We start from the raw sequence: 57443 nt of genomic DNA, 5'->3' as shown, positions 1-57443 counted from the left end.
CCGAAAGGCCGCCTGCCATGGCCACCATCGCGGAACGCTTAGCCGAATTCGCCACCGATCTCGACGGAAACGACGTGCCAGTGGATGTGCGCGCACGCGCAAAATTCCTCATCCTGGATGCGGTCGGGATCGCCTTCGCCGCAACGACCTTCGACTTTTCGGAAAAAACCCTGCAAGGGCTTGCCGCCATCGCCGGGCAAGGCAACGCCCCCGTCATCGGACGAAAGGAAAGGCTTCCGCTTCGCGACGCGGCGGTGATGAACGGCTTCCTGATCCACGGCCTCGACTACGACGACACCCACGTCGCCGGCATCGTCCACCCGACGGCAAGCGCCTTTCCTGCCGCGCTGGCCGCCGCCACTCTCGCAAAAGCCTCCGGGCGCGAAATGCTGACCGCCTTCATTCTCGGCATCGAGGCAAGCGCCCGCATCGGCGCCGTGGCGAAAGGCGGGTTTCATTACGTGGGGTTTCATCCAACCAGCCTTGCCGGCATCTTCGGCTGCACACTGATTGCCGGGAAACTTTTCGGTCTTGACGCCAAGGCGCTTGGCATGGCGCAAGGCATCGCGCTTAGCCTGGCCTCCGGCAGCATGGAATTCTTGGCCGACGGCGCCTGGACGAAAAGATTGCACCCGGGGTGGGCGGCGGCGGCTGGCCTAACCGCCGCGATGCTGGCGAAGCACGGCTTCGTCGGCCCGAGGGAAGCGTACGAAGGCCGTTTCGGCCTTTACAAATCCCATCTCGGGCCGGAGGAAGCGAAGTGCGATTATGGTCTTGCGACGGCGGACTTGGGCGAGGTGTGGGAGCTTCGCAACGTCGCGACGAAGCCCTACCCGGCCTGCCATTTCGCCCACGCCTGCATCGACGCGGCCCTTGCCTTGCGCGAAGCCAACAAGCTGCAACCGGAAGCGATCGCGCATATCCAAGCCCTGGTGCCCAAGGAAGTCGTGAAAACCGTTTGCGAACCGCTTGAGAAGAAGCGAAGGCCCGCGAACGGGTACGAAGCCCAGTTCAGCATTCCCTACCTCGTCGCCGTCGCCATCACACGCGGGCATTTCGGCCTGGCCGAACTGGAGCCTCCGACGCTGTCGGACCCGGCGACCCTCGCGCTGGCCGGCAAGGTCGACTACGCGGTTGACCCGAATTCCGGTTTTCCGAAGTATTTCTCGGGCGAACTGCGCGTCACATTGCAGGACGGGCGGGTGCTTTCCCACCGCGAACATAAAAACCGGGGTTGCGCGGATCGCCCTCTAACGGTGAAAGAAATTCGCGCGAAGTTTCAGGGGAACGCGGCGCTGGCCATCGACGCGAAGAAGAGCGCGGCGATCCTCGAAGCGATCGAAACCATCGAGTCCTGCCCGCGCGCCGCCGACCTCGGTGAAGTCCTTGCCGGATAGGAAGGAAAGCCCCAAGAGACCGGCCGGATTCCTGCGTTCCGTCACGGCTTGGTGCGTCTATGACTGGGGAAACTCGACTTTCCCGGCAATCGTCCTCACCTTCGTTTTCGCCCCCTACTTCACCCAGGCCGTCGCCGCCGACCCGATGCAGGGTTCGGCCGAATGGGGGCGGACGATCAGCATCTCGGCCCTCGTCATCGCGGTCTTAAGCCCGATCCTCGGCGCCTTCTCCGACAAGGCCGGCCGTCGAAAGCCCTGGCTTTCCGCCTTCAGCCTGCTTGCGATCCTCGGCGTCGCCGGCATGTGGTTCGTGCGGCCGATGACGAGCGACGCGTGGCTCGCGCTTACCCTGCTTGCCATCGCCAATGTCGGTTTCGAGCTTGGCGCCGTCTTCTACAATTCCATGCTGCCTGGCTTCGTGCCCAACCGTTTGCTGGGGCGCATCTCAGGCTGGGGCTGGGGAGCGGGCTACGCGGGCGGGCTGGTCAGCCTTGGCATCGCCCTTCTCTGGCTCGTGCAGCCGGAGACCCCGCCCTTCGGCCTCGACAAGGCAGCAGCCGAACACATCCGCGCGGTGATGCTGCTGGCCGCGATCTGGTTCGCCTTCTTTGCGCTCCCGATTTTCCTCTTCACGCCGGACGAGCCGGCAACGGGCCGCCCGGCGGGTCAAGTCCTGCGCGAGGGCTTGCGCGAAATTTTCGGCACCCTGCGGACGATCCGGCGCTACCCAGCCGTCGCCTGGTTCCTGCTCGCGCATATGCTTTATATCGACGGCATCAACACGATCTTCCTGTTCGGCGGAATTTACGCCGCCGAGACGTTCCGGATGGACATGATCGAGGTGCTGCAGTTCGGAATTGCGCTGAACGTGACGGCCGGCATCGGCGCGGCGGCGTTTGCCTGGCTCGACGACTGGATCGGCGCGCGACGCGTCATCGCCATCGCCCTGGTCGCATTGCTCCTGACGTCGGTTGCCATTCTCCTCACGGAATCGAAGGCCTGGTTCTGGGGGTTTGGGCTTCTGCTCGGCACCTTCTTCGGCCCCGTGCAGTCGGCCAGCCGGTCGCTCATGGCCCGGCTTGCCCCGGAAGGCATGCATTCGCAGATGTTCGGCCTTTATTCCCTCACCGGCAAGGCGACGGCCTTCCTGGGACCGGCGTTGTTCAGCCTTGCCGTCACGCTTACGGCAAGCCAGCGCGTCGGCATGGCGACGGTCCTGCCGTTCCTGGTGATCGGGCTGCTTCTGCTCTGGTTTTGCGTGCGGGAGCCAGGGCGCGGCGAACCCCTAAAGTAGGGCGGCCTTTTTCAATCGCCGGCGATTGCCCGGCGCTCAGGCGTCGAAACCAGCCGCCGGTTCGATGAAGCAGCCGCCGATTCGCCAACTGCCGTCGGGTTGCCGCTCCATCGGGTAGTAGGCGACGTACTCCCGATCATCCGGCCCAAGCACCTTCAATCGCTGTAGGACCCCGCCCCTTTCCTGCGAGAGGCCGAGAAACTCGACCCGCTTCGGGCTATAGAGCGGCAGGTACTGCGTCGCGACCATGGAGATGAAATTCTCCGCCGTCCGGAACTTTGCCTGAATGCCGGGAGCGGCATACGAAAACGCGGCCTTCGCATCGTGGCGCCGGAAGGCGTCGAGCTGGGCCTGGATGACCGTGTTGATGGCACTTTCCTCAGCCGTAAGCGGCCCTTTGGCGGCAAGGGCGTGCGGCAGCAGAAACCCGATAACAAGGACGAACGTGGACAGCAAACGGGACATGCTTTTCTCCTTATCTTAAGCCCACCCCTTGCCCCCATTAGATGGGCATTCGGCGGAGAAGCACAATCCCATTGCAGGGGGGCGCGTCTTCCCGCTCAAACAAAGGCCCGCCAAGGCGGCGGAACACATACCGTTAAAAAGAAAAAAGGCCGGTCCGCTGCGTAAAGCGGGCCGGCCTTATGTTTTCTCCCTGAACCGGCCGTTCGGCCTTTAAGCCGCCCGTACCTGCTCAACGAACTTATCGACTTCCGAACGCAGCGTCTCGGCCTGCTCGGAAAGCTGACCCGCCGCGCGCAAGACTTCCTGCGCGGCGGCGCCGGTGTCGGAAGCGGCTTGGCTTACGCTCGAAATATTGTTGCTCGCCTCCTGGGTGCCGGTCGAGGCCTGCTGGGTGTTCCGCGCGATTTCCTGGGTGGCGGCACCTTGCTCGCCGACAGCACTTGAGATGCCTTCCGCGATTGTGTTGATTTCCTTGATCGTCTCGCGAATGCTTTGGATGGCGTTCACGGTGTCCTTCGTGACGCCCTGCACCTCGGTGATCTGGGTTGCAATTTCTTCCGTCGCCTTCGCCGTCTGGGTGGCGAGATTTTTCACCTCGGAGGCGACAACCGCGAAGCCCTTTCCCGCCTCACCAGCGCGCGCCGCCTCGATCGTCGCGTTCAACGCGAGCAAATTCGTTTGCTCGGCGATCTCACTGATCAAGTTGACGACATCGCCAATTTTCTGGGCGGCGCCGGAAAGGCCCTGGACGGTTTCGTTCGTGCGTTCGGCTTCCATGTTGGCCCGGCTCGAGATATCGGACGACTGCTTGACCTGACGATTGATCTCGGTGATCGAGGAAGAAAGTTCTTCGGCTGCTGCCGCGACGGTTTGGACGTTTGCGCTCGCCTGCTGGGTGGCGGAAGCGCCAGCCTCGCTTTGACGGCTGGTCTCCTCGGCCGCCGCCGACATCGAGGCGGCCGTGGATTGCAATTCCGTCGCGGCGGAAGCCACCGCGTCCACGACGGCGCCAATATTCTTTTCGAAGACCTCGGCGATACGTTTTGTGGCCTCCTCCTTCTCGCGGCGGCCTTCATCAAGGTAGACGGAAATGGCGAAGTCTATGTCGAGGAGCGCCGCCTTACTGACGGCGGTGAGATACCGCGCCAGGGTTTCACGGCTATTTTTCTTAAACAAGCCCTTCTGAAGGCCCGTCACGATCTGCTGCTGCAGACGCGTGATGATGAAAGCATAGCCGCCGATGTACCATCTCGGCTCCAGCCCCAAGCGGTTGTGCGCCTGACCGACCAGGCGGATGGATTCGACATAATCGGTGCCGAAATCGGCCGAAGCGATCAGCGTCCAGTGCTGGAGCTGGGCGGTTCTGGCGCGGCCTTTCAACTGGTCGTCCGGGAAGAGGCGAGCGACGGTGGGGTATTTTGCAATATGGCTATAAAACTGATCGAGGATCGATGGCAAATGTTCCTTCAGCCAGGGAAGCAATTCGCGCAGCGTGGCGCGAGTCTTCTCGTCGATCTCCATGAAGGAAAGGCGTTCTTTCAATCCGTAGTCGTTCATCGGTTCGTCTCCACCCTGATGGCGCCGCTTGGGCGCACCTGCTTCTTTTGCTCGCCGTCTTCCGGCCCGGATGGGCCGGCCCGTGCTCGCGTTAAAGTTGTCGTATGACGAGTATTTTCCCGCATTAGTTTAAAATCCGTTAAACGGACAACGTCTCCTCAAGGCTTTTTCGAAATCGCCCTGACAAGGAATCCAACGCGACGCGCCATCCGCATGCGGAGGCATGCAAGCCGTGTGACCGATGCGGCTCGACGCGACTCTTCAAGCGTTACATGACCGGCGATTGCCGCGCAGAAAGCATAGGAAGAAAATTTATCTACGGTTTTTTTACCCGCCGGTCGCCTCCGACAGGATTAGTTTCACGAAAAAAGTATGAGCGATGAAGAACTTCATTCAGAACGGCGACATGATCTCGGTGACGGCGCCCGCCGGCGGGATCGCCTCGGGCCAGGGCATCGTCGTCGGCAACTTGTTCGGCGTCGCCGCATTCACCGCCGACGAGAGTGAGGCGGTCGAGATCGCCACGGTGGGCGTTTATGAGTTGCCCAAGGCGCCGGCGATCGTGATCGGCCAGGGCGCGCGCGTCGCCTGGGACGCGAGCGCCAAGCAGATCGACCTGCCCGGCACCGGCCTCTACCCGGTCGGCATCGCCACGGAGGCCGCCGGCAACGGTATCACCACGGTGCGCGTGCGGCTCGATGGCGTGGCAACAGCGGCGACGTGATCGTGAACAGGGAGCGCTCCATCATTCAGGTCGCGTAGCCTATCTCATTCGCGGCAGGAGGGCGATTCCACCTCAGCCTCGCATTCGCGCATGCAGTACAGCAATAATTTGCGAAACATCCAGCTCGCCGCCGGTCAAGGTGCGCCGCTTTGGCTCAAACACGAGCAGCATGCGCCGATAGCCATCGAGGACCGGGTGGTGCGAATTCAAGTCTCGACCCTTGAATGACGAAAACCGATCCATGTCGTCAATCAAGAACCGGGAAATACTGTAGTGCTCGGACTCATTATTGCCGTCGAAACCCGGGAAGCGAACATCCTTACCTAGCGACTCTAGTTCCGAGGCAATTCGCGCTTTATCGTCGTCTGTCAGCCGCGCGTAGCCGCTTTCGAGAAACGACCACATATCGAGGATATTGACGACTTCGGATACGGCCTGCTCACGATCCTCATGGCCATGGAATAAGCCGCCATGCTCCCACGCCAAACCCCAATAGTGGCCGCCTACAAGTGCAGATAGCACGAAATCAGGGTCGATTTCGCCACCCTTTACCTCGAGATGGCGATAAAGGTCGCGAAGCATTGAGAGGATTAATTTTTCGCCATCGCTGATACGCACGCCTTTTGCTGCATATTGCTGGAGTCCGATCTCAATGAGACGGCGCGCGGCTTCTGCCCTTGAAGGCACGTCATCCCGCTGACTCCGCCAAGCGTCAAGGCGATCCACCATCGCTTGGTCGAGGCGCATTTCAAACCGTTCGGTCTTGGTCTGCATCTTTCCGTCCCTTCATATTACGTCTTTGATCCGGAATAACCGTATTTACAGCCGTAATATACGCCTGATATCCGGAACTTTCAATCCGGAGGCCCAGAGGGGATGCAAATGCCAAGAACACAATGGCAACATTAGCCCGTTCCGTGTCGCGTCCGTGTCGCACGGAAGAATCGGGACTGGCCGTAAGTGTTTGGAATCTTTCGGGATCATGTTGCGTTCCGTTGCAACACGGGGCGCAAAAGCAAAACGCCGCCAACTCATTGAGTTGACAGCGTTTTATTTGGTTGCGGGGGCTCGCAACTGCTTTCATAGACTTTTCGCTGCGCCGGGATTGATGGCCCTTCAATTCCAAAGAATTCCGCAATCGTACGCGTAAAGTGTCGAAAATCGATACTTTACGCGAATGATTCCGGACGCGGCCTGACCGGGTGCCGCTGATGCGCCAAATCTCGCGTCCGGCCGGAAACAATGCCTGAGGCGATCTCAGCGAACTACTTCAATATATCGGTGCGCTGGGCGTTCCTGATCTTTTTGGCAACTTCCACCGGAACCCCCGCCTCTTCGGCGAAATCCATCCAGTTCAGTACGGCGTCCTGAACCTGCCTGAGAATCTCCTCTGCACGTCCCCGCTTCATCGATGCGTTCTTGGCGCAAGCCTTAAGGTCATCGATACCGAAATCATCGCGTTTGCCGTTCAGCGACATTTGATGGCTGCTGGTCCACGCCCCGCTGGGGTTGTAGCTATAGGTAACATCAAAGGCCGGCGAGAGCGTCCAGACGCCCTTTTTATCCATAAGAAACGCTATGTTCTTTACGTGGTCGTCCTGATTACGACCGACGATATTGAACACCATGCGCCGGAACTGCTCTTCAATGCTGTCTGCGGACATTTCGAGCTTACGAATTGTGCGCAAGGCTTGTTCATAGGAATAGGCCCCGGCCTTTTTGAAGTCGAAATGCTCCATTGCGCCGAGAGATTGCATATGGATTTTTTGCCCGGTTTTCGTCCGGTCAAAGCGCCGGGTCATAAAATGGCTACGGCCGTTTTCCTTGAGTAACCGGCACTCATTCATGGCAATTCCGGCCGCCACCGCCATTTTGTGATAGGCATACTCGATGAGGCCGTACCCGGTGGGGTCTTCGAGTTCCTTGTCCTTATTGCCGGAAACACCGTCAAATTTGAGGAGCCAGTACGAAAACCCTTTACCAGCGTCTATTTGACCCGAGCGGACTTCATTGGTCTCCGGGTTCCAGGCAATGATGGCCTTGGCCCTTGCTCCGCCAGCGGATGTGCCGACACGTAGAATTTGCTGAAGGGAGGCCTCCCGATCCGGAACCGCAAAGGAGCCTTTAAGCTGATTCCTTTTGGTGAGGATTTCGCTGGCAAGGTCCACCAGCGCTTTGACATCCACTCTCTCGGATGTGGCGGCAGAAGGACCTGAGGACGGCGCATATTCCAAAGCGCCCATGCCTCGATTACCCGTGTAACAAAGGCGTTCGACCGGATTGAAGCTTCCCGGATCGCGGCCTTCCCGCGCAAGCCATGCATTTATGAGCGCATTGCCGAAATCGTCCGGCAGCGAGTCCGCAAGAAGGCCCGGCAATCCGTGAAAACTTTCTCGCGGCAACGCCGGAAACGAATAAATACGGTCAGCAAGCGGCATGGTTATCGGCGAGACTTCGATGCCGCTGCCGACAAATTCCGGGCGATATTCGAAGTTGGCGAGCTTTGTATCGTCATTCCAACTGACAGCACCTATGGCCCTGCCCCAAAGTCGTACCTCTGCAACCGTCATTCACTGTCTCCCCAGGCCCACGGCTTTTTGGCTTCGGACTTGTCGGGTTCGGGAGAGGCGCGTTTGCGGCTTTTTCCGTGCAACTGAAGTTGCTGAATGGGGCTCATCGCGGGCTCGGGAATGAGGGCCTCGAAATTCTCTAGGATGCGGAGCGCCCGCAAAATCCGGATGAGATTGGATGTCTGCGTAGACTCCCCGTGTTCGACCCTGATGACCGTTCGCAGTGAGACGCCCGCCTCCTTGGCGAAAGCCGCCTGGGTCAAATTGCTGTTCAGCCGGTACCGGGCAACACGGCTGCCCAGTTCCTTGAGAACCGCATTATCAGAAATATCTCCTGTGAATTCCATAACATGCCATTTCTGTCATATTAAAAGCTGTTTCTGACTATAATATGCCAGAATTGGCCTTTTAAATCAACACATAAAAAATGGTGTAAGTGCCATTTCTGGCATTTTATACGCCATAACTGCCACTAACATGCCAATTTTGGCTTATTATGCCCCATCCCTCACCACCTCGCATATTGGCAGCAGCGAAAGACTGCCCAAGCGCGAGGGATCGTTACCCTCTCCAGGGCGGAGACGCTACGGCGGCTCCGGGCGCTTTGCGCCTAGAGCCCGGTCCGGCTGACCGGACGCGCCAACGGCAAGACGATTGAAACCAAGCAGAAACAACCAGAATCTCCGTTTTTGACATTGTCAGATTTTTTGTGTTATATATCTGACATGGAGATTCACCATGACTGATGGCCCTCATAGAAGCCTGCCGATGCGCAGGCACTGGAAAGACCTCGCCGAACGGGCGGCAAAGTCCGTCTTTTCGGAAGGCGCAGTGCGCGAGGCCCTGCCCTATGCGTTGAAGAAAGACGCGCGCGAACTCCCGCTTGAACGGGTCCGCGACATCTTGGGCGGCGGACGCCAGGGAAAGCTCTTTCAGGAAGACCGGATTGTTCAGCTTGAAGAGGCCCGGAATAACTGCCGTGGCTCCGCACTGGGTAATGCCTTTGTCAACTGCGCCATCGAGGCCGTCACCGACGGCCTGACCGGCGATAAAGCATGCGGCACGGCATTGCAAAATGCCTTTGATGAATATACGCGCAACGCCTTTCGCAGCGTCGAAGAGGTTTATCAGCGTGAGGGAAGCGACCGCAGCGCACGCTTCGTGCGCGACCGGCTGGACGCTGCACGCAGCCAATGTGACTTCGGCGCTCTTGCATCCGAAGTCATGTCTTCCGACAAACCGGCAAAGAGCGCTGCCCCTCTCCCCAAGCATACCGGGATTGATGAAGGGCCGGCCCTGCGATGAATGAGCTCCCCCAACATCAGCGGATTCCGGACAAAGCCATCGATGTTGTCGAGAAAGGCCGCCGACCGCGCAAAGACAAAGAGTCCTTCGAGTTCGGCCGCGACTTCAGCTTTTCTACGGCTGCGCTCGAGTCCTACGCCTTTGCGCGCTGGGAAGAAGTCATATTTGACGCCATGGTGGTTGCCGCCGCCATCGAATATGCAGACAGGATTGTCAAACGACCGCCACGGGGCTGGCCGCGCCAATTATCGGTGCGCATCCCCGTTCATGATCCGGACCGCTGGAACGCGCCGGGCATCATATCGTCACTGCATGACGCTATCGGCTTTCTGACGGGCGATTACTGGTCGATAAGCTTCGTCAAACGCCACAGCCGCGCCCCTGCGCCGCCCCTGGACTATCTGAACCTGTCCATGCCAACGGAAGCCGTACTAGCTTTTAGCGACGGCATGGATTCCCTTGCCGTCGCCGGCCTGATGGAACGCGACCTTGACGGAAAACTCGTCCTGGTACGGGTTAGCAAAAAGAAGCCTACTCGCAAGAGCAAGGGGCAGCCGTTCACTGCTGTCCCCTATGATGTCTCATGCGATATGCCTAACCGTGAAACGAGCGCGCGAAGCCGTGGTTTCAAGTTCGCGATGATAAGCGGCATTGCCGCCTATCTCACGAACGCGGGAAAAGTCCTTCTGCCTGAAAGCGGCCAGGGCATTTTTGGCCCGGTCCTCGTGGCTGTCAGCCATGGCTATCCCGATTACCGGAATCACCCGCTGTTCACGAGCAAAATGCAGCGTTTCCTGAAGGTGCTGCTGAAGAAAGACATTCAGTACGATTTTCCGCAGCTATGGAGCACCAAGGGGCAAAGTCTCGCCGCATTTGCCGCTATCGACAAAGACGAAGAGTGGAAGAAGACCAGATCGTGCTGGCGCAACAATCAATGGGCCTCTATAGGCGGTACGCGTCGTCAGTGCGGTGCTTGTGCGGCCTGCATGCTGCGGCGTGTCAGCGTCCATGCCGCCGGGCTTGAAGAGGACGCAGGCACGTATATCTGCACCGACATGTCGGCTGAAACGCTTGAGGCCGCCGTAGACCCGAAATTCACGAGAATGAGCCCGGCATTCCGGGCATATGCGGTTGCCGGCGTTTTGCACATGGACCATTTTGCCGATTTGGCCGAAGAGGACGGCAAACCAATCATTCGGCGGCACGCCAAACTGGTGGCCCCGGCGATTGGCCGGTCTGTTGAGGACACCGAAAGACAACTGGCTGGATTGGTCAGCCGCCACAGAGAGGAGTGGAAAAGCTTTATGAGTTCATTGGGGGCGCGTTCCTTTATCAGGCAATGGTCGCGAATTGAGAAATGACCATGCCGTCTGAAAAACTTTCTGATGTTGTCATTGGCGAGCGCCTCCGCGTAGCGCGCGAAGCCACCAAATTCACGCAGGCCGATGCTGCAAGCGCGATTGAGGTCGCACGCACCACGCTTGTGGCCATCGAACAGGGCCAACGGCGGGTCAAAACCGATGAGCTCCAGAAGCTGGCGGCCCTCTACCGCACGTCCGCCAACGCAATCCTGCGCCAGGAGTCAGTCCACCTGGATATGGTGCCGCGCTTTCGCAAACTGCCGCAGAGTGCGGACAAGGCGACTGAAGACGCCGCGCAACTCCTTAATGACCTCGTCAGCGCCGAAGTCGAACTTGAAAACGCCCTTGGCGTTCACCGCGCAAGGAACTATCCGCCTGAACGGCCGATACTTCCCGGCGATGTGAGGCTGCAAGCGGAACAGGACGCCCAGGAACTACGTGACTGGCTCGGCCTCGGACCCGGCCCTGTTCTCGACATCGTTTCTCTGCTCGGCCTTCAGCTTGGCATCCGTGTCTATGTACGGCGTCTGGACGGCAAAGTGTCCGGCCTCTTCGCGTACGATGATGCGGTCGGCGCTTGTATGCTTTTAAACGCCAATCATCCTGCCGAACGCGTTGTGCAAACCGGGGGGCATGAACTTGGCCACCTGACCTCTACGCGCCGGGAGCCTGAGGTTCTCACCGATGACGAAGACTTTAAGTCACGCGAAGAGCGCTATGCGGATGCCTTCGGGCGCTGCTTCCTGACGCCGGCACGGGCGGTAAGACAGCGTTTTGCCGAGATCACGGCAGGCCAGAGCCACCTCACCCGTCGCCATATCATCATTCTTGCCCATGCCTTCGGCATTTCGCGGGAAGCGATGGTCAGGAGACTTGAAGAGCTGTCGCTTGCCAAACGTGGAACCTGGGACTGGTTCCAGAAGAATGGCGGCATTACGGATGAGCAAGCGAAACAAGTGCTGGGCGAACTCCCAAACCGCTATGCCCATACGGCTGAGGCGCAGGGGCTTGTTCCTCAGCGGCTTGCCCTTCTGGCGCGCGAGGCGTGGAAACGCGACCTCTACAGTGAAGGACAGCTTTCGCGGTTACTCAAACTGGACCGTCATCAAATCCGGGAGCTTCTCGACGGGGCGGAAAACGAAGAAAGCGAGGCCAATGAGCTCGTCAAGCTTTCTTGATAAACCGCAAACCCCGCTCGTTATCGATGCCAGCGTTGTTATCAATCTCAACGCTACGGGCCGCGCGCACGAAATCATTCGTGCTTTCCCGAATCCATTTCTGGTCACGGAGAATGCGGCGGCCGAGCTCGCCAATGGCGCGCGTAACGGCCACACTGACAGCGAGGCCTTGCAGGACCTTGTACGCCAGCGAGTTTTGCAGACCGTCGCTCTCGATCCGACCGACCTTGTGGTTTATGAAACGTTGATTGAAGGCCATGCCGCTCAGACTCTCGATGACGGCGAAGCGGCAACTATCGCTTTTGCGGTGGGGGCAAACGCGATGACCATCCTTGATGAGCGCAAGGCCAGAAATATCTGCGCCACCCGGTTCCAAGGCCTGACTGTCTTCTCAACCGCCGACCTTCTGACCCACGATCTCCTTCAGAAGGTTCTGGGAAAATCAGGACAGATTGACGCTATCGTAGCCGCCTTACAAGGCGCACGGATGCGGGTTCCTCCTGATCGAATCGACAAGGTAGTCAATTTAATCGGCAAGGATGCAGCCGCGAATTGTCATAGTCTGCCAAGTGCGGCGCGATTCATCGCGAGCAAATAAAAGCTAAAACGGAAGCGCTGACTCGGGCATCCGATACTGTCTGCCCTCAGTACCCTCCTACAATCTTTAGCGTACGTTGTACGTATCCTTGCAATTCCCCATCATTCAGTGGTTCGCTATCAGCCTTACCGGGGTTTGTATCGTGGTGATACTTCTTCGAATAGTCATTAATACCTTCCAGCTCTTCCAGTGCTGCGGACATCGGATGAGCCCCTTTTGAATCCCGTATGCGCTTGATCATATCTCCTAGCCATTCATTATCAGGAAACTGGTTGGGAAACCTGTAGCGGAGATAACCTTCCAGGACAGGCCTAATCTTGCGAGCCATGTCGATAAGGTCCTTGGCACCGTTAAGGAGGTAGGAGGACAACGCGGCATGGTCTTTGAAGTAACCATCCTGTGTTTCCTTCTCAACATCCCATTCCTCTATGGTGGTCGTATTGTCAGCAGCGCGCGACAATTGGAGCGTATGACGCTCCGCCTTTGGTAGCTTGGAGAATACGAGTGAAAGAAAGAAGGGGTCGTGTGACAACAGCAAAAGTTGCGCGCAGTCCTTACCGTACTTCTTTAGCAACTCAGCCGTCCGCTCGCGGCGAGATCGATCCTGGCTGTTAAATGGATCATCGAATACGACGATACGATCAGACTTCTTCGGGTCGTGATCAAGCTGCGCAAGAAAGAAGGCGAGCGCCAGCGTACTCTTGTCTCCGGCGCTAAGTGTCGTGCGGAAACACGGCTCTCCGACCGGCGTAGCGGCATCGCCAAGATCGACGGGCTTATTGTTAATGAGTATCTGATACACCGAAGTCGGCGTCCCGCCGACATAGGTCTTTTTGCTATTGGTAATCGTAAAACCTGCGCCGAAGCCCTTAAGCAGATTATTTATGGTACCCTCATAGTCACGGATCATCTTGTCGGCATAATTGTCGAGCGCCTGCTTGGCGGTCTCTTTCGCTTTGTCGAGCCCTTCCTTGTCGGTCGCCAGCGTTTTACATTCCGTGCACAACGGCACGATTTTTGGGTCGTGACGGAGCTTTATGAGGTTCAGCCCCGCCAACTCCTTTTCAATTCCCGCAGCATTGGCCAACTTGGCCTTTTCCTTTTGCTGGGCAATAGCGACATTGGCTGCCGCCACTGCCGCATTGTAAGCAGTGAGAGTGGCGGCGACAGCATCATATGCGACCCGCGCTGTCTGGAATTTGGTATCGAGCGCGATTGGAGCTAGCGGATTTGCTTGTTTCGCAGTGGCAAGCGCAATGGCAGCTTCGCGCAATGCAGTCGCAGACGGCACGACCAGCTTATCATGGTCTGGAGTTTCCACCGCAGCAGCGGTAAATGGTTTCCAGAATTGAACGCCTGCTTCATTCGTGGCAAACAGCCTTCCCATCGTAGCCAACGCGCTGTTCCCGAAAGAGGTCTCAATGTCGGTACGAAGCTGTGCAATCTCCTCAATAAGCGCAGCGTAGGTTTCGGAGAAGTATTGTCTATAGGCTTCGACCAAAGACGACGCTTTTGTATCCTGTCCGCAGAAGGGACATGAATCGTCGTGTAGATAGCCGAGACCTTCGGCAATCCAGGCCTCTCCGCGCTCCTGCATCTTGTGGTGCGCTATGTGATCTTTAAGCCGCTTTTCGGCCTCGGCGGATATATCGTCAACTGTTTTGGCGAGTATGGCTGCAAGGTTCTCAGGTAGCGTCGGTATCGTCACGGGCGCGAGCGCGGCCCTTGCCTTAATATTTTCAGCTTGAAGTGCGGTGGCGCGTTCAGCCGACTTAGCAGCAATCTTGGCATCAATATCGGGATCATCCGCAAGAACGAGAAAATCGTCGAGCTTTACGCCTGCCGGGAGATTGGGTTGCAGCGCTTTCCCCGCGCGCGCGATCTCGGCATTCTTGTCACGAATTTGTTCATCGAGCTTGCTGACCGCCTCGGCAAGAGCAACGCCAGCTTCACCGACAATGACCTGCAAGAGATTGGAGCGGTGGTCGCGGCCGACATATTCGCCCGCATGCACATTCCTGGCAACAAACGTAGCATCGAATATCGCTATCTCCGGAACCCTTGCGCTCCAACCCTTTTTGCCGTAATTCGCGTTCGCCGCATCGAGGCGAATAGAAGCTGTCGGATCGCCGGTGATAGGCCCGATTGTCTTCCGCTCCGTGATATGTTCGTGTTCGCCGGTCTGAACCGAGCGAAGAACGGCGCAAAGCGTCGTTTTGCCTCGCCCATTCTCAGCAAAAACCAGATTGTAGCGATTAAGCTCAAGCCCCTTCTGCGCGCAGTTTACGAGCCGGCCGACATTTGTGATGCTCAAAAACTTCTTGATCGCCATCGCATCACACCTCCATGGCCATGAATGCCGTTTTAACGATCTCGTTCATCATGGCAACGGTCATGCAGCTACCCCACTCACGAGGTCCATTAATTTAGCGTAGTCGGTTACGACATCGTATTTGACCTTGTCGGCAGTAATCCGCTCGTTCAGCTCCGTGAAGAATTTTCGCGCGCACTCGATCTTAGTTTTCTCAATCTCGCGGAGTTTCATGGACGACATAGAGCCCTTCGTCTCGGCAACGAAGTAGATGTGTTTGACGCTTCCCTGTTTGAAAGAGATGGCCCAATCCGGGTTGTAGTCTCCGACCGGGGTTGGAATCAAAAACCCTCTAGGAAGCTTTGCATAGACCACAACTTCCGTGCTCGTATCCAACTCATCGACAAATCTGCGCTCCACGTCCGAGTCCGTCACGCAATAGTCATAGACGTGGTTCTTAAGTTTACCTGTGGCGCGGGAAAAATCCTGCCCTGTCTGGGCGGCTGTGAAGATGTCCGTATCGTAGCGGTCCTCAACCTCGTCGTAGCAAAGCTGCTCGATTATTGCCGTGGCCTTCTGCTCTTTGATGAGCCGCGATGCTTCGGCGATAAAATGTTCAGGGTTCATTTTGAACTGGCCGAAGATCGCCGGCTTTATGCCCGCGAGAATCTCCGCCACCGTCTTTCTGGTGAGTTGGACATTTTCCGCAATTTTGCCGATAAGGTCATAGGTGACATCCGAGTGGACAGCCCCGCCCTTTTCGGTGCTGGTACTGGTCAGCCTGAAGCTCTCTCCCGCACTCAACTGTTCGTCCGTCACGGCAGCGAGTTGTTCGCCCACTTGGACCGTATACTGAAGCGGCGTCACGCGAAGATCGCTTTCCAGCGTGTTGATGGCTTTTTTAACCAACTCGCTTGATTCAAAATCCACGCGATAGACGGCCTTGCGATTTATCCGTGACCAGAGCTCCTGAAATTCCTTCTTCTGGAAATTTTCATTAAGTGGATTAGTCTTTGGTTTTCGCCCGTCATCGATTTTCGGCAATTTGCTGTCATCGAAAACACTGTCAATTAATTCAATGATCTGCCTGACGTACGGTTTTAAATCATCAGGTAACTCAGCTAACTGACCTGCCTCTTTTGCCGCGTGGTAACCTTCCGTTATTTTGTCGCCGTCGTCAGTGTAGTCGTTCTTGACCAGATACCGGTAAATCTGTCGTGCGATTTGGGGGGTAACCTCGATCTGGCCCTGTTCGGTATCAAGCATTTTGCCCGTGAAATATTCTTCGTTTGCCTTACGAGGACGAGCCGACAGGGACTCCGCTATCTCCGTTTGTAGACCTGCGACAAAGTCCTTGTAGCTTTCACTCGCAACCACGGTCAGGACGTTTATGTCATGCACAATAGCCGGCAGGTCCATGCGCTCGCCGTGCTGGTCAACGGACAAGCGCAGCCCGCGACCGACCTCCTGGCGACGCGAAATCATATTGTCGCTGTGCTTGAGCATGCACATGACAAATACGTTGGGATTGTCCCAGCCTTCCCGAAGTGCAGAATGCGAAAAGATGAAGCGCGTCGGCTCTTCAAATGATAGGAGCCGCTCTTTGTCTTTCAGGATAAGGTCGTAGGCGTCTACGTCATCAGACAGGCCAGCATTTTCACCCCTGGCCGAAGCCGCCGGGTCCTTCATCCGATTTGTTTTCTTGTCGATTGCGAAATATCCGTTATGGGTCGCAGCCGCGTGGATTCCGGCTAAATACTTTCGATACTCTTCATTATCGATAGCTAGTTCTGAAAGATATTCCTCTTTCAGGTGAGCATACTCCTGCTCAAAAATGCGGGCGTAATCGCCCTTTTCGTCGTCCTGATCGTAGTCTCGGTATTTAACAACCTCGTCGATGAAAAATAGCGATAGCACCTTTATGCCCTGCGCAAAGAGCTGCTTTTCCTTGTCCAGGTGCGCCTTTATGGTCTCCCGAATTTGAATGCGACGGATGTCCTTCTCGTTTACATCGCCGGTCGCTTCACCGGCCTGCAAAACGACTCCGTTTGTGAATTCTACAGTGTCGTTGTTGTAGTCAATCTGGGAGATCGTGAATCCGCGATATTGATCGAGTTCCCCGGACTCAACGAAAAGATCACGACGAAACTCCAGCCGCCTGAGCTGCCGTCTGATCTCGCCGGAACTCAGCTTTACTTCCATCTCAATCCGCGCCACCGGGGCCTTCTTTGAGATGTCGATCCCTTCGAGGTACAGGTAGGCGTTCGTGCCGGCGAGGCCGCGCGTCTGAATGCCACGTACCGCAATCTTCTTCACGAGCTTCTGGTTATATGCATCAAGCGCGTCAAGCCTGTGGACTTTTAGATGATTGGTGCGGTGCGTCGCCGAGTAGCGCAGAATCATCAACGGATTGAACTTCGGCAATGCTTCGAGTGTTGCCGAGCCTTCCATCTTTTGCGGCTCGTCCAGAATCAGGACCGGGCGATTGCTACTGATCACATCAATAGGACGGCGTGACTGGAAATCATCCAACTCATCATAAATCCGACGATTGTCTGCACCGCGCGCATTAAACGCCTGGATGTTGATGATCATCACGTTGATACCAGCGTCCGAAGAAAATCCTTCCAACTTATCAAGGTCGCGTGAACTATAAATGAAATAGCGCGCTTTCTTACCATAGGTCTGAGCGAAGTGGTCGGCTGTGATCTCGAAGGATTTGTACACACCCTCGCGGATCGCGATGCTGGGCACCATGATAATGAACTTTGACCAGCCATATCGCTTATTCATCTCGAAGATCGTCTTGATGTAGCAATAGGTCTTGCCGGTGCCCGTCTCCATCTCGACATCTAGATTGAACTTTGATCCCGGCCTGTAATTTCTCGGCTTTGCCGTGACCTGCCCCCTACGATCCACTTCCGTAAATTCTTCGAGCGACCGCGATACCGGAAGATTCTGCTGTTTCTGGACAGACTGAATGTTAGTCAATATCTGACCATCCGTTAGACGAATATCTTCGTTCTTGAATCCTTCACCGAATGCCGTCGCCTGCGCCGCCCTGCCGGGATCAATCCGATAGCGAAGGCCAGCAGTCCTGGGCTGACCAGCGAAGCAATCGATCACCGCATCTACAGCGCTTGTCTGATAGGATTGGACTTTGAACTTGAGTTTCACGCCGCGCCCACCCTCTTTCTAAATCGACTTTACGTCGGTTGCTGGAGAGAGCTGGCGGAATATCTGCTCGACATTGATCTTTACGGCATCGGAGACGAAGCCGTTGTCGCGAAACACGACGCGCAGCGGTTCTGACTTCGCAAGCTCTTTAACTAGCTCTTCCGTAATTCCCGTATCGAAGCACGCAATTAGGTCTTGAGGCTCTTCATTGACGAAGAAAATGGTCTTGCCCTGAACTGTCTCTTTGCGAATGGGCAGCGTTAAATCTACCCCCCAATCAACCAGCACCTGAAAGAGTAGGTCTTCGGGATTGTCGCGACCCGGCTTGATATTATCGACCGCTGATAGGAGGTCTTCCTGCCTCACCTCAGCCGGCGCGTAATATACGTCGGCCATGTTGGAGTTATCGATCTTCAGAACACGGAAACCGACATCCTTGTTCCAATCTTTATGGTGCTTCTCTTCAAGAAGCCGCTTCCCCGTCCTACGAATACGCTCCTTCGCCACGTCAGCAATATTTGAAAATCCCTCCTTATGCGCCTCTGATTTCTTGTCCGCCGGCTCATCGAGCTGAACTACGATGAAACGCCTGTTGCCTCCATCAAGCGCATTTTGCTTCAGGACTGCTGCTGCGGTGGTGCATGATCCTCCAAAAAAATCCAACACTATATCGTGTGAGGAGGTGGACATACCCATTTGGATAATTCTGCACATAACATCCAATGGTTTGGGATGATCAAATATCTTCACTTTGTCGAAGAGGCCCGCGACCTCTTTTGTCGCCTTCTTGTTTCCTTCCGCACTTGTCCACAAATCGGAGGACTCTTTAATGGCATTTGTTAAGTAATGCTTTTGATAAACTTGCCACTTTTCCTCACCGTTCTTCTTTACTTTCTTCCACTCGATCAATCCATCTTCTACCAATTTTCCATAGGTTTCCTTACCGCAAACCCATCTGCTCTCGTAGCCTTCCGGAGCTATCGGATAAACTTCGTCTCCGTCCGGAGATATAACGGGATAGAACATGCTCGGGCGGTCCTCCCTGCGATTCTCGCCACCAGTACGACGGAGAGATCGCGATAGGTAACGACCCCGACCATCTTCCTGGTCATAAATTGCGACCTCAGACTCCGTCATAGGCAATCCACAGAGCACCCCGTCGCTCTGCTTGGAAAACACAACGATATAGTCTAGCTCCCTTGCAATTCCTCTGCTTCCAGTGCCCATTCGAGTGCCGGTAGATCGAGCTATGACACCGATACAATTACTCTGACCAAATACTTCCTTCCCAATTGCGATAAGGTTTGCGAGCTCCAAGACATCAATAGAAATAAATATGATGCCGTTATCGGCTAAGAGGAGGCGCGCAAGCCGCAAACGGCTATACATCATTGAAAGCCAATCGGAGTGGTATCGTCCGGCTGACTCTGGATTAGCCACTAACCGCTCTCCAATTTCGCTTACTTGACAAGATCGGATTAGAAAATCTCCGACGTTTTCAACGAAATCGTCTCTGTAAATGAAATCACCGCCCGTATTGTATGGCGGATCGATATATATACAGCGAACCCGAGATAGGAGATTCTCCCTTAGTAGCTTCATAGCGTCCAAATTATCGCCTTCTATGAAAAGGTGCTGCGTTTTATCGAATTCAACACTTTCATTCCTAGATGGGCGAAGCGTTTTGGCAATTGGGGCATTGGCAGCCAATAGGGACTCACGTTTCCCCGGCCAATTAAGATGATACCGCTCTTGAGGTCCCTCAACGATGTGGCCGCTTAATATCTGGCGTAGTTGATCAAAGTCCACGGCGAAGCGGAGCTTTCCGTCATCATCTTTCGCTTCCGTCACGCAGTCAGGAAACAATTCACGTATCTTCCCGATATGGTCCTGCGTAATGTCAGGGCTGTGCATCTTCAATTTTTCCATCGCCACACCAACCTTCTCAATCGACAGCCCTTGGCGGCGCGCCAAGGCGTTTCAATTCCTTTGCTACGTCACGCAGCTCGGCGTTGATCGCAACCCGTTTGTTAAATTGCTTTTCCCGGACAAGGCGCGCCTTGATGCGCTGCGCCTCGCGTTCCTTCGCGCGTATCGCTTCCATCCGCTCTACACGCCTAGCGATGGGCTCGTTCCGACCCACGCTCGCGGGAATCAATTTGCCTACGAGCATATCATAGAGACCGCCCAGATTGAGAGCGGCGGGAAGCGGCTCCCGTGTATTATCCTCAGGTTCCCAATCAGATTCAAAATACTCGCTCACTACCCACTTCTGGGGATCCACCTCACTGGGACGCTTGTAGGCTGCGATTGCCTTGCGTTTTTTGCCCTCTATCAATTCAAAAATGATCGGAAATGCTATCGCGCTATCAATCGCACGCAACACATCTTCACTCAGAGCTGCACCACGAAGTGTGATCTTAAAAATCTGAATCTCGGCGGTTGATTCCGTCGCACTTAAGTTAATTGTCTCAGGTGCAAGTTTGTACTGCCAGACGATTTGATCGACCTGATCCACAAAAAGCTGCTTGAGCCTGTTGCCGGCCTTTGAATGCTCATAGATTTTTGTCTTCGGCAGAACTCTGCCGTAGGCGGCTGCCTTGGGGTAGTCGAAGAAGGCCGTCATGCTTTGGCCTCCTCGATCACGAGAAACGCTACTAGCTCGAAGTCATCGAGACCGGCAATCGTGTTTGCAAGTGCCGTCGTTCTCCCACCAGAGAATAGGCTATCTATGTCGCGCTCCTCCTTTACATCAACCATAGACCTAATCGCTGAGCTTAGGAGTTCTGACTGACGGTCCATTCTGCGACCATCATCAGTCCGCTCATTGAACAGGCGACATACCGCCTGGATGGGTTCCGAATGCCCCTTGCAACTCGTTCTCACGAGATCAAGTAGGCGCTTAACTTCGGTATGGTCCGCAACAATCTCACCAGCATTCGAGACGTACACGAGATAGTACGGGTGTAGCCGGTTTTGTTGGTTGATATTCACCCCGTCATGAATGTTGCGGAGGGCGAAAATAACGCCGGACGGCAAGCCAATATCTTTATCGGCCGGGACTACCGCGTGCAGACCGTTGGGCATACTTTCCAGATCGCCGTTCTCCTTGACGTAGTTCAGCAGGTCCATCCGAAAATCATTGAGGCCTAAGTCTGTGATGGATACGCCTGTTTTCACGTCCTCCAACTCAATGACTTCTTCCTGAAGACGCTTGAGCTGTTCCTTTCGGTACGCAATTTCGCTGCTCTTGGCAGTTAGAACATTGTCGTCGCCGGTGGCGGTCACGTCGGCGATCATCATTCTATTCTCGACGCGTTCCTTGAGATTTATGTATTCGTCGAGCGAAATATCAGGCCAATAGTTGACGAGTTGAATTTGAGCGTTTGGTGATCCGATGCGATCAATTCGGCCAAAGCGCTGAATGATCCTGACGGGATTCCAATGAATGTCGTAATTAATGAGATAGTCGCAATCCTGGAGATTCTGGCCTTCGGAAATGCAGTCCGTTCCTATAAGAATATCTATCTCGTTGTCGTCGTCAGGAAGGATTAGTGCCTTTTCTTTTGATTTTGGCGAGAACAACGTCAGGATAGATTGGAAATCGTAGCTCTTCTTAAGCGTCGTCTTTGGCGCGTCGGAACCGGTGACTCTTGCGGTGCTCAGCCCTTTTCCCTTGAACAATTCGTCGGAAATGTTGGCATAGAGATAATTCGCCGTATCGGCGAACGCCGTGAAAATCAGAATTTTTCTGTTTCCAGGATTGATCGGTGCACTGATTTTTTTTCGGATATGCGCCTTCAAGTGTTGAAGCTTGGCGTCGTCATTCGGTCTGATCATGTCCATCGATGCCAACAAGGCATCAATAATAGCCAAGTCGCTTTTGAGGTCGTGCTGCCAGGACTGAACATCCATATCCCCGAGACTTATCCGCACTTTCTTGCCGACCGTAAAATCCCCCAAGCCGCTTAGATCGTCATCGTCTGGATCGAAGTCGGCAGCATTGGCCGTATAGTCGGAAACCTCAAGCTCTCCGCCCGAACGCTCGAAATCAGCGATAGCGTCCAAGGTACCTGCCAGGTTTTTCTTCAAAGAGCGGAGAGTAAGACGAAAGGCCTCAACTGAGCTTTCAAGCCGCTTCAACAAGTTTGTTGTCATCAGAGCTTGCAAGCTTCGTTCGCGATCTGCCTGCTTGAGCCGCCCTCGACCACCTCCAACCTCTGTGTCATAGAGGGCTTCGTACTTTCCAACGCGACTGGGCAAGATGTAACTAAGCGGAGCGTATACTGCCAACTTGAGCAAGGTGAGCTGGCCGACAATCTCGTTGAGCGTCATAACGTCTTTGCGCGCCGTTAAGGGACACTGAAACGAAAGCGGCTTTCGGCGCTCCGGGAATTTTCCTATTTCTACGGTGTCGTAGAATGTCTCGATGTGCTTGCGCGACCGAGCGATAGTGACGCTATCCAGGAGCTCGAAGAAGTCGAAGTCGAGCATCTTTAGAATAGATGCGGCGGTTCGCTCCTCCGGAGGGAGCTTCGACCAAAGATTGAATGCGGTCTGCGCCCTGCGAAAGATTTCCTCGATACTGGTCGTCGTTCTCAGCTTCTTGCTGAGCGTTTCCGATTGCCCCTCGTAGGCAAGCGCAAGCTGGTTTCGCAAATCGATAAAGCGATTGTTGACGGGGGTCGCGGACAGCATCAAGACCTTGGTCTTTACGCCCTCGCGAATGACCTGATTCATGAGTTTCTGGTATCTGGTCTCCTTGTCTTTATAGACATCGTTATTTCGGAAGTTATGTGACTCGTCGATTACGACTAGATCGTAGTTTCCCCAGTTGACGCGGTTGAGCGGAATGCCGAATGAGTCTCCACTGGTTCGGGACAAATCCGTATGGCACAGAACGTCATAGCTGAAGCGGTCCTTGGCGAAGAGGTTTGTTTTCAGATTGCTGTTAAAGTTGAGCCAATTGTCCGCGAGCTTCTTCGGGCATAGGACGAGCACCGATTTATTGCGGAGTTCGTAATATTTGATCACTGCTAAGGCAGTGAAGGTTTTACCTAGCCCGACGCTGTCGGCCAGGATGCAGCCGTTGTAGGTCTCCAGCTTATTGATGATGCCTGTGGCAGCATCACGCTGATAGTTGAACAGCTTTTTCCATACCAGAGTATCTAGATACCCTGTCCGGTCATTAGGCAGGACATCTTCATCGACTTCCTCCAGAAACTCTTTGAACAAGTTGTATAGAACGAGGAAGTAAATCCTCTCTGGAGCGTTCTCGTGGTAGACGGTTTCAATATGCTGGCAAATCGCTTCGCTAACGTCCTCCAATTTTTCCGGGTCCGACCAAATTTGGTCGAAGAGGTTCAAATACGTCGCTGTATATGGAGGTCCGTTAAAACGGTTTACGAAGTTTGAGACTGCATTCCCTTTCTGGAGTCCCAAATCAACAGCGGTGAAGCCATTAACGGGCATATAGGCGACCTGATCGTCGCCATTGTCGATGCAAACGAATTGCTGCATCGGCGCTTTCGTCTTGTTGGACTTGAAAATCGCCTTTCGGCGCACCCACTCTGCACACTCACGCGCGATAGCTCTCTGTGTAAGCTTATTTCGAAGCTGAATTTCGAACTCGGAGCCGTAAAGACTGCGCTCACGCTGCACCTTGGGAATAAAGAATTCCCGCTTCTCCTTGCGGAATTTGTCTGTGGCGTCCTCTGGGACGAACGTAGGTGCTGTAAAAATAAACTCCAGGCCGCTGACAGCCTCTAACTCCTTCTTCAGCGCCTCGTAGGCAAATATCGAAAAGCACGAGGCCGCAATCTTCAGCTTCGATCCTTTGCGAAGAGAGGAGCGAATATCATCTCCAAGAAGATTGCTTATGTTGTCTACGATTTGCATGAATTGGCTTATCTCTTGGGTTGATCGTCTTTCGATTGATGCTGGCGACCTTCTTTTTTGTTTTCCTCGATGAATTCCCGTATGAATTCTCGCAAGACCTGCGCGGCAGGTTTGTCCTGCACACGACACGCCTCCAGGAACTGCTCGCGCAATTCGCGCTGAATGCGGATTCTGAGGCCTGCGTCCTTCATGGCTGATCAGTGTAACCAATGGATACACATTTGTGTACCCCTAAGTTGCAGTAATCAACTGTATTCACCCGCTGGCGGTTGGGGCAACGATTCATCACTGCGAGCGGCCGTTATCGCGGTCCCGCTCGCGTTTCCGCCGTAGCTCATCGGGCGTCTTCGGTCTCAAAACGGGCGCTGGCTTCGGCAGCAGTTCTCCAAAAGACTCTTTGCCGTCCTTACCCTCTTCTTTCTCACCCTTGCTCGCACGATCAAAGAGATCGGTGAGGCGCACCAGACCGCCGCGCCAGTCATCGAGACTGCGGGATTTTGAGGGCGGCTGAACGGGAGCGCGTTCCTCGTATCTTTTGCAGCGGCCTGACCCTTGACGACTTTGGTCCGAACCGCCTGATAGCTCTTCATATCGATGGACGGCATATGATCGATGTCTCGGCGCGCGCGCTGCTCCAGCCGAAGCTCCCGGAGTTTTGTTGTTTTCCGGGATTTGGCTTCCCGCTTCTCAACTTTGTTGACGGCTCTGACCTGCCGGCGGATGTCGAGCAACTGCATACGATGGCGTTCACGCAGGATCGACAATTGCTGCGCCTGCTTCTTCTCAAGCGTCTGAACTTGCGTCTTGTATTTTTCAAAGCGGATACGGTCACGCACGCGGCGGACTTTACGAATCACTTTATCAATGCCGGTAACGCGACCGAGGAAAGCCGCAAGGCCCGTGGCTTTGGTCTTCTCGCGCTGTGTCTTTACGCGCTTGACCTCCTTCATGTAGCGGACCTTTAGCGCCATACGCCGCTTCTGTTGAAACGCCTCAAGCTTGCGCTTCTGATCGAGCTGACGGGTTTTCATTTCTTGAATCTTGTCCAGGATGACTTTGCGCCGCCTCGCCTCGCGGGTCTTCGTTTCGGGAGTCTTTTCATCAACTATTTTCTTCTTATCGAAGGACTCCATCTTCTTAAGATGGTCGGCCGCGAGCTTCTTCGCCTCTTCGACGGAGGGAAGTGATTCAGGCGGGAACTCCTTACCTAAAAAAGCCGCTACGTCCTTTGAGCGGACGTTCTTGTCGTTGATAAGCCTGGGTAAGGCATGGGTATTGCCGTACGCATCAACAAGCACATAAGGCCGCTTGCCCGTCGCCAGCATGTAGCCGTTTTGACCGAGGGCGCGTACGAAGGCGGACGGAGACTCTTTATTTCGCCAGAGGTCGGTCACAACCTCCATACGATGCTCTTTGGTCAGACCCGTCGTGTCCTGCTGGTGTTTCTCATAAAGAGTGAGCTGCCCTGCTTTGTCGGGGCCATCGCCGTCACGGGAATATCCATCCGGCAAGGTGATGCCATGCTCACGCGCGAACTGGCGCGTAACTTTCATGAGTTTTTCATGGTCGAAGGCCATGTGAATGGCTTTGCCGGAGTCAGCGTCGATGCGAGACCAGACGGCATGAACATGGGGCCTGTCGTATTTGACATGCAGAACGAGCGCCCGCGGCTGACCGGAGAGGCCAAGGGCCGCTTCGACACGGGCGACATAGTCGAGATATTGCTCGGTCGATAGCTTGCCCTGTTGCGGATCGGGATTGATGGAGAGGCTGTAGAGATAATTGCGGCAATTGGTGAGCGTATCGGCCTGGAGTTCCCATTCTGCGAGCGCCCCGTGCAAATCCTGGGCAATGGCACCGCGCAAATGGGCCAAAACCACCTGCTCATTGTCCTGGGCATTGAGAAGATGGGTGGCGAGGTCCTGGCCGCCGCCGCGTTGGGAGGCAAACGGGATCATGGCGTCCTCCCGAGGGCCTTGAAACAGGCGGCGCGCAGTTCACCGAGATCCCGCCGAGCATCTTCCAGCGTGGCCGCGATCTCGGGGTTGTCCTTGCCCTTCAGGTCAAAGCGCGAAAGCTGGTCATGAATAGCTACACATTTGGCGAGAAGCTGGACGAGGTCACGTTTTTCGATAGGCGGCTTTTTCCGGCTACGAGGGGCGGTCTGGCCAAAAACCGAAGCGGTAATGAAAGCTGAAACCGAGAGGCCGGAGTTTTTGGCGCGGGCATGAAACTCCTCCCGCAATTCCTGCGGGGGACGGTAGGAAATGGGCGCTTCGCGCTTATTTTTCGTTTCGTCCGACATGCCACCTCTTATGAAGGCTTCGATGCCGGTTCCTCCTCGCGCATTCCTCGTCAGTGCGGGCGCGTATCCAAGGTCGCGCATACCTTGGTCCATGGGGCTCCAAGGGGAGAGGCGAAGTCTCCCTTTGGTCGTGGTCCAGGGCGCGAAAGCCTTGGTCGCGGTTTGCAAAGGGCGCGACAAGCCCTTTCGCCGGATGGGTCCAGGGAGAGCCGCAATCTCCCTGGCCGGGATGCACCGCCGGAACGGTGCCTGCGGCGACGTGACCTCGATGGTCACGAATGACCAATGGTCGCCGCATATCTCCCTTAGCGAAGACGACGTTAAACGGCGCTATGAGCTTAGGGAGACCAAGGGGGGCCTGCGGGGGACAGGATGTCCCCTCAGCAAGGTGGGCGTGGTAGTACCACGCACACCTTGTACTCAATCAGAAAGCCCTCCAGCCTTACGTTAATTCTAACGTTGTAAGCGTTAAGGTCGTTTTAAACCGGCGTCCTGCCGCCCCTTCCCGGCCCGCTGCGTTCCGCCACGGTCTTTCACCGGCCGCCAACATTCATGCTGAAGTCGGCAGATGACGGCGTCAACGTGCGCCGTGTCCGCCGTCCACAGAAAAACAAAACGCCCGGAGCTCGTAAGAGCTCCGGGCGTTTATCGCCTATGGTGAAGGGGGTTTACCACCAGGACGAATAGAAGACGGACTCGCCTTCGCTGATGGCCTGACGAGCCTTGGCGATGAAAGCGAGGTCATCCTCGACTTCCGTGCCATCGGATGCTCCGAAGAAAAAGCCTGACGTTTCCGGCAGATTGCCGGCCCGGACATCGGCTTCAAGGCGGTCTAAGTCTTCGGACGCTAGTTCAACGCTGACGCAGTTGAAGCACTCGGCCGCACCGCCCTTCTCGCGGTAGAGATTTTCCATCCAGCCGTGAAGGTTTGGATGTTTCCGCCAGTAGTGCAGCCGGGCATAGTCGTCGGTCGAAAAATCGACCGGACTGGCCGGTTGCTCGTTGGTTGCGTAAGCATACATATCAAGTCCCATTTTTTAGTTCCTTTCGTTCGTTGTTAATCGTCCCGAAGGACGCGAACGAAGGCGCGGACGGTTTAAGCCGCTGCCGTCATGGTCAACACGGGCTCCCGTCAGGGAGCTGGCGCGGGCCGGCCATTGACGGCGAGGCGGCGTCCGCAACAGTCGCGGTCCGGATAAGGGACGAACACACGAACGGGGGCCGAAAATGGGCTGAGCTTTGATGCGTTGCAACACAAGCACGACGGAGAACCGGCCTGAAGCCAAGTAAAGGTCTTCAGCCGTAGCAGTGAGAACAGCAAAGCGGCCCCGGCGGTCAGGCCGGGGCCGTTTGAAGCGCGTTTGGGCGCGGGTGGCGGGGTTATTCCCCCGCCTTTTCGCTGTCGCTCTCAATGGGGTAGAGAACGAAGCCGCCGCTGATAACCTGCGTGCCATGCACTTTGACGTAGAGAGAGCCGTCTTCGTTGTTCCAGGCAACGCCGATCCGTTCGTAGGTGGCCTTCTTGCCGAAGCCCACACGCTGCTTTGCGATCATCGTGGGCCGATTGGCCTGGCCGTTAGCGGTGTCTGCGCCGTTGTTTGTTTCAGTCATTTGAGTAGTCATCGTAGTTTCCTTTCGTTTTAAGCGGCTGGACCCATTCCAGCCTTACCCGCCGTTTTGCGGGCGGACGGGAACGAGTCATGGCCAACACGGGAGCCCCGCTTGCGGGGCGAATGGAGCGGGCCGGCCATTGACGCGCCGTCAGGGCATTCCCGAGTGAGCTTGCGAACGGGCCGTTTGCTACACGGCTTAATGGGTATGGGCTGGAATGAAGACACGGACGCGGACGGAAGAAACACCCGATACCTCAAGTGCATTGAAATAGGCGCGGACTTTCCGGCGAACGGCGAGGAATGAGCGAGGATCGTCCCTAACAGCGCGGGCTACAAAGCAAGGACACTCGAAAAGGGTCTTATGCGATGAGCAGGGAACAATTCGTCACGGCGTTTGAGTCAGAGTTGCCTCGCGGCACGCATTCAGTGCTGATGAGCGAACAGACTGCCCCGCAAGCGACATGGGCGGAAACGACGGACATCGTCGCCAGCAACGCTATGGCTTATGCGCCTCAAAACCCGGCCGGCAAGATACTGGTGGGAGCCCTTGGTCCGAAGCTGATCGGTATCGAAGACCCCCGGCATGTATTGACGGTGGCCGGCTCTCAGACCGGCAAGTCGGTCATGCTGACGGCCAATCTCCTCTGCACAACCGCCAGCGTCATATGCACGGACATAAAGGGCGAACTTGCAAATAGAACAGCCCGACGGCGGATGGAAATGGGCCAGGACGTATATGTTCTAGACCCCTTCGAGATTACGAGTGGTCACGCAGCGATGCGGCGTGCCCAGTTCAATCCCCTGGCCATCCTATCGCCGTACAGTGCGAGCATCATTGAGGATGCGGGCGCGTTGCCGAGGCGATGGTTGCCACATCAGGCCATGAGAAGGACCCACATTGGGATGAGTCCGCCCGCAACTTCATTGAGGGGCTTATTCTACATGTGGCCGTTGCTCCACAATTTAAGGGGCAGCGGACGCTCATCACAGTCGATGGAAAAATCAAGGAGGCCCTCACTCCCCTCCCCGGTGAAGTGGACGCTTTTGGCGATCCTATTGCCGCGCTCGACCGCGAAATGATGAAAACGGCGGAGCTATTGTTCGCGCGCGATCCGGGGTGCGTGATAGCGAGCGCCATCAAAGGCGCGGCGCGGGACTTCTATGACAAGGGTGTCAACGAACGTGGCAGCGTTCTCTCTACGGTGCGACGGCATACGCGCTTCCTGTCCTATGGCGGCATCCGGAAAGTCGTATCCGGCCATAGCTTCACCTTGCGGGATGTAAAAACGAAACGAAACGGCGTGACTATATATCTATGCCTGCCGTCGGGACGGCTTGGGCTCTGCCATCGCTGGTTCCGACTGATGATCAACCAATTCTTCGGCGAGATGGAAAAGGTGCGCGGCGTGCCCGCAACCGGCGTCCAGGTGCTCGTTGCCCTGGACGAATTTGCAGCCGCAATCGGCAAATTAAACATTATCCAGACGGCGGCGGGTCTCGTCGCGGGCGATCCCTATCACATCAAGCTTTGGACGATTGTGCAGGACTTCAACCAGCTCAAGGACCTTTATGGCAATCGCTGGGAAACCTTCATGGCCAATGCGGGTATCGTACAGGCTTTCGCTATAAATGACTGGACGACGGCTGAGTATTTATCCCGGCGTCTGGGCCGTACGCCGGTCGATACGAGCCGTACAGAAATGCGTGATGGCAACGCCGTGCAGGTCTTCGGGAAGGAAATGCATCGCCTAATGACGCCGGATGAACTCATGATGTACTTCGCGCGCACCGATTCAATGCGTCGCGAACTCGTTATATGGCCGGATGTTGCGCCGATGGTTTTGCAACGCGTGCGCTATTTCGACCCGGCAAGTGCTGGATTTAAGTGGTTTGCGGGCAAATACGATTAGTTCGGCGACGGGGCAAAAAGTGTGCGGATGTCGATGCCGCGCGCCCGCGCCTGCTCGTTTTCCTTCTTGGCGAGAAACCGACCAAGTGCAGGATCGTTTGCCACTTCATAAGCAAGAACGGACGGTAAGCGACCCTTGTAATCGCGCACCAGATAATCGAGTTCCTTAAATCGGATGAGCCACTTTATGACGGGGCGCGACCGATACGCCGCACCGTAGTGTAGCGCGGTCGATTTCGTTTCCGACTCCTTGATGTTTATATTGTCGCCCATATCTGCGTATTCGTTCTGGAGTGCTTTCATGTCCCCCAAAACAACTGCCGTGAAAAATTTCTGGATTGGATCGCGCACCGGGCGAAAGCCGGAGCCGATCTGAATATCTTCTCGAAGTGTCGCGCTTTCGGGCGACGCATTATCGATGGGGTCATTACCGGCCATCTGCGTTCTCCCTGCTATAAATTGTGAAACCGCGCGGTATGGCCGTCTTGAAGAGGTCAGTGACTGAAATAGACGACCTGTGCTGAGACGGAAATGCAATGGCGTCAAAGTTCGTGAATGTCTGCTTTCCCGAATACGGCAACAAGAGCAGTTTGCGGGCCTCCTTCCCGTCTCCTTCATGCTTTTCTATGGCATAGAGCAGGTAGCAGGTGCCGGGTGAATTATAATGTGCGTCACGCAACATAAAAACGACCTGCCGCTCAGAAAATATCGCCGCCCAGCCCGACCAGTTAAATTCGCTAATGGCTGCTCTTGAGCGCCGGTTTCTGTTTTGCGCCGCCGTAAGCTGGCCCTTCGGGTCGGCATAAATTGTATCGCTAAGACTGACAGTCAATATCGTACCGTCCTGTGACAGCACCAGTTCTTTGACAGAAAAGCGGCCTTCTTCGCGCTCCGTCCAAAAATACGTTCCCGGAAGGTCTCTGGTGAATTGCGCTTGTATAGCCTTGTACCCCGGAACGCCTCTTGCAGCGAATTCGGTAAAAGCGAGAGGCGCGGCGTTCGCGTCGCCCTTCTCCTCCATTTCTTCAGGCCGAAGTAGCCCCTGACCTATCAGAAAAGTCTTGACGGCATTCAACCGCTCCGCGCTTGGGGTCTGGGACCCGCTGTCGAACCTTCGAAGCGATTCCGAAAACCGACGCACGTCTTCGGTATCGACATAAGAGGTGGGCAGCTTTTCGTCCAACAGAATGTCGGTCGCGATGCGCTCCCAACCGTGCCGCTTGCTGGCGCGGTAGTGGCTCAACCGCGTTCGTAGCCGCTGAATTTGCCACGGCCGGAAGCCGTCCAGGACCTGCTGATCTGCACGCGAGGAATCCACGCGGAACGCCCCTTACCCCATCGTCGACAATACCCCGGAAAGAATAACCCCTGACCGGAGGCATGACGACATGAAATTGTTCCGCCGAAAGAAAGTCAAATATGAGCAACTGCCCCCGCAAGTAGGCCGAAACGAGTACATCTCAAGCTGGTTCTGGGGAGACGGTCGCCTGTCTCACCTGGTTGTCGATGCGACGGCGGACTCTTTTGAGAGCAAAACAAACTACGAGCTGTATACCACGATCTGCGCTGTTGGCTTACTGATCTGCGGATTGATTGCTTTCAACGTTCTGGACCCGCACGTTCCAGGAGCTGGGTACTGGGTCTTTAGTTCCGCTTTCATCATCGCACCCATTTTGGACTGGATCATCAAATGGCTCGTCCGCGAGACGCGGGTGCTGACGGTCACGTCGAAAGCACTGACGGTCAAGCGCCCCGATGGCACTTACGACTATGACATGAACACCGTAGTTGGCGTCCATCTCTACCGTGTGGACCAACAACGTGTGGACAAAGAGTTTCGCGACAAGCGCAAAAAGAAAAACCCGGAATATTTCTCGCCCTACTGCATGGACCTCGTGCTGGAGACCGTACTTGGCCCACAGGCCCTTGGAAGCATCTACGGGCTGAAGGATGCCCAAGCGATCGCCAATGCCATAAATGCCGCCATTCAAATTATGAAGGGCCGCACTGGGGCGGGCAACGGTCCGGTCGTAGACCCGCGCTTTCAATACCGGAGCAAGTCTGCTGGCCGGATTCCGATGTAGCAGGAGAAAATGTCATGAAAGACCTCAAACAAATCATCTTGTGCAGCCGGGTCGCCGACTATTCGTTCATTCGCAACATTCGCGTGACGAATGATTCCGCACTTGTCACGAGCGTTGAGAAATTGCCGTTTCGGTATCATGAATTCTTGCTGAAACGGCGCAAGAAAAAGGATCGGGAAGCGCGAATAGATGTCCCTTTCAAAGGCGAACCAGACTCTCTCCGCTGCGCCTATTGTGACAACACGACTATTTTTCAGTGTGACAAATGCGGTTTCCAGTCGTGCATGACGACCGGCGCGTTAGAGCACTATTGTCCGGGATGTCGAAAGACCTATCGGGCAAGCTCAATAGATTATTGCGATGCTTCGAATTCAGGCTTCATTGGCATTAATCTCATTCCCAGATTTGACTCCTGGGACCGAGCGCAGTTGGCCTTGCGCAGACTTGTAGATTATCGCAATCGATACTTTTGACCATCTGGTCGGCCTCTTCGAGGAAGGCGGAGGATAGAAATGTCCTCCGCCTCTCTTTTTTGCACGAGGAACGTGCGAGGAAGAGCGCGGCGAATCCTCCGTAGCCTGCTCTTCATGCTCGGAATGGCCGGGCTGAAAGGCAGGTCACCATGAACTACTCCATCGAAACTTTTCTGCGCAACAATCGCAAGGTAACGGACACCGTGTTGTTCATCTTAAGCAGCGTCAGCGCCTACTTCACCTATGAGGGCGCGGTCATGGTTCTTGATTCATCCAGCACTCAAGGCGGCTTCAGCGTTTCGGCCGCTGTGTTCTCCTTGGGCGTGTCGTCAATGATCTTTGTGTTCTGGCGCTATGTAATGGGCATCGTGCCAACCATGAGGACGGCCAGAAACCGCTGGCTCGGCATGGGTATCATCGGCCTGGGCGGTATGTTCATCCTGTGCCTGAGCTGTTGGATGAACGTGATGGCGTTGGCCGGTGCCGGCGCACTCACGGCCCACATGCGCGACAGCATCAAGGACTATGAAACCGCCCTGCAAACAGCCTATCAGCAGGCAAAAGGCATAGAGTCTCTTGCGGCAGACCTCGACATAGCGGCAGTTCGCTACGGAAATCTTGCTGACCGCGAGGCCCGTCAGGGCACTTTGACAGGCGTTGCTGGTGCGGGCGGCGTTGCCGACAGCCTTCAGACCTCGCGCAAGGCGCTGTCTGATCTTTCAGCAATGATCAAGAGCCGTAATGGCCAGGTCGAGGGTCTGTATACGCAGGGCCAAGCGGCGATAACGGCAATGGCATCGCTTGTCACGACGGAAGGAGCTATCGCTGAACGCTATACGGCCTTTGCCGCCGAAGCCGCCAAGGTGGCGAAAATTGTCGGCACGTTGAATGGCGGCGAACTGGCTTCTGTTGTTTCCCGCTCAGTTCGCAGCTTGTCCGGTGGCACAGGGTTATTCAACTCGATGTCGAACAACAAGAGCGTAGCCACGGCGCAAGGCGACGCGCTGCAACGCCTGGCGAGCGATCTGTCAGGTACTGGCGACAGAATTGCGGCAACGGCGGCCGAACTGGGAAAAGCCGCAAGCACAGAGCCGCTCGCTTTTGAACGTTTAGCTCCGTCAAAAGCGGTCGTACTTTATGCCGATGAATTGCTGCCGTACTGGGCGGGTGGTGTTGGTCTTGATCTGATGCCGGTGGTACTCGTTCTGCTGCTGATGCTTCTCTATCATGCTGAGGCAGAACCACCGCCGACCGACCCGGATGTTGACGGTATGTCGTTCGGGCAGGTGCGTAAGGTGCTGCTTGCACTGGAGCAGACGAAGGCAGGCCAGACCAGTATGGCAAACACTAAGCCCCCGGCTTTGCAGGCGGACGGGCCGGCACCCGCACCGCTAGCGGCGAAACTACCTGATCCGCCCGGCCTCTCGGCTTTCGATGAGGACGAATGGAGCAGACACCTAAACGGCGCGCGTTAGTTCGAAATGAAGCCGGGACAGGGAAGCTAAAATCTCCCTGTCCCGGTTTTTTTGGGAAAGCATGTTATCGAAGTCAATCGAGAAACTGCGGCACGCGCTCCTTCAGAAGGGTGACCAGCTCCTCCTGCATGAACTCATAATCATCGGGGATGCCGAGCACTATGACCGGCCGCGCGTCGAGCTCCTGCCGGAAGCGCTTACGAACGACATCACGATGTCGCTGCTCCATGACAAGCAGCCGGTCGGCCCAGGCAACCAGTTCGGCGGTCAGCGGTTTTGGGGCCTGTGGGTCAAGCCCTGCCGAGCGCACCTCAAGTCCGGGATACTCAGCAAACACAGCTTCGGCGGTTGGGCTGCGGAGCTTGTTGGCGGTGCAGACGAACAGGATTTTCATGGCCGCCATCCAAACGTGGCGAGAGCACATCCGTCAAGAAAATTGACGCGCAGAATTGAAGGAAAGCAGCGGCACTAAGCCGCTGCCTCCTCGTCTATGGATGAATGGGATTTATGCAGGTAATCGACGGCACGCTGGGCATGAGCAGCAGCGGAGAATATCGCGCGCTTATCGTTCTTCAGCACTTCAAGCCAACTCGCGATATAGGACGCGTGGTCATCGCGAATTTCCGGCGTGAGATCGAGGTCGGCACAGAGGAACGCGGAACCGAGTTCGGCAACGAGTTCTTCGCGCGCGTAGCCTTCGTCGCCCCAGCTCTTGCGACCGAAACTGCGGTCGAGACGCGCCTTATGGCGGGTCCAGTGCGTCATTTCGTGGGCGAGTGTGGCGTAGTAGCTCTCGGCATCGCGGAACGTCTCAAAGAACGGCATTTGCACATGGTCGGTGCTAATGGAGTAGTAGGCACGATTGCCGCCGTGGCGGATGTCGGCCTTCAGAGCCGCAAAGTAGCCCTCAGCGTGTTCAATACGCAGCGGTAAGTCAGGACGAGGCGCTGGCTTGCTGTAGTAGTGCTCAGGCAGGCCGTCGATTTGCTCGACGTTGAACACGGTATAGCCCTTCATGAACGGGATTTGACGCTCAGTCTCTTCGCCGTTGTCACCCTCTTCGGTGCGGGTGAGCGTATTGGCATAAACGACAAGGGAACCTTTTTCGCCCTTGCGGACATTGGCTCCAAGTTCAGTCGCCTGGCGGAAGGTCATCCAAATTGGCGCAGCATAGCTTTGCTCCATTGCGGCGGCCCAGAGCATCAGGATGTTGATGCCGGAATAAGGCTGGCCGTTGTGGCGAAGCGGGCGCGTGATTTTTCCTGCGGCGTGGTCTGCGCTCCAGGGCTTGATCCACGGTCGCACGCCATTTTCGAGTTCCGCGATGATCTTGTTCGTGACGCGGGCGTAAACGTCCTGCCGATTGGAATTGTTGAGTGTCATGTTCCGTCTCCTGTCGATTGGGTTTCCTCAAGCGCGGAAACGGATCGCCAGACGGAGGAGACGGAGGGTCATGCCCAACACGGTCTCGCCTAAAGCGGGAGTGGTGCGGGCCGGGCATTGACCAGACGGCGCGTCTGGCTAGGAGAAGCGCTTAAATTGAGGAAAGCCAAACAGGAGATGAAGAACAGGACTCACGTTGCCACAGGGCATCAAGCGGCCGACGTTTCGCTCAAGCGAAAACGCGCGGAATGGCTATGGCATGTGATGCAAGGGGTCGCAGTCTCGCGCCACAGATTTGCCACAAGCCGAAACGGATCGAAGAAGAGAATGGCGGATTCATGCGGGTTAGCGCGGTCAGGATTTTTGTGGCAAAAACGGCCCCGAAGGGCCGATTTCTTTCCAATAATTTCCGCTAAGTGACTGATTTAGTTATGGTCGGAGTGACAAGATTCGAACTTGCGATCCCTTGCACCCCATGCAGGAAAAAACCCCAGCTATTCTGCGGCTTGCAGGGGACGCGCCACAGATTTGCCACAAGAAATTAGGCCCATTTGGCCAAGTATGCCGGTATCGACTTTCTCATCGTCGTAAACGCCTTCAATGAGGTGACCATAAACGTTGAGTGTCGTCGTGATGTTCGTATGCCCCATGAGGGTCTGAATCTTTTTCAGATTCGTTTTCTTTTCAAAGAGCATCGAGGCGTAGAAGTGCCGTAAGTCATAGGGACGATATTTCGGGCGCTCGATAACTTCGCCTCCAACCTTCACTGTTTCGATGAGACCGGCCTTCATGCAAACTGCATTGAAGCCACGCTTGCGCCAGTTGCGCGGGCACTGCCATTTGCCGTTTGCGGTGGGAAAGACGAGGTCATAGTCGTTCTTGGCCGCGAGTTCGTCGGCATAGTAGCGCACCATACTGAGTGTATCGGTGCTGAGCTCGATGAAGCGCCGTCCTGCCGGCGTCTTCGTCACCGAAATCTTTTTGCTGCCGCCCTCAATCGCTCGGTCGATTTGAACGCCGTTTTCGCGAATGGCGGTCTTGGCGAGCGCGAGATATTCCTGCGGCCGCATTCCTGAATCGGCAGCCAGATAGAGGACAGGTCGATAGCGCTCCCACGTTTTCGCAACTAACGCATTCTTGGAATTGGCCATGTCGTCTGCGGCGCGTAGGAGTGCTACGACATCCTGCCGCGTCGGAATGACGATTGGTTCGTCATATCGGGAGTCAGCGCGGATACTGATGCTATTGGCCGGATTGGATGCGATGTGGCCACGCAGGGACATCTCGTTCAACACGCTATGAAAATAGCTAAGCGCCTTGCGGGCGGTGTAGCGCGACGGGCAATGCTCCAGGAGCCACGAGCGAAACTCGACAACGTCGGGAGACGTGAGCTGTTGAAGCTCCTTCGGCCAATCGTAAGCCTTCATAAAGTCGGCGAAGTATTCATATGATTTGAGGGTGTAACTGGTGACCGGCTCGTTGCGGTCCGTGCCCTCCTTCTCACAGATTTTGAGCCATTTATCGACGGCGTCGGGAATGCGCCGGATTGTGAGGTCGAGGCCGCTACTTTGGTCTTGCGCTCTACCGCTTTCGACAAAAGCGCGGGCTTCTTTGAGCGTATTGAAGGTCGCGTAAGCGTAGCCTGACTTGGTGGTCTTGCTGGGGTATCGAACTTGATAGGTTGTACCTGTTGTACCTGTTCTCTTTCGTATATCGGACATCACTCATACAATAGCAAGCTATTGGTTTTTTTCAACTTTTATTGAACTCATCACGGATGTTTTCCCGCGCTTCCTTTTGACGCTGCATGTAAATGCCAGTGAGGATTCCTTTGTCGATTTTCAGTCGTCCATCGATGGGATCGACAAAGAATGGAAGCTTGCGGCGTCCATGCGCATCAGTCTCTGCTGCGCGCTTCATCTGACGGGAATTCAGTTCAACGCCCATGTCGGCGAGAACCTGGCGGGCCTGTTCGAGATCGATGAAACAGGGCCGCTCCATCTCGCCCTCCTACAGACCGAAGTCCTGGGCGGCGCTTTTATACGGCCCCTTGTTGCACCATCCCTCTATCGGATCGCCGTTGCGATGACGCGGCGTGACCGGGTCGTCGAACTCATCGACCGGCTGGTAATAAAGACTGGCGTTGCGGACGTGCTTGATACCGTGTTCGTCGAAGCGCTCTTTTAGCTCCCACATTGCCTGGAAAAATTCTTCAGTGGTGTAGATGCCCTGAAACTTCACTCTCATTAGGTTGTATCCTCTATTTCTTTTCATAATACCACAGGTTGTATTAATAAGGTCTTAATGAGTCCTCGGAACGCCTTATTTACCGGGAGATTGATCGAATTCACGCCTCAACACGTCACTTAAGCGGAATAGAGAAATACAACCTTTAATGTATATATCCGTAAGTTAGGCCGCCCAAAGGCGGCCTTCCTCACGTTGCTTGGCCTTCCGAGCCAGAGAGTGGGTGGGTTTACCGCGAGACCTGTCGTAGCGGGCCGCCGGCACCATGTCGTCATAGAGGTCGGCGAGCCGGCTGCGGGTATTACGATTACGAAGGCGTGTTTTCACACGGAAGTCGTAGAGCTCTTTGTCCACCTTGAATGCCGCATTGGCACGCTTTTCATTGGTGGTTTTGGGATGGCGAAAATGGCTCATGAAAGCCTCCTACCTGCTAAAGCGGCATTTCTGGGTCAAAGTCCTCGAACCAATCTTCGTGACCGTATTGGTTCTTGAATTCGCGGAGCTCTTCCTCGGAGAACACTGGATCGAAGTCGGTCCAAAGCGTGACCAGTTCGCAGTCGAGGGTGATTTCCAGAAACTTTTCGACCGAGCACTGATACTGCCGCTCTGCCGTCGTCTTGAGGGTTTCGTACTGCTCGTCGCTAAACGAGAGTTCGAGTGTCACTTTCCGTTCCATGGCCTTTGTCCTTTCGCGCCGTGTTGCTAACGGCGCAGACCATAGGAGCGCGGGCGATGGGCTTTCCTCGCGCGTTCCTCGTACTTGCCGGAATTTCCCGGCCCCGCTTCGGCAATTCCGCGCGTTGTTTTCCGGGACGTTTCCAGACTTCGACCGCCTGCGCGGCTTCCTAATCCATTTTTTCTCCTGACGCCTTTTTGCCCCTGCCGCCTCCGGTCCGTCAGCGGCCTTTCCCTGCTGATGATTGTGACTGGGGGACGCATGAAAGGCCTCAACAGCCACGGTGGCGAAAGAGGCCAAGGACATAAGGAGTAAAAAAATGTCTGGAACCTACTCAGCAGTCGAACTGCAAACCTTCTCCCTCGAAAAACTTCATGCGCTGTATTACGCCGTTCAGCAGGAGCTGCGAAAACATGCTCCCGGTTCATCCGAATACGAGGACGCTCTCGCAAGCTTGGAAAATATCGCCCGAGCCATCCACGTTCGCCGCGTATGTCACCACGGCCCGAAGCTTGGCCGATAAACCGGCATGCTTCGTCTGGAGCCATCCGTTGCCCTCACAAAAAGGGGCGACGGTGGCCGACAGACGAAGGCCACGACCACGGCCTGCTTTGGTGGTGAATCCCGTCCCTCCCCATCGCGAGGAACTGGCGAGGATTAGGGGTCTCAGAGCGGCCTATTTTGCCCTTAGAGGCCGCTATCAACTGGGCTCAAGGGCAATGACAAATCACGCGCAACCCAAGGCAAAGATTCAGGAAAGGGCTAATGGCTCCGACCCGCGCCTTGTGGCGTTGGTCAAATATCTTGCCCGCCGGGCCGCCGAACGTGATTATAGAGACCTTCAATCGCAGTCGCGCGATCAGTCGGCAGCACCCCGGACGGATGACCAGGGGCAGATGGAGACGGATTCATGACGCAAGTTGCCATCTACGCACGTTATTCAACGGACATGCAGCGCGAGGCCTCAATCGAGGACCAAATCCGCATCTGCCAGGAGCGCGCCGATAAGGAAGGCTGTAAGGTCTATAACTGCTACACAGACCACGGGCAGTCCGGTGCAACGTTACTGCGTCCCGGCATTCAAATGTTGCTTCAAGACGCTATGGCCGGGCGCTTCTCCGTCATCATCGCTGAAGCATTAGACCGCCTGTCCCGCGATCAGGCGGACATCGCCGGCATTTACAAGCGTCTTAGTTTTGCGGGCGTGAAGATCCTCACGCTTGCCGAAGGCGACGTGAACGATCTTCATATCGGCTTGAAGGGCACGATGAACGCGCTCTTCCTTAAGGACCTTGCCGACAAGACGCGGCGAGGCTTACGCGGCCGTGTCGAAGCCGGAAAATCCGGCGGCGGCAATTCTTACGGCTACGATGTCGTTCGCAAGTTCACGGAAATGGGCGAGCCGATCCGGGGCGACCGCACGGTCAACGAAGCCCAGGCGGCTACCGTCGTCCGCATATTTGAGGAATACGCCAACGGCGAGTCACCGCGCACTATCGCGCATCGGCTTAATGCCGAAAACGTGCCCGCTCCCGCCGGCAAAGCCTGGGGGCCGTCCACCATTCACGGCAACCGCCAGCGCGGCACAGGCATTCTGAATAACGAACTCTACATCGGAAGGCTGGTGTGGAACCGCCTGCGCTATATCAAGGACCCGGAGACCGGAAAGCGCGTTTCGCGCCTTAATCCGGAGGCCAACTGGATTGTGCAGGACGTTCCTGATTTTCGGATTGTCGAGCAGGAGCTCTGGGAGCGCGTGAAAGTGCGCCAAGGCGAACTGCGTGTTTACACGAAGGCCGAAGCCAAGAACGGCAAGCAGGAAGCGGCCTACTGGGACCGTCGTCGTCCGCGCCATCTGTTTTCCGGCCTCATTAAGTGCGGCGTCTGCGGCGGCGGCGTCGTGAATCTCAACATGCACCGGGCAGGCTGCGCCTCTGCTCGGAACAAGGGGACTTGCGACAATACCCGCACCCTACGGCGCGACGAGATCGAAGCGACCATACTGGACGGCCTCCGCCATCACCTAATGGACCCGGAGCTTTTCGCGGTCTTCTGCGAGGAGTACACGCGGCACCTAAATAAACTCCGCATGGAACACAATGCGGCGCGGACCGGCATGACGGCGCGGCTCGCCAAAATCGACCGCGAGCTGGACAAGATGATCGACGCCATTTGCGACGGCATCCCGGCCGCCAAAGTGAAGGACCGGATGTGGGAATTGGAGAACGAGAAGGCCGACCTACAGGCCAAGCTCGGCAAAAGCGAGGACGAACCTGTCCTTATCCACCCGAACATGGCGGAAGTTTATCGCAGCCAGGTGGCCAAGCTTCACGAGGCCCTCAGCGACGAAAGCCGTCGAGGCGAGGCCGTGGACGTAGTCCGCTCGCTCGTGGAAAAGGTCGTCCTGACCCCCGTGACCAAGGACGGCAAGGAGACGCTCGCAATCGACCTTCACGGTCACCTCGCGGGCATCCTGAGCCTTGCCGCAAAAACGAAAAAGCCGCTCGATGAGAGCGACTTTTCCGTCAAGTCTACAAAGTTGGTTGCGGGGACAGGATTTGAACCTGTGACCTTCAGGTTATGAGTCAGAAAAATCGCCTCCGAACCATTTTCGCTCATTTTCGCTGAACACACCTAACATACTATATCTAAACGGTTTCTATTGACATGCCCTGCGATCTCGCTACCCTCAAATCGCACCCGATTGGCACTCATCTGTTACCTATGTGTTACCTGCGCGGACTTTCAGGTTGAATGTCACAAGCGCGGCGATGGAGGGTTCGATGCCGAGATTGACGAAGCGCACAGTGGACCAGATCGCGCCTGGTTCAACCGACACCATCCATTGGGATGACGAACTGCGCGGCTTCGGCGTCAGAGTCTGGCCGACAGGCCGGAAGGTGTATCTCGTGATGAGCCGCGTGAAGGGACGGCTGCGTAAGATCACCATCGGCCCCCATGGCCCGATCACGGCTGAGAAGGCCCGCGTGCGTGCCCATGAAATCATCTCGGAAGCGAAGGCCGGTCGCGACCCCGCCAAGGAACAGGATCAGGCGCGCAAGGCACCGACCGTGAAGGGGCTGGGCGAGCGGTTCCTCAAGGAGCATGTCGAGGTGCGGTGCAAACTAAGCACCCAGGCGGAATACAAGCGGTCGGTTGAGCTGTTCATCAACCCCAAGATCGGCACCCGCAAGGTGACGGATATCGAGCGCCGCGATGTTGCGGAACTGCATCATTCTTTCAGCCACATTCCCTATCAGGCCAACCGCACCCTTGGCGTATTGTCGAAGATGTTCAACCTCGCCGAGGTATGGGGCTTGCGCCCTGATGGCAGCAACCCCTGCCTGCACGTGAAGAAATATCCCGAGCAGAGGCGCGAGCGCTTCCTCAGCCCCGATGAGTTCGCGGCGCTGGGCAAGGTACTCCGCGAGGTCGAGGCGGACGGCTCCGAAACCCAGTCGGCCGTCGATGCCATCCGGCTCCTGATGCTGACTGGCTGCCGGCTCGGCGAGATCATGACGCTCAAATGGGACTATGTGGACCTCAAAGCCCGCGAGCTGCGCCTGCCCGACTCGAAGACCGGGGCCAAGATCGTGCACTTCGGAAAGATGGCTCGCGACGTGCTGAAGGGTATCGAGAAGCTGGAGGACAACCCATACGTCATCACCGGCAAGAAGCAGGGCAGCCGCCTGACCGACCTGCAGCACCCGTGGCGGCGCATCCGAGCCAAAGCCGGCCTCGATGACGTGCGCATTCATGACCTCCGGCACTCCTATGCCAGCGGTGCCCTCGCCTTGGGAGAGGGGCTGCCGATGATCGGCAAGTTGCTCGGGCATACCCAGGTGCAGACCACCGCGCGCTATGCGCATCTGGCAAATGACCCGGTGAAATCAGCCGCCGGGCGAGTGTCGGACGCGATCGGCGCCGCGATGCTCGGAAGAAAATCGAGCGCGAAGCGACGTGCGAGGAGCCGAAACGACGCGGCGGGAGAGAGCCCGAACCGGGCGGCGTCCGAGGCCGAGCAACGGGTCCCTGCCGAATAAGCCGGGTGAAACGTCGCACGCCGAACCCACGCAACTTAATTAACGCCCTATATTTTGTGCATTATATGCCGTTTCGCACCAGATTTGGAGCAGTACCTTGTCATGCGGGCTTTACATCGCGGCCTCTGCACCATATATTGAGCCTTACATATAATAACGCACATGTTTTGAGCCATGAAATCCTCACGATCCCAGAAGGCCCTGCCGACGAGCGTGCGGCGAGCGCTGAGAAAGCTCGGCCAGGACATCTCTGCCGCCCGCCGGCGGCGACGCCTGTCCGTGGCGCTCATGGCCGAACGCGCCTTCATCAGCCGCAATACGCTAGGCCGGGTCGAGAAGGGCGATTCCGGCGTGTCGATAGGCATCTACGCCTCGGTCCTCTTCGTCCTTGGAATGGCGGATCGACTGGGAGACCTGGCGGACGCGGCGAGCGATCAAATCGGGCTGAGCCTCGAAGAAGAACGCCTGCCCCGCCGAATTCGCGCGGCGCGGCTAAAGCCGTCGGGCGCCAACCATGGAACGTGAACTCCTCGTCTTCATGGACATGGCGCGAGAGACCGTTCCCGTGGGGCGGCTCTGGGCGCGCACGCGCGGGGCCAGGGAAACGGCGTCCTTCGAATATGATCCATCTTGGCTGGCGCGCCGGGATGCCTTCGGTCTCGATCCCGTCCTCCCTCCCGCACGAGGGCAGTTCCACACCGATCGTCCCTTGTTCAACGCCTTCACGGACCCGGCGCCGGACCGATGGGGACAGACCCTCATGCGCCGCAACGAGCGCCGGCGCGCCCGCGCGGAGGGCCGTCAGCCAAGAACCCTTCTGGCCGTCGACTTCCTGACCCTCGTCGACGACGAAACCCGGCTCGGCGCGCTTCGATTCAAGGACGCGGGCGGCGGCGACTTCCTCACCTCGACCGGCAAGCGCGTTCCACCTGTCGTCGACCTCCCCCGCCTGCTGTCGGCGACCAACCGCATCATCGACGACAAGGAGACCGATGAAGACCTGCAACTGATCCTGGCCCCCGGCACGTCGCTTGGCGGCGCACGCCCGAAAGCTTCGGTGCGCGACAAGGACGGTCACCTGCTGATCGCCAAGTTCCCGCGCAAGGACGACGAGTGGCCAGTGACACGCTGGGAGGCGGCGACCATGGCGCTCGCCGAGGCCGCTCGGGTGGAGGTTTCGCCATGGCGGCTACAGCTCGTATTGAAGAGGCCGGTCCTTATGGCCCGGCGCTTCGACCGGCGGGAAGGCCAGCGCATCCCTTACATGTCGGCGCTCACCGCTCTCAATGCTTCCGACAACGAGACACGTAGCTATCTCGAGATCGCCGAGTTCTTACGCCGCGAGGGATCACAGGTGAACGAGGATCTGCGCCAGCTCTGGCGGAGGATCGTGTTCAACATGCTGGTTTCCAACACCGACGATCATCTGCGCAACCACGGCTTCCTTCGCGACCCGAAAGGCTGGCGGTTGGCACCGGCCTACGATCTCAACCCCATGCCGACCGACGTGAAGCCGCGCATTCATGCCCTTGCGATCGACGAGATCGATGGAACGGCGTCGCTCGAAACAGCCTTCGAAATTGTCCCGACGTTCGGCATGACCGAAAAGGACGCCCGCGCGATAGCGGCAGAGGTCGGATCGGCGGTCGCGGGTTGGCGCGATGCCGCGGCTCGCTTCGGCATCACCCCGGATGAGGTCGAGCGCATGACCAGCGCCTTCGATCACGAGGATCTAAAGGCAGCGACATGAGACCGGACGATCGACAGGTCGATTCAAAAATGGGCCAACCGCAAATACCCAAATTGATCCACGGATAACCATGATCCGTCAGTTCGCGTTTTTGGTTCGAGGCGGCAGGCAGATTGCCGGTTCAATGCGATTTTCTTGACCGCCGTCCACTTCACCACACCCACTGAAAGCGATATGTCACATATGGCTTTCTCCGATCTGAAGCAACCGCTCCCTGTCGCCGGTTACCCTCAATCGGATGTCATGCGAGCGAAGATTCCGGCCGCTCGCGGCCGACGATACGGTCATAGGTATCCTCTTGAGGCTCTTCCTCGAGCGAGATGTAGCGATCACGGTTCTCAAGCAACAGCAGCGAGATCGCGAAATCGTACTGCTCGGCAAAAATGGTCATTTCACGAACCTCCTCGGGGAACCACACGCCGGGCGCAAGGTCGACCCCAGTGCGGCCATCGATAATTAGGTCCTGAGCTGCGGCGAGAGATGCAGCGGGAATCTCGATGGGCACGCCCTTGGTGCGGAAGAAGGCGCCGGTCTTGAGCGCTGAGTCGCTAGCGCGCGACCAAAGGATGTAACCGTCGCGCGAGACCACGAGAACGGCGCGTCGTTCAGTGAAGGCGAGCCAGCGCAGAATCGCCGCGATGAGGGAAACGCGGTAGCGGTCGGCGCAATGTGAAATCATATCTAGTTCGATCTTCGCCCGGGGATCGATCTGGCGCCGGAAGTCATCGAGCGGCATCAAAAGATTTGCGGCGAAGCGGTTGGCCTGATGCTCGATCTGGCCGTAGGCCGAATCCCAGCGAACAACATCCTGCGCGACACAACGGATCCCGTTCGGATGGTCGACGCGGTGCAGCAGGTAGTGCCCGAATTCGTGCGCGAGCGTGAAGTTGATGCGTCCGACCGAGGTGATACCGCTGTTGTAGACGATGCCCCAGCCTGACTTGCCGGCCGGTGCACGGTAAAGTGCTCCATCGAAGCCGGGCAGATCGGCTCCTTTCACCATTGAGATCGCATCACCAGCAAAACGCTGCGCCGAGTACTCGCGGGCAAGCTCAACGACATCGATCGGAAATCGCTCGGCGCCGAGGACTTGATTCAAGAGCATCGTGATCTCGTTGGCCCATCGCTCAGGACCGAACGGCAGACTCATTTATCGTCACTCCAGACCTCGACCATACGGCGGATTCTCTCCTTGGTGTCGGAGTCCATGTTTCGGTATTTACGAAAAAAGGCATCGTCAACAACATCCACGGCTGGGCTCGATTCCCTCGAATCGACGAGGTAGTCAGCCGTGACCCCAAGTACGGCAGCAATCTTTGCGATCTTGTCGGCCGAGGGCCGCGGCGGATTTTTATTCTCCAGTTCCCAGATATAGCTCTTGCTGGATTCGGTGAGTTCGCCAAGTTTTTCAAGGGTGTAGCCTTTCTGCTTCCGCAGTTGCCGGATCTTGTCGCCGAGCGTTGTCGACACGGTGTCACCTCCTCGTGGCCCAAAGTTCAGATTAGGCGCACTTTTGGTACTTGACAACCAAAACCCGCAGCGCCACATTAAAGTTCAGACTTGGCATACTTTGGTTCCGCAAGTCGACTCAACTCGGGTCCATCCGGTAGAGCCAAGCCGCAGGAACCACACGATATGGTATTGTGCCCTGCGGCGGACTGACGCTTGGGCCAACAGCAATCCCGGGCCGCTGGCGCAAAGACCCGCCACCCGCCCCATCAGAAGGATGAAGGGCATGGTGGCGAAGATCACGTTTTTCCCGGTCGGTAACGGCGACATGACGCTCATTGAGCTTGAGAGCGGGCGCAATGTGCTGATCGATGTGAACATTCGGGCGGCAGCGGATGACCCAGACGATGACACGGCGGACGTGGCGCAGAAGCTGCGCGATCGGCTACAGCGCGATAGCCAGGGACGGCTTTATGTCGATGCTTTCCTGCTCAGCCATCCCGACAAGGACCACTGCAGCGGGCTGCAGAACCACTTCCACCTTGGGGCGCCGGCGGATTGGTCGAAATCGACCGACAAGATCTTCATCCGCGAGATCTGGTCCTCGCCCATGGTATTTCGCCGCGCTTCGCGCGACCATGTGCTCTGCGACGATGCGGCGGCCTTCAATAGTGAGGCGCGCCGCCGCGTAAAGCGGTTCCGCGACACCGGTGGCAGCGTGTCGGACGGTGATCGCATCCTGATCCTCGGCGAGGACCAGGACGGCAAGACTGATGATCTGATGACGATTCTCGTCAAGGTCGACGAGGTCTTCTCCAAGGTGAATGGCCAGTACGACTCGTCCATGTCGGCGCGGCTGTTGGCGCCACAGCCGAAGAGTGACGACGCGGACGAAGAGGAGATGCGCTCGAAGAACCACTCGAGCACGATCCTCAACTTCTCGCTTGCGGGCGATGGTCAAGCAGACGCCGGCCGCTTCCTGACCGGTGGCGATGCCGAGGTTGCGATCTGGGAGCGGCTCTGGCAGCGGCATTCCGGGCGCGCGGATTGGCTGACCTACGACATCCTTCAGACCCCGCATCACTGTTCCTGGCATTCCCTTTCGTACGATAGCTGGAGCGAGAAGGGGAAGGACGCCGAGGTCTGCGAGGATGCCCGTAGCGCGTTGTCGCAGGCTCACAAGGGCGCGGTGATCGTGGCGAGCAGCAATGCGATCAAGGACGATGACAACGACCCGCCCTGCATCCGGGCGAAACGCGAGTACCAGGACATCGCCAATGACGCCGGCGGCTCGTTCAAATGCGTCGGCGAGCCCGAGAGCAAGCCCGACACGGTGGAGTTCGAGATCGGACAGAACGGCCCCCGCCTCAAGACGAAAGCCATGACGGCGGCGGCAATCGTCGGCGCCGGTGTGATCGGCCGCCAGCCCCTCGCCCACGGCTGAGGGGCGTTTAGGGTGGACGAGCGCACGGCAGTCGCAATCGAGACGATCTCAAGGGCGCTGCGCCTCGTCACCGCGCACCCGGCGGTCGAAGGCATCCTTGCCAGCGTTGTCGATCCGGAAACCCATGCGGCGGCCGTAGATTTGGCGGTGCGGCTTGGGCTGCCGAACGCGTGGATGGCTGATGGGATCAGCCCCAATGGCGTGCGGGCCGTTGAGCCAGTGACTCTCATCTTCCCGGCCGCGTTCCCGCTGAAGCCACCGCAAATCTATCTGCGCGCAGATTTCGACCGCTCGCTGGCGCACGTGAACCCCGGCTCGGCCAACGAGCGGCCGGTGCCCTGCATTTACGATGGGAGCCTCGCCGAGCTGCTGCAACAGCAAGGCCTCGCCGGAATTCTGAACCAGCTCGTGCTCTGGTTGGAGAATGCGGCATTGGGGCGGCTGATCGACCCGCGGCAGGGCTGGGAGCCGGTGCGCCGCGACAGCCTGGATGATTTCATCGTCGCCGATGCCGCGCATTTGCGGTCCCTGGTGTCGCGCCAGGAGGGCTCCGCCATCTTCCGATTCGACTATTTCCGCTACCCCATCGGCGGCGGTGAAATCGCCTTCCACGGCGAGGTCGGCCGAGAACCTCTGAAGGTCAACCCCAAGTCTGTTGGCGATCTGTTCGGAGAGCGGGGATCGCGCAAGGAACTCGACGCCGCGGTCGGGCGCAGTTTGGTGATCTTCGTGTGGCCGGGCAAGCAGCCCTCGGGTCAGCCCATCATCGCCGATCGGTACCGTCCGGAAACCGTGACCGACTTCGGCGGCCTGATGGCGCGCGCGGCCGACTATGGGTGCGTAGCTCCGCTGCGAGCCGCGCTAGGCTGGCTCGAGCGATGTTTTGCGACCTACCAGGCGGCAAGTCTCTGGCCGATCGCTATCGTCCTTTGCGCCCGGCGGCCATTTCACGTAATCGGCAGCAGCAGCGCGCTGGAACTCTGCCCCTATCTGGTCGAGATCGGCGCGCCGCGGCTGTTTCCCGAGGGAGATCGAACACGCGTGCGTCCCGCCGGCCATCGTCACGCCATCGCTGCCCCTCTCTTGCGGAGCATGTCCGGCGGCGACACCGCGGAAGAGACGCAGCCCTGGATTCAGGTCGGTGCCGGCAGCCTCGGATCGAAGATCGCCTTGCACCTGGCGCGCTCGGGCTGGGCGCCGAGCGCGGTGGTCGACCGAGCTAGTCTGAGCCCGCACAACGCGGCGCGGCATGCGCTGGTGCCGAGTCCCGGCACGATGCAGATTTCCTGGATCGAATCGAAGGCATCAGCGCTTGCCACGGCGATCAAAGGACTCGGCCAGGCGGCCGAAGCCCATGTCGAGGATATCATCGGTGTCACGCGCGACGCCGATCGCGCAAAATGCCTGCTGCCGAAGAAGAGTTGGGCGATCATCAATTCGACGGCGTCGCTCGCGGTGCGGGAGGCGCTGGCCTCGGTGCCGCCGGGAATAACGATTCCGCGCGTGATCGAAACCTCGCTGTTTGCCGATGGTCGGATCGGCCTGCTGTCGGTCGAGGGACCGGCCCGCAATCCGAACACCGGTGATCTGATCACAGAATCCTACGCCCTGATGCGCGAGGACGCCACCCTGCGCGACTTGGTGTTCGCCGGTGACGACGCGCTCCGGCGGCAAGTCATCGGTGAAGGGTGCGGGTCGGCGACGATGGTGATGTCCGACGCGCAGATATCGATGCTGGCGGCGCCGATGGCCGAAGCGCTGGTGGCTCTGCGGCGGACCGGGATGCTGGCCGGCGGCGGTCGCGTTCTCCTCGGAAACGTTGCCGACGATGGCATGAGCCTGTCGTGGCGCATACATGAGGTGGCCCCCTGGGTCTCGCTCATCGTGGACGAGGCGCCATCCTGGCGTGTCCGGATCGCCGACCGAGCACACCGAAAGATCCTCGACGAGGTCGCTCGGTGGCCAACTGTTGAGACGGGCGGCATCTTGGTCGGCCGCTTCTCGGAGGCCGCTCAGACCTTCCACGTTGTCGATGTCTTGCCGGCGCCAGAAGACAGCAGCCGTTCGGCGACCGAGTTCGTACTCGGCACCGCTGGCGCGCGCGCCACCCTGACTGCCTACGCAGAACGTTGCAATTACAGCCTCTACTGCCTTGGTACTTGGCACAGTCATCTCGGCGCGTCGGGTCCATCATCCCAAGACCGGGCAACAGCGATTGCTGTCGCGCTGGCACGGCTGATGCCGTCGGTCCTTCTGATCCATACACCAGTCGGGTACCGGGCGGCGCTAGCCGAGCCATCCTCGCCATCGATCGAACCGCCAAGCTCGGCGTCGGCACGCGCGGCGGGTCGGACGCCTGCCTTGAACTCGTCGCCCTAACCGAAGACGGACCGCCATGGACAAGCTCGCCCGGTTTTCCAACTATGACGTGTTCGCCTACATCGCAAGCGGCCTAGGCGCGCTGGTGGTCTGGGACATCGTCTTCTCGACCCACTATGTCCTCGCCGCGCAATGGACAGTTGCCAGCGGTGCGCTCATCATCGCGACCGCCTACATCGTAGGGCAGATCCTGGCGGCGCCGTCGGGCTGGCTCATCGAGCGGCAGTTCGTCCATCACGTGCTCTTCCGTCCCTCCGTTATCCTCATGGACAGTCGGGAACTCGGATGGCGAAGATTCCTGAAGAAGACCGTGCTTCAGGACTATTACAATCCTCTCGATGCCGAGCTGCGACGCAAGGTGCGCGAGCGCGCTGCTGCGGAGCGCGGTGCTGATGTTGCCGGCGAAGCCGTGTTCTGGTGTGCGTTTCCGGTCGCCAAGAAGGACGTCAACGCCTACGCGCGCATGGACGGCTTCCTGAAGCTCTACGGCTTCTGCCGGAACATGGCGTTCGTCGGGCTCGCTGGTGCCTGCGTCATCGCCACCGACGCAGCGGTCGCGTGGGTGCGGCAGGGCTGGGCGGATCGTATCGACCAGCAGTTCCAGTGGGCGCTGCTTGCGCTGCTGATCGGCCTAGGCATGCTGCATCGCTATCTCAAGTTCTTCCGCCTCTACAACGTGGAGGTTTTCGTGACCTACAGCGAAGGCGCGCCCACCGGAAGCAAACCCACATGATGATCGACATCTTTGACGTCGGACATGGTGGCTGCAGCGTCATCACCTGCCCGAACGCTGCGCGCATCATGGTGGATTGCGGCTTCCGGCTTGATCCGGGTTGGTTCCCGTCGATCACATTCCGAGGTCAGCGAATGGATCTTCTCGTGTTCGGCAACCTCGACGAGGATCATATCGACGATCTGCCGTTTGTCTGGCAGCACGTACCGCTCGACTCGATTTTCAGCAACCCGACCGTGACTGCCACGGCGCTCGCCGCGATGAAGCGCGAGCACGGCATGGCCGATGGTGTGCGTCACGCGCACGCGATCCTTCGCGACCATGGCGCCGGGCTTATCGGCCGTCCGGCTGATCTCGGCGTCGTGCGGGCCTGGGCCTACTGGAATCGCTATGGGCTAGATTTCACGGACACGAACAATCTCAGCCTCGCCGTCTTCGTGCGCTATGGCGCCTTCACGATCCTGTTTGCCGGCGACCTGGAAGCGGCGGGGTGGCGGGCACTGCTGCGTGTCCCCGGGTTCATCGCCGATCTGGCTTCAGTCAGCGTGTTTGTGGCGTCGCATCACGGCCGTGAGAACGGCTGCTGCGACGAGGTCTTTCGAGAATGCCGTCCCGGTGTGTTCGTGGTGTCGGACGAGGAGCACCAATACGATAGTCAAGATACGACAGACTGGTATCGCCAACGGGCGCACGGCATTCCCGATTTCCGGGTGGTGTCCGATCCTGTCTGCGGGTATCCGCGCCGCTATGTGCTGACGACGCGGCGTGACGGTACGCTTTCGATGCGGGTGGCGCCCGATGGTCGGTACGTTATTCTGCCTCAGAATCCGCATTTGGCCGTACCATCCCGCTCAGGGCTGCTCCGGATATCGACTGCATAGTCAGATGGTGATGCTACCATCAAGAAGATGGCTTCCAGCCTCCCTCTACCCTTCTGCCTTCCGCCGGTTCCATACGAGTTGCGCTTCTTTTCCATCCTCGGAATGGAAAAGTGCCGCGCTGATGGGCTCGGGCAGGCTGGGATCATCGAGCCTCACCCGCAGATAGTCCTTGGGGCTGTCGCCGCCGGAGCGTGCCTGCCAGGCATCCCCGATGCGGGACTGGCCGACGAACAGACGGAAGGCCGGCGCCTTCTCATTGTCGCGGTTGTCGTTGGGGACCAGCCGCACCTTGGCGTTGATGGTCAGGGTACGGATGGAGCCGGTCCAGCCGCCGTCCTTGGCGGGCGTGAATGTGCCGATGACAGACATGGTCTTATTCCTCCGGGCTTGTGGTTGACGGGGGTTCGGATGAAGACCTGCGCGCACGGCGTTGCCGCGCCGGCTCGACGGGCGGGTCGATCGGCACCTCTTTCCGTGCCTTGGCGAAGCCGCGGTCGCTGTCCAGAAAGCTCGACAGCATGAAGGGGATCAGATCGGCGGCGGATTCGGCCTCGCCATAGGTCGTGCGATAGATTGCGGCATAATCGCGAAGCGCCTGGTTGAGGTCCGGGCTGACGGTGATGGTGATCTTGACCGGCGTCCGGTCGGGCAGCTTCCCGAGCTTCAATTCGGACATGGACTTGATCCTTTCAGCCGCGATAGGGCCTGAGCACGAGATCCTTGTAGACGATCACGCGCAGCGGCCAGCCGGGGCGGATGGTGATGGTCGGCTGGATGTTGAGGTTCTTCTCGGTGATGCGCTGGCCGGCCTGGTTGACGCTCTGCTGCGTCGATTGCCGGATGGCGCGGACAAGATCGCTTTCCGCGCCGCCGAGGCTGAGCTCGGTGCCGACGCCAAGCAGCGTCGAGAGCGCCACGCCCTTCAGAAGCCGCCAGGTGTGATAATCGACCTCGTCCTCCAGCCCGGCATAACCGGCGGCGTCGGTCGCTGGCAGGTTGTCGATCTGGACCGACGAGCCGTCCGGCAGGACGATGCGCCGCCAGACCACCAGCGCACGCGACTGGCCGAAGGCGACGACGCTATCATAACTGCCGATCAGCCGCGCGCCCTGCGGGATCAGCAGGATGCGGCCGGTGACGCTGTCGTAGACGTTCTCCGTCACCTGGGCGACGACGAGACCCGGCAGATCCGAGTTCAGGCCCGTGACGAGGCTGGCGGCGATAATGCTGCCCGCCATCACCTGATACGGTGACGCCGGCGTCTGGAGCGCGTGCGGGTTGTAGATGCTCTTCTCGACGGGCTGATTCAGGAAATCGAGCTTGCGCTGCTGATTGTTCTGATCCCGATCGGGATCGAGATTCAGGCGGTTGGCATCCGTTGCTGGTGGAAGCTCGCCGGCCATCGCGATGCCGGCGCCCTGCTCCGCTCCTGACACGCCGGCTGGGGCGGCGCGGTTGGCAATCTGGAAGAACACACCGGCCTCGCGCGCCTGCCGGGCCTGCTGCGCAAGACGCTGCCGCTCGGCCTGAGCAGCCTGTTCCTCCATGCTGACCCCCGGCGCCAAACCAAGCTGCCGCTGGCGTTCCAGAATCGGCCGGCCGAGATCGCCCGGCAGCGGCGGCCCCAATTGCGGCGTATCGGTGCGCATCTGCCCATAGTTGCCGGGCAAGGCGGCCAAGCCATCCGGTGTCGGTTTGCGCTCGGTGTTGTAAAGCTCCTGCGCCTGCTGGCCGAGCCGCATCGCGGGGCCTTTCAGCGCCAGCCAGGTGACGCCGAAGACCGCCGCGCAGCCGACGGCGGCGATGCCGATCAGCAACCGCCGCTTGAAGCGCACGACGCGGCGGGGTGCTGCGTTCAGCACCAGGGTCTCGGGATCGACCTTCGGCGGGTCCGACCGTGGAGCGGTGGTCTCTGTCACGGCGCCCTCCCCTATTGGCCCGGCCGTGGCCGGGAGTTGTCGCTGGAGGCGACGCCATCGGTGCGGCTGACGCGGACCACCTGCTGGGGATCGGCGCCAAGGCGCAGCTCGGCGGCGGCGAACAGGCGGTCGACGATGTAGTAGTTGTGGCGGACCCGGTAGTTGACGAGTTGGTTGTCGCCGTCCGGCCCGACCACGAAGAGCGGCGGCGCCTCGCCCTGATCGATGCGGCCGGGGAACTCGATGTAAACCTTGCTACCGTCGTCGAAGGCGCGCACCGGCCGCCAGGGCGGATTGTCGCCGCTGATCGCGTAGCGGAACCGGAGGTTCTCCAAGGTGACACCGGCGGCGACTGGCGAGACGGCTTCCGCCTGATCGTTGCGCCGCTGGAGCGCGATCAACGTGTCCCGCGGATAGGTCCAGGAGATCGCCGCCATGGAGGTGCGATCCGTGCTTTCGAGCTGGAGATGGTAGGTGCGCCGGTCGGTGGTGATGACGACGTTGGTCTTGAGCCCCGGCGCGAAGGGCTTGACCAGCACATGGACGCGCTTGGCATCGCCCGAGCCGCTGGTGGTGTCGCCGATCACCCAGCGCACCGTGTCGCCGGCCGAGACGGCGGTCAGCGTCTCGCCCGGCTGAAGCGCGATGTCGCTTACCTGCTCGGGCGCGGCATAGAGTCGATACAGCGCCCCCTCCGTATAGGGATAAACCTGGACGGCGTTGATGTAGCCATACGCCGTGGGCTCTTGCAGCGCCGCCTTGTTCGCGGCCTCCACCCGAACCGTGGGCGTTCGCTTGTCGGGCTTCGTCTCGGATGGCGGCGGTTGAAGCTGGCCCGGCAGCGGCAAGGGCTCAGGCAGGGTGACGATCTCGACCGGCCTCGGAGGCTCAGCCTCGATCGCCGCCGGCCTGAAACTGTCGCTGTCATAGGCGATGGCCGGCGGTGGCGTCTTGCCGGCGCAGGCGGCGAGCGCGAGCGCGGAGACCAATAGAATAAGTGTAGAGCGCATGATCATGGCGTCCTCCCTTCGGGGGTTGTTCCGACGTCTAGCTCGCGCGACCAGGCGAGGCCGTTGACGTAGAGGCCGAGCGGATTCTTCCTGAGCACGTCGGCGGTGCGCGGCGGCTGGACGACGATGGTGAGCATGGCGGTCCAGCGCTCGGTCCTGGCCAGACTGCTGCGCTCATAGCTCTGCTCGGTCCATTTCACCTGGAAGGAGGAGGTGGACGCGCGCACCACGCTCGTCACCTGCACCGAGACGCTACGCGTGCCGACGGCTGAGAAAGGGTCGTTGGTGCGGGCGTAGTCGTTGAGAAACAAGGCGGCGCGATCGGTGGCGAAGTCATAGGCTTCGAGCCAGTTCTGGCGTACCAGCACCGGATCGATGGAGAGAGCGCGCACATCGGTGATGAAGCGCGCCAGATACCAGGCGATCTGCGCGTCGCTCGGCTGATAGGATTCGATGGCCGGCCCGACCGCGCGCACCTCGCCCATCTTGTCGACCTCGACGACATAGGGCGTCACACGGCTCTGCATGGATTGCCAGACCATGCCGCCGGCGAGACCGACGCTGAGCGTCAGGCAGCCAAACGCCATGAGACGCCAGTTCTTCGCTTGGCTGCGCGCGGAACCGATACGCTCGTCCCAGAGCTGCGCGGCTTTCTGGTAGGGCGTCACCGGCTCGGGCGTCTGGCCGTAACGCTGGAGCGTTCGCTTGAACTTCATGGGGTTCAGTCCTCCCTGTCCTTGAGATCGGGGTTGGCGGCGCCGCCGGGCTTGTCGCCGTCCTTGATCGCCTGCGCCGTGGTGTGGCGGTGCGCGCGCGATGCCTGCTCGGCGCGCAGGCGCTTCGCCCATTGCGGAGCACTGTCAGTGGCGGCGGCGGACGACGCGCCCTGGGCGGCGCCGGATGCCGACTCACCGGAAACCGAGCCGCCGCCGGTGGCGCGCCAGGCGGCTTCTCGTCCGGTCTTCGCGCTCTGGGACAGGGAATTGCTGGCGCGGCTCGCCATGGAGCGCGCTCCTTGCGCGACCGCGCCACCTCCAGCGCGTGCGACACCACCTACACCGGCCGCGACAGCGCCCATGCCGGTCGCGCCGGATGTTGCCTGTCCCAAGCTATAGGCAGTGGAAGCGGCGGCACCGACCGACGTGCCGGCACGGATCGCGGCAAGGCCGCCGGAGCCGGCCGCGCCGAGAAGCCGGGCGCCACCCATGACCGCGCCGCCAGCCAGCAAGGCCGAGCCCGCGACGGCCCCGGCCGTGCCGATGGCGGCGCCGGCGCCAAGCTGCGGCGCGCCGGAGACGAGGCCGGACGCAATACCCGGGCCGAAGATGCCGAGACCGAACAGCGAGAGCGCCGCCAGCACCAGCGACATCGCCTGGCCGATGTTCGGCTCGCGTCCTTGAAGCGCGGTGATGAACTCGCCGAAGAAGCTCGAGCCGATGCCGACGATGACCGCCAGCACCATCACCTTGATGCCAGAGGAGATGACGTTCCCGAGCACGCGCTCGGCAAGGAACGAGGTCTTGTTCCACAGCGCGAAGGGCACCAGCACGAAGCCGGCCAGCGTCGTCAGCTTGAACTCCAGGATGGTGATGAAGAGCTGCACCGCCAGGATGAAGAAGGCGATGATGACGACGAACCACGCGATCAGCAGGACGATGATGGTCAGGAAGTTCTCGAAGAAGCTGGTGAAGCCGAGCAGCGCGCCGACCTGTTCCAGCAGCGGATGGGCAGCGGAAAATCCGATGCCCGCCAGCTTGCCGGGCTTCAGCAGGTCGGCGGCGGTCAGGCTGTTGGCGGTGGCGCGAAGCCCGAGACCGGCGAACGACCGATAGATGATGTCGGCCAGCGTGCTGAAGTTGTTCAAGATGAGCGCGAAGGCGCCGACATAGAGCACCTTCTTGATCAGGCGGCCGAAGATGTTGGCCTCGCCATCCATGGCCCAGAAGAGACCCGCCAGCGTGATGTCGATGCCGATGAGGATGGTGGTCAGGAAGGCGACGTCGCCGGTCAGGAGCCCAAACCCGCTATCGATGTAGCGGATGAAGGTCTCCATGAATCGGTCGATGACGTTGAGATCGTCCATGTCGCGAAGCTCCCTCTCCTCGGCCTTTCTGGTGCCCCGTCGCTATCGCGGCGTGTAGGCCGTGCCCGAGCCCAGGAAGCGGGCCGTCGCCGCGCGCGCGGCTTCTTCCGCCTGTGCCTTGCGCGCCTGGTCCAGCGCTTCCGAGCGGTACTGCGCCGCCATCAGGTTCTGGATCTGGAGCTGCTGCTTGGTGGAAAGAGCGAGCAACTGGTTGGTTGCCTGTTGCGCCTGCAAGCTCCCGACTGCGCCTTGCGAGGCCGTCACTAGCTCCGACAGGGTGGCACCATCGGCCCGGACGTTCTCGACCACCTGCGCCTGTATCCGCATGGTCTGGCGGTAGGCGTTCATGGAATTGCGCCAGCGCGTCCGGGCGTCCGCCACGAACTGGTCGGTCGTGACCGTGGCCGCATATTGTTCGGGAAAATTCTGCTGGAAGGCGGCGTCGGTGGCGACGACCTCGAAGGCGATGCCCTGCGCCTGGATCATCAGCCCGTCGATGCGCTGAAGCGCCCCGGTGATCTGGCCGAGTGAAGAATAGTCCAGGCGCTGAAGGTTCTTCGCCATGTTCTGCAACATGGTCGCTTCGTTCTGAAGCGACTGGATCTGGTTGTTGATCTGCTCCAGCGCGCGGGCCGCCTGGATCACGTTCTGGGCGTAGTTCGAGGGATCGAACACGGTGATGGCGGCGGCCGGCCGAACCAAGCCGGCAACGGGCAGCGCGGATAGCGACGTGGCGACGAGCGCGACGGCAAGAGTTCGGCGGATCATGGGACTTGCTCCAGGTTGGGGTTGGGGAAGTTGGCGAGCAACGCGGCCGCCCAATCGAGGCCGACGGCGTCGAGGAAACCGGCTGCAAATCCGTCACGGCCATGCTCGGCCAGCACGCGGTCGATCATGGTTTGGGACGCCGGATCGGATGTGCCGCAGAACGCGAGCGCCACCGGCCCGAGCGCCAGCTCGAACAGCCGGTTGCCGCGGCGGGATTGCAGGTAGTAGTGGCGCTTCGGCGTGGCGCGGGCGATCAGCTCGATCTGCCGCTCGTTGAGGCCGAAGCGCTCATAAGCGGCACGGGCCTGCGGCTCGATCGCCCGGTCGTTGGCCAGGAAGATGCGCTGTGGGCAGCTCTCGATGATGGCCGGCGCGATGCTGCTGCCGGCTATATCGGCGAGCGACTGGGTGGCGAAGACGACGGCGACGTTCTTCTTGCGCAGCACCTTCAGCCATTCGCGGATGCGCGTGGCGAAGACCGGGTTGTCGAGATAGACCCAGGCTTCGTCCAGAATCAGCAGCGTGGGCTGCCCATTGAAGCGCTCTTCGAGACGGTGGAAGAGATAGGTCAGCACCGGCAGGACCACGCCGGCTTGCGACATCAGTTCCTCGGTCTCGAAGCACTGCGCGTCGTCGAACGCCAGGCGGTTCTCCGCGGCGTCGAGCAGCCGGCCGAACGGCCCGTCCAGGGTGTAGGGCATGAGCGCGGCTTTCAGCGCGTTCGACTGCAACAACACTGAGAACCCGGTGAGCGTGCGCTCCTCGACGGGCGCGGACGCGAGGCTGGTCAGCGCCGACCAGACGGCCTCCTTCACCTCCGGGGTGACGACGACCTTCTCATGGGCGAAGAGCGCGCCGATCCATTCGGCGGCCCAGCTGCGCTCTGCGGACACGTCGATGCCGCGCAACGGCTGGAAGGCCAGCGATCCGCCCGATCCCAGTCCATGGTGTTCGCCGCCCATTGCGAGCACGGCGGCGCGTGCC

Annotated in this window: 54 protein-coding genes and 1 pseudogene (1 of these 55 only partly in view); 21 read left to right on the top strand and 34 right to left on the bottom strand. The window is 58.3% G+C overall.

Annotated elements, in window-relative coordinates:
* Positions 1–17: 17 nt before the first annotated feature.
* Both AB1781_07600 and AB1781_07595 read left to right on the top strand, forming a co-directional pair.
* The gene (locus tag AB1781_07600) at positions 18–1397 is read left to right on the top strand and encodes an MmgE/PrpD family protein (GenBank protein ID MEW5704430.1); all 1380 of its coding nucleotides are present in this window, start codon (positions 18–20) and stop codon (positions 1395–1397) included.
* The gene (locus AB1781_07595; protein MEW5704429.1) at positions 1387–2691 is read left to right on the top strand and encodes an MFS transporter; all 1305 of its coding nucleotides are present in this window, start codon (positions 1387–1389) and stop codon (positions 2689–2691) included. The genes AB1781_07600 and AB1781_07595 overlap by 11 nt, the downstream gene beginning before the upstream one ends.
* 36 nt (positions 2692–2727) lie before the next feature.
* On the opposite strand, the gene AB1781_07590 is transcribed toward AB1781_07595, so the two are convergent.
* Both AB1781_07590 and AB1781_07585 read right to left on the bottom strand, forming a co-directional pair.
* Entirely contained in the window at positions 2728–3156 is a 429-nt protein-coding gene (locus AB1781_07590; protein MEW5704428.1) for a DUF4864 domain-containing protein, read from the bottom strand.
* Positions 3157–3366: 210 nt separating this feature from the next.
* Entirely contained in the window at positions 3367–4713 is a 1347-nt protein-coding gene (locus AB1781_07585) for a globin-coupled sensor protein (GenBank protein MEW5704427.1), read from the bottom strand.
* A gap of 379 nt (positions 4714–5092) precedes the next feature.
* On the opposite strand from AB1781_07585, the gene AB1781_07580 reads away from it, so the two are divergent.
* A complete protein-coding gene (locus AB1781_07580; GenBank protein MEW5704426.1) occupies positions 5093–5437 on the top strand; it encodes a DUF2190 family protein in 345 nt (114 codons plus the stop codon).
* Between the two features lie 72 nt (positions 5438–5509).
* Here AB1781_07580 and AB1781_07575 read toward each other — a convergent pair whose 3' ends face one another.
* The 3 genes from AB1781_07575 to AB1781_07565 all read right to left on the bottom strand — a co-directional run bounded on the left by AB1781_07575 (position 5510) and on the right by AB1781_07565 (position 8354).
* On the bottom strand, positions 5510–6211 hold the full coding sequence (locus tag AB1781_07575; GenBank protein ID MEW5704425.1) for a YfbU family protein: 702 nt from the start codon (positions 6209–6211) through the stop codon (positions 5510–5512).
* A gap of 491 nt (positions 6212–6702) precedes the next feature.
* Positions 6703–8007, bottom strand: a complete 1305-nt coding sequence (locus AB1781_07570; protein MEW5704424.1) for a type II toxin-antitoxin system HipA family toxin — start codon at positions 8005–8007, stop codon at positions 6703–6705.
* A complete protein-coding gene (locus AB1781_07565; protein MEW5704423.1) occupies positions 8004–8354 on the bottom strand; it encodes a helix-turn-helix transcriptional regulator in 351 nt (116 codons plus the stop codon). The genes AB1781_07570 and AB1781_07565 overlap by 4 nt, the downstream gene beginning before the upstream one ends.
* A 391-nt stretch (positions 8355–8745) precedes the next feature.
* Here AB1781_07565 and AB1781_07560 point away from each other — a divergent pair, with 391 nt between their 5' ends.
* The 4 genes from AB1781_07560 to AB1781_07545 are packed head-to-tail and all read left to right on the top strand — an operon-like array spanning position 8746 to position 12449.
* Positions 8746–9312 carry a hypothetical protein gene (locus AB1781_07560; protein MEW5704422.1) on the top strand — a complete coding sequence of 189 codons (567 nt, stop codon included), beginning with the start codon at positions 8746–8748 and terminating at the stop codon, positions 9310–9312.
* Complete coding sequence (locus tag AB1781_07555) at positions 9309–10673, top strand: 7-cyano-7-deazaguanine synthase (protein ID MEW5704421.1); 1365 nt, start codon at positions 9309–9311, stop codon at positions 10671–10673. Before AB1781_07560 ends, AB1781_07555 begins: the two co-directional genes overlap by 4 nt.
* On the top strand, positions 10670–11851 hold the full coding sequence (locus AB1781_07550; GenBank protein ID MEW5704420.1) for an XRE family transcriptional regulator: 1182 nt from the start codon (positions 10670–10672) through the stop codon (positions 11849–11851). Before AB1781_07555 ends, AB1781_07550 begins: the two co-directional genes overlap by 4 nt.
* Complete coding sequence (locus AB1781_07545) at positions 11829–12449, top strand: hypothetical protein (GenBank protein MEW5704419.1); 621 nt, start codon at positions 11829–11831, stop codon at positions 12447–12449. The genes AB1781_07550 and AB1781_07545 overlap by 23 nt, the downstream gene beginning before the upstream one ends.
* 46 nt (positions 12450–12495) lie before the next feature.
* Here AB1781_07545 and AB1781_07540 read toward each other — a convergent pair whose 3' ends face one another.
* From AB1781_07540 to AB1781_07495, 10 genes are all read right to left on the bottom strand, one after another.
* Complete coding sequence (locus AB1781_07540; GenBank protein MEW5704418.1) at positions 12496–14781, bottom strand: AAA family ATPase; 2286 nt, start codon at positions 14779–14781, stop codon at positions 12496–12498.
* Between the two features lie 60 nt (positions 14782–14841).
* The gene (locus AB1781_07535; GenBank protein ID MEW5704417.1) at positions 14842–17937 is read right to left on the bottom strand and encodes a DEAD/DEAH box helicase family protein; all 3096 of its coding nucleotides are present in this window, start codon (positions 17935–17937) and stop codon (positions 14842–14844) included.
* 18 nt (positions 17938–17955) lie between these two features.
* Positions 17956–19911, bottom strand: a complete 1956-nt coding sequence (locus AB1781_07530) for a site-specific DNA-methyltransferase (GenBank protein MEW5704416.1) — start codon at positions 19909–19911, stop codon at positions 17956–17958.
* Positions 19883–20563, bottom strand: coding sequence for a DUF4391 domain-containing protein (locus AB1781_07525; protein ID MEW5704415.1), 681 nt, complete (start codon positions 20561–20563; stop codon positions 19883–19885). Before AB1781_07525 ends, AB1781_07530 begins: the two co-directional genes overlap by 29 nt.
* Positions 20560–23835 (bottom strand): helicase-related protein, encoded by a 3276-nt coding sequence (locus tag AB1781_07520; protein ID MEW5704414.1) that lies wholly within the window; start codon positions 23833–23835, stop codon positions 20560–20562. Before AB1781_07520 ends, AB1781_07525 begins: the two co-directional genes overlap by 4 nt.
* A gap of 8 nt (positions 23836–23843) precedes the next feature.
* Positions 23844–24026, bottom strand: coding sequence for a hypothetical protein (locus tag AB1781_07515; protein ID MEW5704413.1), 183 nt, complete (start codon positions 24024–24026; stop codon positions 23844–23846).
* Positions 24027–24188: 162 nt separating this feature from the next.
* Positions 24189–25793, bottom strand: coding sequence for a relaxase/mobilization nuclease domain-containing protein (locus AB1781_07510; protein ID MEW5704412.1), 1605 nt, complete (start codon positions 25791–25793; stop codon positions 24189–24191).
* Positions 25790–26140, bottom strand: a complete 351-nt coding sequence (locus AB1781_07505; GenBank protein ID MEW5704411.1) for a hypothetical protein — start codon at positions 26138–26140, stop codon at positions 25790–25792. The genes AB1781_07510 and AB1781_07505 overlap by 4 nt, the downstream gene beginning before the upstream one ends.
* A gap of 668 nt (positions 26141–26808) precedes the next feature.
* Positions 26809–27174 (bottom strand): phosphoglycerate kinase, encoded by a 366-nt coding sequence (locus AB1781_07500; protein ID MEW5704410.1) that lies wholly within the window; start codon positions 27172–27174, stop codon positions 26809–26811.
* 346 nt (positions 27175–27520) lie between these two features.
* The gene (locus AB1781_07495) at positions 27521–27751 is read right to left on the bottom strand and encodes a hypothetical protein (GenBank protein MEW5704409.1); all 231 of its coding nucleotides are present in this window, start codon (positions 27749–27751) and stop codon (positions 27521–27523) included.
* Between the two features lie 368 nt (positions 27752–28119).
* Here AB1781_07495 and AB1781_07490 point away from each other — a divergent pair.
* Together AB1781_07490 and AB1781_07485 are read left to right on the top strand one after the other, a co-directional pair.
* Positions 28120–28578, top strand: a pseudogene (locus AB1781_07490) (type IV secretory system conjugative DNA transfer family protein).
* A gap of 38 nt (positions 28579–28616) precedes the next feature.
* Positions 28617–29663, top strand: coding sequence for a type IV secretory system conjugative DNA transfer family protein (locus AB1781_07485; GenBank protein MEW5704408.1), 1047 nt, complete (start codon positions 28617–28619; stop codon positions 29661–29663).
* Here AB1781_07485 and AB1781_07480 read toward each other — a convergent pair.
* Together AB1781_07480 and AB1781_07475 are read right to left on the bottom strand one after the other, a co-directional pair.
* Complete coding sequence (locus AB1781_07480) at positions 29660–30100, bottom strand: hypothetical protein (GenBank protein ID MEW5704407.1); 441 nt, start codon at positions 30098–30100, stop codon at positions 29660–29662. The two genes, AB1781_07485 and AB1781_07480, sit on opposite strands and share 4 nt — an antisense overlap.
* Positions 30090–30980: a hypothetical protein gene (locus tag AB1781_07475; protein MEW5704406.1), complete on the bottom strand. Its 891-nt coding sequence runs from the start codon at positions 30978–30980 to the stop codon at positions 30090–30092. Before AB1781_07475 ends, AB1781_07480 begins: the two co-directional genes overlap by 11 nt.
* 70 nt (positions 30981–31050) lie before the next feature.
* Here AB1781_07475 and AB1781_07470 point away from each other — a divergent pair, with 70 nt between their 5' ends.
* The 3 genes from AB1781_07470 (at position 31051) to AB1781_07460 (ending at position 33694) form a co-directional block, all read left to right on the top strand.
* Complete coding sequence (locus AB1781_07470) at positions 31051–31746, top strand: hypothetical protein (GenBank protein MEW5704405.1); 696 nt, start codon at positions 31051–31053, stop codon at positions 31744–31746.
* A 14-nt stretch (positions 31747–31760) separates the two neighbouring features.
* Positions 31761–32219: a hypothetical protein gene (locus AB1781_07465; protein ID MEW5704404.1), complete on the top strand. Its 459-nt coding sequence runs from the start codon at positions 31761–31763 to the stop codon at positions 32217–32219.
* A gap of 149 nt (positions 32220–32368) precedes the next feature.
* On the top strand, positions 32369–33694 hold the full coding sequence (locus tag AB1781_07460) for a hypothetical protein (GenBank protein MEW5704403.1): 1326 nt from the start codon (positions 32369–32371) through the stop codon (positions 33692–33694).
* 73 nt (positions 33695–33767) lie between these two features.
* Here AB1781_07460 and AB1781_07455 read toward each other — a convergent pair whose 3' ends face one another.
* The 7 genes from AB1781_07455 to AB1781_07425 all read right to left on the bottom strand — a co-directional run bounded on the left by AB1781_07455 (position 33768) and on the right by AB1781_07425 (position 37988).
* Complete coding sequence (locus AB1781_07455; GenBank protein ID MEW5704402.1) at positions 33768–34088, bottom strand: phosphotyrosine protein phosphatase; 321 nt, start codon at positions 34086–34088, stop codon at positions 33768–33770.
* Between the two features lie 74 nt (positions 34089–34162).
* Positions 34163–35077, bottom strand: a complete 915-nt coding sequence (locus tag AB1781_07450) for a zincin-like metallopeptidase domain-containing protein (GenBank protein MEW5704401.1) — start codon at positions 35075–35077, stop codon at positions 34163–34165.
* A 494-nt stretch (positions 35078–35571) separates the two neighbouring features.
* Positions 35572–36798: a site-specific integrase gene (locus AB1781_07445; GenBank protein MEW5704400.1), complete on the bottom strand. Its 1227-nt coding sequence runs from the start codon at positions 36796–36798 to the stop codon at positions 35572–35574.
* Between the two features lie 31 nt (positions 36799–36829).
* Positions 36830–37078: a hypothetical protein gene (locus tag AB1781_07440; GenBank protein MEW5704399.1), complete on the bottom strand. Its 249-nt coding sequence runs from the start codon at positions 37076–37078 to the stop codon at positions 36830–36832.
* Between the two features lie 9 nt (positions 37079–37087).
* Complete coding sequence (locus AB1781_07435) at positions 37088–37324, bottom strand: hypothetical protein (protein ID MEW5704398.1); 237 nt, start codon at positions 37322–37324, stop codon at positions 37088–37090.
* 165 nt (positions 37325–37489) lie between these two features.
* Entirely contained in the window at positions 37490–37738 is a 249-nt protein-coding gene (locus tag AB1781_07430) for a hypothetical protein (GenBank protein MEW5704397.1), read from the bottom strand.
* Between the two features lie 16 nt (positions 37739–37754).
* Positions 37755–37988, bottom strand: coding sequence for a hypothetical protein (locus AB1781_07425; GenBank protein ID MEW5704396.1), 234 nt, complete (start codon positions 37986–37988; stop codon positions 37755–37757).
* Between the two features lie 331 nt (positions 37989–38319).
* Between AB1781_07425 and AB1781_07420 the strand changes: the two genes are divergently transcribed.
* From AB1781_07420 to AB1781_07400, 5 genes are all read left to right on the top strand, one after another.
* Complete coding sequence (locus AB1781_07420) at positions 38320–38523, top strand: hypothetical protein (GenBank protein ID MEW5704395.1); 204 nt, start codon at positions 38320–38322, stop codon at positions 38521–38523.
* Between the two features lie 387 nt (positions 38524–38910).
* The gene (locus AB1781_07415; GenBank protein MEW5704394.1) at positions 38911–40584 is read left to right on the top strand and encodes a recombinase family protein; all 1674 of its coding nucleotides are present in this window, start codon (positions 38911–38913) and stop codon (positions 40582–40584) included.
* 199 nt (positions 40585–40783) lie between these two features.
* Positions 40784–42043 (top strand): site-specific integrase, encoded by a 1260-nt coding sequence (locus AB1781_07410; protein MEW5704393.1) that lies wholly within the window; start codon positions 40784–40786, stop codon positions 42041–42043.
* 174 nt (positions 42044–42217) lie between these two features.
* On the top strand, positions 42218–42568 hold the full coding sequence (locus AB1781_07405; protein MEW5704392.1) for a hypothetical protein: 351 nt from the start codon (positions 42218–42220) through the stop codon (positions 42566–42568).
* On the top strand, positions 42558–43793 hold the full coding sequence (locus AB1781_07400) for a type II toxin-antitoxin system HipA family toxin (GenBank protein ID MEW5704391.1): 1236 nt from the start codon (positions 42558–42560) through the stop codon (positions 43791–43793). Before AB1781_07405 ends, AB1781_07400 begins: the two co-directional genes overlap by 11 nt.
* 241 nt (positions 43794–44034) lie before the next feature.
* On the opposite strand, the gene AB1781_07395 is transcribed toward AB1781_07400, so the two are convergent.
* Both AB1781_07395 and AB1781_07390 read right to left on the bottom strand, forming a co-directional pair.
* Positions 44035–44943, bottom strand: a complete 909-nt coding sequence (locus AB1781_07395; protein ID MEW5704390.1) for an ImmA/IrrE family metallo-endopeptidase — start codon at positions 44941–44943, stop codon at positions 44035–44037.
* On the bottom strand, positions 44940–45263 hold the full coding sequence (locus AB1781_07390) for a helix-turn-helix transcriptional regulator (protein MEW5704389.1): 324 nt from the start codon (positions 45261–45263) through the stop codon (positions 44940–44942). The genes AB1781_07395 and AB1781_07390 overlap by 4 nt, the downstream gene beginning before the upstream one ends.
* A 265-nt stretch (positions 45264–45528) precedes the next feature.
* On the opposite strand from AB1781_07390, the gene AB1781_07385 reads away from it, so the two are divergent.
* Genes AB1781_07385 through AB1781_07370 form a run of 4 tightly spaced genes read left to right on the top strand, consistent with a single transcriptional unit; the run spans position 45529 to position 50679 of the window.
* Entirely contained in the window at positions 45529–46686 is a 1158-nt protein-coding gene (locus tag AB1781_07385) for a metallohydrolase (protein ID MEW5704388.1), read from the top strand.
* Positions 46687–46698: 12 nt separating this feature from the next.
* Positions 46699–49065 carry a Mov34/MPN/PAD-1 family protein gene (locus AB1781_07380; protein ID MEW5704387.1) on the top strand — a complete coding sequence of 789 codons (2367 nt, stop codon included), beginning with the start codon at positions 46699–46701 and terminating at the stop codon, positions 49063–49065.
* 16 nt (positions 49066–49081) lie between these two features.
* Positions 49082–49798: a hypothetical protein gene (locus AB1781_07375; protein MEW5704386.1), complete on the top strand. Its 717-nt coding sequence runs from the start codon at positions 49082–49084 to the stop codon at positions 49796–49798.
* Positions 49795–50679, top strand: coding sequence for a hypothetical protein (locus AB1781_07370; protein ID MEW5704385.1), 885 nt, complete (start codon positions 49795–49797; stop codon positions 50677–50679). Before AB1781_07375 ends, AB1781_07370 begins: the two co-directional genes overlap by 4 nt.
* A 45-nt stretch (positions 50680–50724) precedes the next feature.
* Here AB1781_07370 and AB1781_07365 read toward each other — a convergent pair whose 3' ends face one another.
* The 8 genes in view from AB1781_07365 to trbE are tightly spaced (at most 42 nt apart) and all read right to left on the bottom strand, a layout consistent with a single transcriptional unit that may run on beyond the window.
* Positions 50725–51048: a DUF736 family protein gene (locus AB1781_07365; GenBank protein MEW5704384.1), complete on the bottom strand. Its 324-nt coding sequence runs from the start codon at positions 51046–51048 to the stop codon at positions 50725–50727.
* A gap of 4 nt (positions 51049–51052) precedes the next feature.
* Entirely contained in the window at positions 51053–51355 is a 303-nt protein-coding gene (locus tag AB1781_07360; protein MEW5704383.1) for a DUF2274 domain-containing protein, read from the bottom strand.
* Positions 51356–51368: 13 nt separating this feature from the next.
* Positions 51369–52598 (bottom strand): TrbI/VirB10 family protein, encoded by a 1230-nt coding sequence (locus AB1781_07355; GenBank protein ID MEW5704382.1) that lies wholly within the window; start codon positions 52596–52598, stop codon positions 51369–51371.
* Positions 52599–52609: 11 nt separating this feature from the next.
* Positions 52610–53608: a P-type conjugative transfer protein TrbG gene (gene trbG, locus AB1781_07350; GenBank protein MEW5704381.1), complete on the bottom strand. Its 999-nt coding sequence runs from the start codon at positions 53606–53608 to the stop codon at positions 52610–52612.
* 2 nt (positions 53609–53610) lie between these two features.
* Positions 53611–54324, bottom strand: a complete 714-nt coding sequence (trbF, locus tag AB1781_07345) for a conjugal transfer protein TrbF (protein ID MEW5704380.1) — start codon at positions 54322–54324, stop codon at positions 53611–53613.
* Positions 54325–54329: 5 nt separating this feature from the next.
* Positions 54330–55691 carry a P-type conjugative transfer protein TrbL gene (trbL, locus tag AB1781_07340; GenBank protein ID MEW5704379.1) on the bottom strand — a complete coding sequence of 454 codons (1362 nt, stop codon included), beginning with the start codon at positions 55689–55691 and terminating at the stop codon, positions 54330–54332.
* 42 nt (positions 55692–55733) lie between these two features.
* Positions 55734–56459 carry a P-type conjugative transfer protein TrbJ gene (trbJ, locus tag AB1781_07335; protein MEW5704378.1) on the bottom strand — a complete coding sequence of 242 codons (726 nt, stop codon included), beginning with the start codon at positions 56457–56459 and terminating at the stop codon, positions 55734–55736.
* Positions 56456–57443: the 3' end of a conjugal transfer protein TrbE gene (gene trbE / locus AB1781_07330; GenBank protein MEW5704377.1), read on the bottom strand. The gene runs 1448 nt beyond the window's last position; only the last 988 of its 2436 coding nucleotides appear in the window; its start codon lies beyond the right edge, outside the window — the gene reads right to left on this strand; it ends in the stop codon at positions 56456–56458. The genes trbJ and trbE overlap by 4 nt, the downstream gene beginning before the upstream one ends.

The sequence above is a fragment of the Pseudomonadota bacterium genome (genome assembly GCA_040752895.1).
Classification (GTDB): domain Bacteria; phylum Pseudomonadota; class Alphaproteobacteria.
This window is presented reverse-complemented; position numbering and strand designations above follow the sequence as displayed.

Excerpts from the sequence above, each read along its gene's own strand:
- AB1781_07600 (MEW5704430.1), top strand. The coding sequence starts at position 18 with ATGGCCACCATCGCGGAACGCTTAGCCGAATTCGCCACCGATCTCGAC.
- AB1781_07590 (MEW5704428.1), bottom strand. The coding sequence starts at position 3,156 with ATGTCCCGTTTGCTGTCCACGTTCGTCCTTGTTATCGGGTTTCTGCTG.
- AB1781_07585 (MEW5704427.1), bottom strand. The coding sequence starts at position 4,713 with ATGAACGACTACGGATTGAAAGAACGCCTTTCCTTCATGGAGATCGAC.
- AB1781_07580 (MEW5704426.1), top strand. The coding sequence starts at position 5,093 with ATGAAGAACTTCATTCAGAACGGCGACATGATCTCGGTGACGGCGCCC.
- AB1781_07575 (MEW5704425.1), bottom strand. The coding sequence starts at position 6,211 with ATGCAGACCAAGACCGAACGGTTTGAAATGCGCCTCGACCAAGCGATG.
- AB1781_07570 (MEW5704424.1), bottom strand. The coding sequence starts at position 8,007 with ATGACGGTTGCAGAGGTACGACTTTGGGGCAGGGCCATAGGTGCTGTC.
- AB1781_07565 (MEW5704423.1), bottom strand. The coding sequence starts at position 8,354 with ATGGAATTCACAGGAGATATTTCTGATAATGCGGTTCTCAAGGAACTG.
- AB1781_07560 (MEW5704422.1), top strand. The coding sequence starts at position 8,746 with ATGACTGATGGCCCTCATAGAAGCCTGCCGATGCGCAGGCACTGGAAA.
- AB1781_07555 (MEW5704421.1), top strand. The coding sequence starts at position 9,309 with ATGAATGAGCTCCCCCAACATCAGCGGATTCCGGACAAAGCCATCGAT.
- AB1781_07550 (MEW5704420.1), top strand. The coding sequence starts at position 10,670 with ATGACCATGCCGTCTGAAAAACTTTCTGATGTTGTCATTGGCGAGCGC.
- AB1781_07545 (MEW5704419.1), top strand. The coding sequence starts at position 11,829 with ATGAGCTCGTCAAGCTTTCTTGATAAACCGCAAACCCCGCTCGTTATC.
- AB1781_07540 (MEW5704418.1), bottom strand. The coding sequence starts at position 14,781 with ATGGCGATCAAGAAGTTTTTGAGCATCACAAATGTCGGCCGGCTCGTA.
- AB1781_07525 (MEW5704415.1), bottom strand. The coding sequence starts at position 20,563 with ATGACGGCCTTCTTCGACTACCCCAAGGCAGCCGCCTACGGCAGAGTT.
- AB1781_07520 (MEW5704414.1), bottom strand. The coding sequence starts at position 23,835 with ATGCAAATCGTAGACAACATAAGCAATCTTCTTGGAGATGATATTCGC.
- AB1781_07515 (MEW5704413.1), bottom strand. The coding sequence starts at position 24,026 with ATGAAGGACGCAGGCCTCAGAATCCGCATTCAGCGCGAATTGCGCGAG.
- AB1781_07510 (MEW5704412.1), bottom strand. The coding sequence starts at position 25,793 with ATGATCCCGTTTGCCTCCCAACGCGGCGGCGGCCAGGACCTCGCCACC.
- AB1781_07505 (MEW5704411.1), bottom strand. The coding sequence starts at position 26,140 with ATGTCGGACGAAACGAAAAATAAGCGCGAAGCGCCCATTTCCTACCGT.
- AB1781_07500 (MEW5704410.1), bottom strand. The coding sequence starts at position 27,174 with ATGGGACTTGATATGTATGCTTACGCAACCAACGAGCAACCGGCCAGT.
- AB1781_07495 (MEW5704409.1), bottom strand. The coding sequence starts at position 27,751 with ATGACTGAAACAAACAACGGCGCAGACACCGCTAACGGCCAGGCCAAT.
- AB1781_07485 (MEW5704408.1), top strand. The coding sequence starts at position 28,617 with ATGGTTGCCACATCAGGCCATGAGAAGGACCCACATTGGGATGAGTCC.
- AB1781_07480 (MEW5704407.1), bottom strand. The coding sequence starts at position 30,100 with ATGGCCGGTAATGACCCCATCGATAATGCGTCGCCCGAAAGCGCGACA.
- AB1781_07470 (MEW5704405.1), top strand. The coding sequence starts at position 31,051 with ATGAAATTGTTCCGCCGAAAGAAAGTCAAATATGAGCAACTGCCCCCG.
- AB1781_07465 (MEW5704404.1), top strand. The coding sequence starts at position 31,761 with ATGAAAGACCTCAAACAAATCATCTTGTGCAGCCGGGTCGCCGACTAT.
- AB1781_07460 (MEW5704403.1), top strand. The coding sequence starts at position 32,369 with ATGAACTACTCCATCGAAACTTTTCTGCGCAACAATCGCAAGGTAACG.
- AB1781_07455 (MEW5704402.1), bottom strand. The coding sequence starts at position 34,088 with ATGAAAATCCTGTTCGTCTGCACCGCCAACAAGCTCCGCAGCCCAACC.
- AB1781_07450 (MEW5704401.1), bottom strand. The coding sequence starts at position 35,077 with ATGACACTCAACAATTCCAATCGGCAGGACGTTTACGCCCGCGTCACG.
- AB1781_07445 (MEW5704400.1), bottom strand. The coding sequence starts at position 36,798 with ATGTCCGATATACGAAAGAGAACAGGTACAACAGGTACAACCTATCAA.
- AB1781_07440 (MEW5704399.1), bottom strand. The coding sequence starts at position 37,078 with ATGGAGCGGCCCTGTTTCATCGATCTCGAACAGGCCCGCCAGGTTCTC.
- AB1781_07435 (MEW5704398.1), bottom strand. The coding sequence starts at position 37,324 with ATGAGAGTGAAGTTTCAGGGCATCTACACCACTGAAGAATTTTTCCAG.
- AB1781_07430 (MEW5704397.1), bottom strand. The coding sequence starts at position 37,738 with ATGAGCCATTTTCGCCATCCCAAAACCACCAATGAAAAGCGTGCCAAT.
- AB1781_07420 (MEW5704395.1), top strand. The coding sequence starts at position 38,320 with ATGTCTGGAACCTACTCAGCAGTCGAACTGCAAACCTTCTCCCTCGAA.
- AB1781_07415 (MEW5704394.1), top strand. The coding sequence starts at position 38,911 with ATGACGCAAGTTGCCATCTACGCACGTTATTCAACGGACATGCAGCGC.
- AB1781_07410 (MEW5704393.1), top strand. The coding sequence starts at position 40,784 with ATGCCGAGATTGACGAAGCGCACAGTGGACCAGATCGCGCCTGGTTCA.
- AB1781_07405 (MEW5704392.1), top strand. The coding sequence starts at position 42,218 with ATGAAATCCTCACGATCCCAGAAGGCCCTGCCGACGAGCGTGCGGCGA.
- AB1781_07400 (MEW5704391.1), top strand. The coding sequence starts at position 42,558 with ATGGAACGTGAACTCCTCGTCTTCATGGACATGGCGCGAGAGACCGTT.
- AB1781_07395 (MEW5704390.1), bottom strand. The coding sequence starts at position 44,943 with ATGAGTCTGCCGTTCGGTCCTGAGCGATGGGCCAACGAGATCACGATG.
- AB1781_07385 (MEW5704388.1), top strand. The coding sequence starts at position 45,529 with ATGGTGGCGAAGATCACGTTTTTCCCGGTCGGTAACGGCGACATGACG.
- AB1781_07375 (MEW5704386.1), top strand. The coding sequence starts at position 49,082 with ATGGACAAGCTCGCCCGGTTTTCCAACTATGACGTGTTCGCCTACATC.
- AB1781_07370 (MEW5704385.1), top strand. The coding sequence starts at position 49,795 with ATGATGATCGACATCTTTGACGTCGGACATGGTGGCTGCAGCGTCATC.
- AB1781_07365 (MEW5704384.1), bottom strand. The coding sequence starts at position 51,048 with ATGTCTGTCATCGGCACATTCACGCCCGCCAAGGACGGCGGCTGGACC.
- AB1781_07360 (MEW5704383.1), bottom strand. The coding sequence starts at position 51,355 with ATGTCCGAATTGAAGCTCGGGAAGCTGCCCGACCGGACGCCGGTCAAG.
- trbG (MEW5704381.1), bottom strand. The coding sequence starts at position 53,608 with ATGCGCTCTACACTTATTCTATTGGTCTCCGCGCTCGCGCTCGCCGCC.
- trbF (MEW5704380.1), bottom strand. The coding sequence starts at position 54,324 with ATGAAGTTCAAGCGAACGCTCCAGCGTTACGGCCAGACGCCCGAGCCG.
- trbL (MEW5704379.1), bottom strand. The coding sequence starts at position 55,691 with ATGGACGATCTCAACGTCATCGACCGATTCATGGAGACCTTCATCCGC.
- trbJ (MEW5704378.1), bottom strand. The coding sequence starts at position 56,459 with ATGATCCGCCGAACTCTTGCCGTCGCGCTCGTCGCCACGTCGCTATCC.